Raw genomic sequence first — 57,671 nt, forward strand, 5'->3', positions numbered from 1 at the left:
TGATGTCGTTGGTCGCGCCTATCGTCTTGACGAGGTTGGTGCCAGTGACGGTGAAGATGTGGGTGGTGCCGTCATACGTTGCTGACGTGATCGTGGGCGCAGTCACATTCGAGACGGTCACGGCATTACCGGTCAGGTCGGCACTGGAGGTGGTGGTGGCGTCCCAGGAAGCCGCCGCCGCGAGATTAAAGGTGGTGGTATCAACCGCTGAGGTACCGTTCTGGTTCAATATGCCGTTGATGGCGAGCTTGTCGGCAGCGTTCAGGGTGACGGCAAAAGCCGTGGCACTGCTGGCGGTGACGTTGGCCGTGGTCAGGGTGAAGGAACCGGCCTGACCTGTGACGGACAGTTTGGATACATCGATGGTGTCACCACCGACGATGTTGACGGCAGAGACACTCAGGATGCCGGTGGCGGCATCGTAAGTCGAACTCAATATGCTTGGTGCGGCATTGGAGACGGTAATACCATTGCCTGTCAGGTCGGCGATGTTGCCACCAGTGATGACGCTATCCCAGTCATCGGCAGCAGCGAAGTTATAAGTAGTGGAGCTACTGGCCGAAGACGTGCCGTTTTTATTGAGAAGGCTATCTACGGCTGCAATATCCGCACCAGCCAACGTAAAGGTAAAGCTGGTGGCAGATGTGACTTCGACATTGCCAGTGGTGGACAGTGTACGTGTCGCGCCGCCTTCACCGGTAATCGTCAATTTGGATATCGTCACATCGTTTGTTGCGCCGATGGTTTTAACGAGATTGGTGCCGGTGACGGTGAAGACGTGGGTGGTACCGTCGTAGGTCGCTGACGTAATCGTGGGTGCCGTGACGTTGGAGACGGTCACACCGTTACCTGTCAGATCGGCTGAAGTGGTGCGGCTGGCGTCCCAACTGGCGGCGGCAGCCAGGTTGAAGGTTGTCGTATCAACGGCTGAGGTACCGTTCTGGTTCAATATGCCGTTAACCGCCAATTTGTCGGCAGCATTCAGGGTGACAGAAAAAGTCGTCGCACTGCTGGCGGTGACATTGGCGGTGGTCAGGGTGTAGGAACCGCCCTGACCTGTGACAGACAGTTTAGATACATCAATCGTGTCGCCCGTGATCATGTTGGCACCGGTGACAACCAGGCTACCGGTCGACGCATCGTAAGTGGTGCTGATGACAATCGGGGCAGCATTGGAGACGGTAACGCCATTGCCGGTCAGGTCGGCGATGTTGCCGCCGGTGATAATACTGTCCCAGTCATCGGCGGTGGCGAGGTTGTAAGTCGTGCTGCCGATTGAAGAGGTGCCGTTCTTGTTCAGGAGCGTATTGACACCAGAAATGTCGGCACCGCTCAGCGTCAGACTGAAGCTGGTAGCACTGGTGATTTCAACATTCGATGACGTCGATAAAGTATAGGTTGCACCACCTTCGCCGGTAAAAGTCAGTTTGGAAACGGTGATGTCATTGGTTGCCCCCACCGTCTTGACGAGGCCGGTGCCGGTCACGACGAGGACATTAGTGCTGCCGTCAAAGGTGGCTGAGGTAATGGTTGGGGCAGTAACGTTCGATACAGTGACGGCATTGCCGGTTAGATCGGCCGCACTGGTGCGGCTGGCATCCCAACTGGCGGCGGCAGCCAGGTTAAAGGTCGTGGTATCAACCGCAGACGTGCCGTTTGCATTCAATATGCCGTTGATGTTGAGTTGGTCGGTGGCATTTAATACAACCGTAAAGGACGTCGCACTGGCAGCTGTAACATTGGCAGAGGTCAGGGTGTAAGCGCCTGCCTGGCCACTGATGGACAGTTTTGATACATCAATAGTGTCGCCAGTAACCATGTTGGCTCCGGTGACGACCAGCGTGCCGGTTGCAGCATCGTAAGTGGAACTGAGGACGACTGGCAGTGCATTCGAGACGGTGATGCCATTGCCAGTCAGGTCGGCAATATTGCCACCAGTGATGAGGCTGTCCCAGTCATCGGCAGCAGCGAGGTTGTAGGTGGTGGTGCTGATTGATGAGGTGCCGTTTTTGTTCAACAGGTTGCTGACACCAGCAATGTCTGCGCCGGACAAGGTCAGGCTAAAGCTGGTAGCGGAGGTGATTTCAACATTCGATGATGTCGACAGCGTATAGGTCGCGCCGCCTTCGCCGGTGATGGTCAGTTTGGAGATCGTAATGTCGTTAGTCGCGCCCACAGTCTTGACCAGGCCAGTGCCGGTTACAACGAATGTATTAGTGCTGCCATCGAAAGTTGCTGAGGTGATCGTAGGGGCGCTTACATTGGAGGCTGTGACAGCGTTGCCGGTGAGATCGGCCGCTGCGCCTGCGGTCACATCCCAGTTTGTCGCAGCAGCCAAATTGAACGTCGTCGTGTCAACTGCGGATGTACCGTTTTTGTTTAAGATGCCGTTGATATTGATTTTATCAGTGGCGTTCAGGACAACCGTGAACGAGGTTGCACTCGATGCCGTTACGTTAGCTGTTGTCAGGGTATAAGAGCCAGCCTGACCTGTCAGCGACAGTTTGGAGACGTCGATCACGTCGCCAGCTGTCAGACTTGTGCCCGTCACAACCAAGGTGCCGGTACTGGCATCGTAAGTGGCATTGGTGATGTCGGCGGGTATCGCTATGGAGGTAAACGTCCAGGTCGAATTTGAGCTGATACCGTTATAAGTATTGCTGCCACTATCCTGGAAGGCACCGCTGTCAATCAACACGTAGTAACCAGTGTTACCTGCAAAAGTGGCCGTAGGGTTAATGGTGACCTTGCTGTTTGCACCGCCCGTACCAGAGCTGAAAGTTACTTTGGCACCGTCATTTGCCGCGATGGTTTCAAGTACGGCATTGTCGGACTGACGGTAAATAACAATATTCTTTGCCGCAACCGCTGTCACTGCTGTACCAAATTCTATGCTGAGATTGTAATTTGAAGGCACATCAATCGCGCCCTTGTTGGGGGATACTACACCGGCAAAATCAAAGGTGTTATTGTCGCTGAATTCGTAGGCACCGATATCTACCGTACCCCCACGTCCGGCACCGCGTGCATCGGTCGTGGGCGCGCCTGTGGTTGTGCCAGCACTGATTGCCGTGCTGCCGGCTGCAATGGAGATAGTTTTAACTGCACCACCGTTGAATGCCAGCGAACCTAAAGCGCTGCCTAGCGTGGTAATTGTTCCTGTAAGTGAATTTGTAGCTGAAGTGCCAGTTCCTATCGTGGTAAGAACGATGTTATTACTACCAGACAGGGTTGAGTTGGTTGCAACAAAGGCATCTGTATCGTTAGTACTCGCATTGGTGCTGGTGTTGTTGGCAATGATGGTATTTTTAATTGTGACACTGCCAGACGTATTTCCCCTGAGGTAGAGGCCCCCACCCCCACCGTTAGCGTTGTTTGCGCCATTAAACGAATTGCCGACTATGGTGGAGTTCACGATCGTAGTGGCGCCACTTCCTCCAATGGCGATACCGCCGCCACCTCCGCCAGCGTTTCCTGAGCTGCCTGTCGTATTATTAGCAATTGTCACATTCGTCAAGGTGGAACTTGTACTTGAGAATATGGCTGCTCCACCGCCGTACCAACCATGATTGTTGCCAGAATTTCCGCTTATAGTAGTGTTGCTGATCGTAATTTGAGCGCCATTGGCATACAGGCCTGCGCCGCTTCCACTCGAGTTTGTTGCGTTTGCCGTATTATTCGAGATTGTGCTATTGCTAATGGTTAGATTTGATGTTGAATGTGAGAAATAAAGCCCTGCACCCGTTGCTGCTGTTGTGCTGTTTGTAATAACTACATGATCCAGCGTTAGCGATCCTGAGTAAGTAAAATTGATCGCACCGCCAGAACCCGCACTTTGACCATTGGTAAGCGTCATTCCTGAGAGCGATAGGGGGGATGTGTTTTGTGCTCCAAATGAACCAGGTCCATTAAAGATTCTTGAGCTATTGTTACCACTGATAGTCAATAAATTCTCTCCAGCACCAATGATGGTCAATGCGTCACCAGCTGTTGGCGTTGCTGAATCAACGTTGATCTCGCCACTCGTTAAGGTGAGTGTCGCCGCCCCACTCGCAAACAGTGCCGGGTCAAAAACAACGGTGTCAGCTACACCATTTCCAGCCGCGGTCGTAATTGCCGCCCGCAACGATCCTGCACCCGTATCATTGAGATTGGTAACCTTGATCGTCGCCAGATCATATTGATATTGCTGCGCGCTGATGGCCGTCGTTTCTACCGTACCAGCGTGATACTCCAGTGCCCAGTCACCGTGTACACCTGTGTCATTGGTTGACGCAGCAACATCTGCCCCGGTCGCTTTTGCCAGTTGATTGACAAAGCTGCTGCCAGTGTCACCTTTGGCGACATCACAACCGTACAGCAAAATATCTGCCCCGGGTGCCAGTGCCTTATGAATGGCAGCCATGCTGGCCTGATAATCATTCAGGTTATAGGATGACAACATGGTATTGCCGAGCACCAGGAATCCTTCACCACCATGCGAGACGATATGGACAGCAGAGATGTCTGCCTTGCCTTGCAGAGCATCGGCCATTTGCTGTACGCCATTTTTCAGCGGATCGAGTGTGATGACTTCAGTGCCGGGCTTGAGGTTGCCAATCAGGCCTTGCCAGTTTTGCAGCGTGGTATCAACAAATACCACTTCATGCGGGCCTGCCTGTGCTGGTGTCGGGGCTAATGCAGGAGCAGAGGTGTTTACAGTTGTCTGTGCCGGTACCAGTGCAGTTGCGGCCATTGGTACGGGGGCAGCGGCAGCAACTTCCGTCACTGATGGCAGCGGGTTGCTTGCCGTAGACGCGACATGATCATCATCCTGCGCTTGAGTATTGAATGGTTTGTTAGATTGGATCATGATCAGTTTCCTGTCGCTGTCGGAACAAATTTGGCGGTAATTACATTGGCGCGGCTACCTGCTGTGTCTTTCCAGAAAGACAGCTGGCTGTATTGATGAAACAAATCCGGTGGCAGTATGGTGTCGCGGCTCTCGAAGCTGACTGCTGGCCTGACCTTGTGCAGGCCACGCATGCCTAGCGGCGCATCAAATTCTGGTGCGTCATACTGGATATTCTGGAAATCATGTTCAAACGGTTCTGCACCGATAAAGTCATAAATCAGGGGCATCACTTTTTGCGGTGCCTGCGCCAGCAAGTCATAATCGATGAGCAGCATGGAGCAAGCGTGTTCGCTGTAGAAGGCACTTTTTAGCGCAGCCCAGGGGTAACCCACCATGCGGTTGCGCAGGGCCAGGGTTTCTACCCGGCTATATACTGTGGCGCGTTCATTGTCGTCATTGAAGAGGCGGGTGATTTCATACGGGTCAGCCGCATATTTGCGCTCTATGCTGTCCATGACCCAGGCCACATTGCGTACACAGGCAATCACTTTGGAACCAGGGAACTGGTCCATCAACATCGGCATATGGGCAGTCCACATGCGGTTGGTATCAAACACCACGCTCTTGTCAGCATGCTCGGCATAATACGAATCAAACAAGCCACGTACCAGGCGCTTGCGTTCTGGCTTGGTGATGACGGGGCCGAACTCCGTGCCAGCGCCAAACTGATGCAGCATGCTGGTATATAAAGTACCAACCGGGCTGGTCATGCCTGCATGAAAACGCGGATTTTGCAAAAGCAGTGCCGCCAGCAAGGTAGAGCCAGAACGTGGCAGGCCAGAAATGAAGTGATAAGTTGCAGCTGTCATAAAGTACGGAATTCCCTGGCATAGGAAAAAAGTTGATTGATCGCATCAGGGAGTGCTGTCTGATTGGTATCAATGACGCAGTCTGGGCAAACCGGTGCTTCATATGGCGCAGAAAAGCCGGTCAATTGCAAAGCAGGATCATTTAGGGCCTTTGCATACCAGCCTTTGGGGTCGCGCTGTTGGCAGACATGCAAAGGTGTGGCGACATGGGTTTCTATAAAACGCCGCGTACCGACGATTTCTCTGGCCAGGCTTCTACCGCTGATGGTGGGGGATACCAGTGCAACAACGGCATAAATACCATTGCTGTTCAACAGCCGGGCCATTTCTGCGGTGCGGCGGCTTTGCTCTTCGCGGTCAGCAGGACTAAAACCCAGGTCACGCGACAGGCCCTTGCGTAATTCATCACCATCAAGAACGCAAACTGGCAGGGCATGCGCACGCAACCTGTCTGCCAGCGCCATAGCCAGGGTGGTTTTGCCTGCACCTGGCAGGCCACTTAGCCACCAGGTCTTTGCTGCGCCCTCGTATTTGTTGGAAAGAGTTTCTATTTGCATCTGATCACGCATCCGACCGCCACCGATAAGCCTAAAAACATCGGGAGTCATTGATGCCCGATACGAGATACTGCAAATTAAAAGCTGACTGCTCATTCGCAAGCAAAAGATACTCTTATTGCCGCATGCCAATATTTTTCCCGTGAAGGGATTTAGGTTTATAGAAATCAGCTATTTTGCAGATATCGTATCCTATGAAAATATCAAAAACATAACTGAGATATTAACATCTAAATACGCAAAAATGACAATTTTCACTGCTTTCTTGCCATTTATTTGAGCAATAATTTCTTTGGGAAAATTTTATCAACTGAAGAATGCCTGATAAAAAATACACAGGCTGCCATCTTCATGCCTTTGCTTGTCCTGCCCTTTGGCATAGTCGGGCATTACTGGCGACATGAGCCAGACATTACGCCCCATTTCAGGATGATGAACAATGTAGTTGTCTTGCGAAAGCAGTTTGGTACCAGTGCCGGAAAATATCAGCAGCAAAGGCGTGGGGAAATTATCAGGTAAGCCGCGACGTGGTCTTTCATCGACTTCTTCAAGTGTCGCTTCTATGTCACCAATCGAGGTTTCTATGCGGAATATGTCGCCGATGTAGGAGTTGAGTTGCTCTTTAGAAAAGGTCATGGTTTTAATTGGTTAAAGTTTCACTTGCAAGAACGTACAAGCATAGGCAGGATGATAATCATGTTATTTTAATCATCTTGGGAGTGCTTGTGTACAAATTAACTGGCGAGCGTCAATTACGACCGCTAAGGGAGAGTGATCAGGTTTTTCTGGATGATTTATATGCAAGTCGTCGTCTCGATTTACAGCAACTTCCCATGGCTCCAGTGATCGTGGCGCAAATGATCAAGATGCAACAGCATGTGCAGATGTCAGGCATACAGCAACATTTTCCTGAAGCGCAACATTTCATCGTGGAAGAAGCAGGCCAGCCTGTTGGCCGGGTGGTCATTGATGCCGGCACCTCTGATTTGCGCCTGGTTGATATCGCGATGATGCCTCAGGCGCAGCGCAAAGGTATCGCCAGATCGGTATTGCGGGCGATGCAGGAAGAAGCACTGGAAAATAATTTGAATATCAGCCTGGCCGTTGAAATACATAACCAGGCTGCTCGTGCCCTCTACCTGCAAATGGGGTTTTTTGTACAAGGCAGTGACGGCTTGTTTGAGCAAATGCACTGGTATAGCAGTTCTGATAAGCAGCATGTAGCAGACAAACAGTTGGGTACTCAGCATGTTACTGCCTAGCCGTTATCTGAAACTGCCATTTTCTTTTGATTTGCAACGCCTGCGCGCAGAACTGGCGCAGCTTGAGGCCTCAGAATGGATCAGTCATTTCAATACCAATGCCTATGAAAACAACTGGCTCTGTCTGCCTTTGCGTTCTGTCGATGGGCGTATTGATCACATCATACCGGTCAATGAAGGCCAGTTTCAGGACACCGTTTTATTGCAGGCAAGTCCTTATCTGCAAGAAGTGATTACTTTTTTTCAGTGTGAAAAAACCTCAGTGCGCCTGATGTCGCTGGAGGCCGGTGGCATCATTAAAGAGCACCGCGACGAAGGCACATCCCTTGAGGACGGTATCACCCGTCTGCACATTCCCATTACCACCACAAGTGACGTCCTGTTCCGCATTGATGGTGAAGAGGTGCATTTTTCTGCCGGTGATTGCTGGTATCTCAATGCCAGTTGCCTGCATGGAGTACGCAACCCCAGTGCTTATGCGCGAGTGCATCTCATGCTGGACTGTGTCAGCAATGCCTGGCTGGAACAGGTGTTTAACGATGCTGGCTGGGTTGCCAGGCCAAAGCCTAAATATCATGACCCTGCAATCAATGATGACAACGTGCTTGATGTGATCGCCCAGCTAAGAGCTGGCGGGCAGATTGCTGGCAACAATATTGCCAATCAACTGGATGCGATCAGGTTGGGGCAAGGTGCATAAATGCTGGCAAGCTTGAAGAGAATGTTGTCGTCTTATGGCGATTGAACAAGGTTTTGCCGCCGAAGAGCGCGCCCTGATACGTGGCAGACAGGTTGATTATCATACCCTGCCATCCATGCTGAACTGGTTTCCAGTGGCGATGTCCGTAAATGCTGAAACGCTGTGGTGGCGTTATATGGGAGAGGAGCGGTTTTTGGCTTCTTTTTTCCAGGACAGCCTGGCAGCACAAAGCTATGAACAAAAACAGGTTTGTCATACACCCCTGCTGGCTTTGAACGACATCATAGACAAACTAGATTGTGTGGCGCCGACTGCATTTATTTTCCATGTATCACGCTGTGGTTCCACCTTGCTGACACAAATGCTGGCTTCACTGAACCAATGTATCGTGCTATCAGAACCACCGGTGCTGGATGCATTTTTTCGCGCTTATCATGCTCATCCGGATATGGTAGATGCGGGGCAGATTTTCCGTCAAATCATCGCGGTAATGGGGCAGCGCCGTCATGCTGACGAAAAACATTTCTTTATCAAATTTGATTGCTGGCACTTGCCCTGGCTGGATTTCATACGCAAGGTATTTCCTGATTTACCCTGCATTTTTTTATACCGCCAGCCAGTAGAAGTACTGGCTTCGCATCAGCGCCAACGCGGGCCGCAAATGATACCTGGCCTGGTGGATACCACGCGTTTGCGACCCGACACAGCACATTTGTCACCGAATGATTTTGATGGTTATACCGCAGCGATGCTGAGCAGTTTATTTCGTACCGGGCTTGATAATTTGCTACCTGCGCGTTTGTATTTACTGAATTACGCACAATTGCCTGGTGTCGTATGGCAAGACTTGCTGGTACTTTTCAACATTGATTGCGGATCTGCGCAATTGCTGAGGATGCAAACCCGTTCAGGCTTGCATTCAAAAAACAGGCACCTGTCGTTTACCGGCGATGTTTCTGCCATGCAAACTGAAGACACAATGACAGTTCATGCCAAGCTTGAACAAGTTAATCAGATTTATGAAGATCTGGAAAAATTACGCACAGGGATTTAATGTTGCCATGTCACAATGACGTAACAAATAAGACACAATTTCTATCAATTACAAGATGTGTTTTTCTCATAAGGATTGTAGAATTGGTTTGCTTTTTTTGAAATTTCTTGTTGGATATTCAATGAGGCCAGGAGCAAGCGGGATAGTTAATCCCTACTTAAACTAAAATTTGGATTGGAGTAAGCAATGGATGCATTCATGGGTACCATTATGGCTGTAGGTTTTAATTATCCACCGCGTGGCTGGCTATTCTGTAATGGGCAAATTGTATCTATCGCCCAGAATTCGGCAATGTTTGCGCTGCTGGGTACTATGTACGGCGGTGATGGTCAAAGTACTTTTGGCATTCCGGATTTGCGTGGACGTGTTGCAGTTGGTTCACAGGGTCAGGGTCCAGGTCTTGCCAATGTTGCACAAGGTGAGAAGGCCGGTACGAACAATGTTACAGCCATTGCCACAGGTACTGGTAGTGTGACTTTGACAGTGGCAAATCTGCCGTTGCATACGCATACTGCGACTCTCGATCTGACTGGCGTTTCAGGTAATACTACGATCAATGTTGGTACTGGCACAAATGGTAGCCTGCCCATTGTGGCAAATAATGGCGGTTTGACTAATACCGCTGGCGGAGCGTCTGGCGCAGCTATTTTCTTGCCTGCTGGCACAGCACCAACTGCCCCGATTGCCCTGGGTGGCGTTACAACAGCCATAACAGGTACCGGTACAGTAACCAATGCCAATACGGGCTCTGGTACACCTACAGCGTTCCCGGTTACAACTTCATCGACAAACTCTGTCATGCAGCCTTACCTTGGACTGAACTACATTATCGCGATGGAAGGTATCTTCCCATCCCGTAACTAAGTTTTCGTCTGCTCGTAAAAATGGCGCATTGATTGCGCCATTTTTTACGCCTGCTGCAATCGCCCGCCAGATACCCGTTCTATCCCTGCCAGATCACGCCAGCTTTGCACTTCTGTAAAATCAGCCTGCTTTAGTAAGGCGCATACTGCTTCGGCCTGGTCATAGCCATGTTCGAGCAAGATCCAGCCACCTCTATGTAAATGCAGATGGGCTTTGCTGATCAGATGACGGTAGGCTGTCAGCCCGTCGGCATGATCAGTCAGGGCATCGACGGGTTCAAAGCGCAAGTCGCCTTGCTGCAAATGCGGATCCTGTTCGACGATGTAAGGTGGGTTGCTGACCAGGGTGTGAAATTTTTCACCGCCCAGCCCTTCGTACCAGTTACTGCGAAGCAGGCGCAGACGCCCGGTATCAAGATGGCGTCTGGCATTCTTTTCTGCGACTGCAAGTGCCGCAGCACTGATATCCACGGCACTGACTTGCAGATCAGGTCTTTGATGCGCAAGCGCTATGGCTATGGCACCTGAACCGGTGCCCAGATCGAGCAGGCTGGAATTGGCAGGCGCATATTGCAGTGCCAGCTCTACCAGCAGCTCGGTATCCGGACGGGGGATCAGGACGTCGGATGTGATATGGAAATTCAATCCGAAAAATTCGCGTTCCTGCAAAATGTAGGCAACGGGCTCGCCTTGCAGGCGGCGTTGGAACAATATATTGATATGTTGTAACTGCCCGGCATCAAGTGCTTGCCCTGAACGGGTGATCAGTTGCGTGCGTGTCAGCCCCAGCCCGTGCATGAGTAACAGGCGGGTATCAATGCGCTCCAGTGGGCTGGCATTTTCACATTCGGCAATGCTGATGCCGGGGTGTAGCCAGTCCAGCATCAGCGTGAAGGGCCAAACATGCCGCGCTGGGTTTTCTGATTGCGGATAAACACAAACAACAGGGTCAGGATGAAAATGCTGAACCAGATCGCCGCCCAGGCTGGCAGCGACAGACCCAGGGAAGGCGGGTAAGGTGTTTCGCATAAACCATCAGCCCTGAACATGGTCGGCCATATTTGTGCCAGGAAAATCTTGTTCAGACCAGTTTCCAGTGGGTCTATGCCGCAAGACAATTCCGGGTTGGCCAACACCCAGATATGCTTGCCTGCCACACCCACACCAACCATGGCCGACAGCAAGGCCAGCCCGGTGGTGATTCTGTGCCACAGGCCCTGGGTAGCAACAGCGATCAGGCAAAAGATGGCGATGAATGCGAACGCATAGCGTTGAAACACGCACAATGGGCAAGGCAGCATTTTTTCAACGATTTGCAAATACAGGGCAGCGCCCAGCAAGGCGACGCAAACACTGGCAACCGACAACAGGATTTTTTTCGACAGATTCATGGTAAGTGCAAATGAAAGAATGAGAATAGGATGCTGACCACAGGTTTTAGTTCAGTATCCCTGGCGCCCGATTATATTTTTACCGCCACATGCAAAGCGCCAATGCGCTTTTGCGCCTCTGCTCAATTTACCGCCTGCGGCCGATACTGGCAGCGAGTATGTGACATATCCATGCAGTTGTGCAATAAAAACATGCGGCAATGATAATTTAATAGACAAATGATGTTTATCAGGAGGTTGATCAAATACCATCATCACCTAATTCTGCCAGCAGTTCTGCCTGGTGTTCTGCCACCAGTGCATTGGTCAGTTCGCTCAAATCGCCATCCATGATGAAATCGAGCTTGTACAGGGTCAGGTTGATGCGGTGATCGGTCATGCGGCCTTGTGGATAATTGTACGTGCGTATGCGCTCACTACGGTCACCTGAACCGATCAGGCTTTTACGGGTTGCTGCTTCCTTGGCCTGTTTTTCGCGCAACTGACCATCCATGATGCGCGTGGCCAATACTCGCATGGCTTGTGCCTTGTTCTGATGCTGGCTGCGGCCATCCTGGCATTCCACCACGATACCGGTAGGGATATGCGTCAGGCGAACTGCAGAATCAGTCTTGTTGATATGTTGGCCGCCGGCACCACTGGCACGGAAGGTGTCGATGCGCAGGTCAGCATTGTTGATGACGACATCGGCCAGTTCATCCGCTTCAGGCATGACCGCAACCGTGCAGGCAGAGGTATGGATGCGCCCCTGCGTTTCGGTTGCAGGCACACGTTGTACACGATGGCCGCCCGATTCAAATTTCAGTTTGGAATACACACCCTGACCAGCCAGCCGCACGATCACTTCTTTATAACCACCAAGTTCGGATGGCGATTCTGACATGATCTCTGTCTGCCAGCGATTGCGCTCGGCAAAGCGCATGTACATGCGCAGCAAATCGCCAGCGAACAGGGCGGCTTCATCGCCTCCTGTACCGGCGCGGATTTCCATCAGGATATTGCGTTCGTCATTCGGGTCTTTCGGCAGCAGCATTTTTTGCAAATCGCTCTCCAGCGTTTGCATGGTGGTTTTTGCAGCTTCGATCTCATCTTGTGCAAAAGCTTTCATGTCAGGATCGTTCAACATTTCCTGTGCTTCGGCGGTGTCGGATTGTGCCTGTTTATAGCTGTTGTACAAGGCGACCAGCGGGTCCAGTTCGGCATGCTCGCGGTTGAGTTTGCGGTAACTGTCCATGTCATTGGTGGCACCTTCCTGCATCAGCAGGTGGCCGACTTCGTCCAGACGTTCGGCAAGCTGGTCAAGCTTGTGTAGCATTGATGGTTTCATACGATGGCAGGTTTGATAGGATTGGGTATGAAGGGAAACATAAGTATTCCCCGGACACAGGCACGCAAAGCGGCCAGAAACGGCAGCGTGAATCGCTAACGCTTGGTGCGGAAAAGTTGTGGCAGCAGGGTGGCCAGACGCGCGCGTTCGTCGCCGCTGGCCTGGTGCAAAGCCTGTTGCGGGCCATGCAGGAATTTTGCCGTGATGCCTTTGGACAAGGCCTCCAGTACGACATCGATGTCTTCGCCACGCGCCAGCATTTTACGTGCACGTTCCAGTTCCATCAGACGCAGCTGTTCGCTGCTTTCATGCAAATCCTGTATCACCGGCACGACGGCGCGGCCATCTATCCAGTGCATGAAAGACTGTACGCGGGTTTCGATAATGGCTTCTGCCTGGGCAACGGCAGCTTGCCGGTTTTCCAGGCCTGACTGTACTACTGTACCCAGGTCATCAACGGTATATAAAAATACATCATCGAGCTTGGCAACTTCGGGTTCGATATCGCGCGGTACGGCCAGATCCACCATGAAGATGGGGCGGTGTTTGCGTGCTTTGACCACACGTTCAACCAGACCCAGGCCAATGATAGGCAGGGAAGATGCCGTGCAGGAAATGATGATATCGAATTGCGCCAATTGCTGGGGCAGGTCCGCCAGACGTATGGCTTTGCCGTTGAAGCGGTGCGCGAGTGTTTCGCCACGCTCCAGCGTGCGGTTGGCGATGGTCAGTGATTTGGGGTTTTGTGCCGCGAAGTGAGTTGCGCACAGTTCTATCATTTCACCAGCACCGATAAACAGCACGTGCTGATCAGCGATCTTGTCAAAAATACGCTGTGACAGGCGCACGGCCGCCGCCGCCATGGAAACGCTGTGCGCACCAATCTCGGTGGTGCTGCGCACTTCCTTGGCAACTGCAAAACTGCGCTGGAACATCTGGTGTAAGTAAGTGCCCAATCCGCCTGCGGCCTCGGCCTGGCGTACCGCATCTTTCATTTGACCCAAAATTTGCGGCTCGCCCAGTACCATGGAATCGAGGCCGGAAGCGACGCGAAAAGCATGTCTTACCGCATCATCCTGTGGCAGTGTGTACAGATGCGGGCGTAAATCGGCGTAGGGTAACTGATGGAAATCAGCCAGAAAATAAGCCGCTGCATCTACCGCATTGCTGCCAGAACAAGCCGCATACAGCTCAGTGCGATTGCAGGTCGACAGAATGGCAGCTTCATTGCCATGCATGGTCACTTTGCCATCACGGCCAAACCAGGCACGGGCGGCCATCACCGCCTGAGCAATTTGCTCAGGAGAGAAGGCGACCTTTTCGCGCAGGGAAAGCGGCGCGGTCGTGTGGTTGAGGCCAACGGCAGACAGTTGCATGCAAATGGAATGGGGAAAGAATCAAGTCGTCATTATAGCGCGTTGACCGAGCATTTTCTGCGCTGCCAGTGATTGAGCTATATCAAGAGCATACGCTTATTTTGAAAAATTAGCATATGGACATCATTTGATGTGTTGCTCTTTTGTTGGTTTTTGTTGCCCTTTGTGTTCTTGCTGATTGCGCATTATGCTGATGTTGTTGTCAATCAAGTCAGATCAGCCGGTATCCTGATATGGAAAGTCGTGCCTTCATTTGGGGCACTGGTGAAGTCTATTTTTGCCTGATGCCTGTCCAGTACGGCTTTGACAAACACCATACCCAGGCCAACACCATCGCTTTTTGGCTGTTCGCCTGTCTTGAAACGCTGGAAGCGCTGGAACAGCCTGGCCTGATCTGCCCTGGTGATGCCATAACCCTGATCCTTGATCGAACAGACGATGATGGCATCCGCCAAGTGTTGCTCGCTTGTGAGAGTGCAGGTGATGGTTGTATCTTTGGGGCTGTATTTGATGGCATTGGACAGCAAATTGGTCAGCACCCTGGTCATCAGCGAGCGGTCAAGCAGGACAGGGAATTCTTCTTCCTGTATCTGGGTGACGATACGGATATTCTTGCTTCTTGAAAGCGACCACATTTCTTCTGTTGCCACCAGCAGGATATCCTGGAAATCGGCTTCTTCAAAACGGTAATCCTGTGATTCGGCCCGCGCCAGCTGGACAAAATTATCGGCCAGCCCCAGGGTGGCGCGCGAGGCTTTTTCTATCCGGGACATGAATTCTATCTGTGACAATGCCGTGCCCGGGTCTTTTTGCAATTCCAGCAGGGCCAATATGCTGGCTTGCGGTGCCCGCATATCATGCGAAATGAAATGCAGGGTTTCATCACGGCTGCGCTCTGCCGCACGTATGCTGGTAATGTCGACCAGACTGACTATCCACCCTACCAGCTGTTTTTCACCGTTATAGCAGGGTGCGCTTTTGATCAGCAGATCCCTGCCTTGCGGGTCACGCACTTCTATGCCCTGCGACATGCTTTTGGTGTGTTTGATATCGAGAATATTCCACCAGCTAAAGCTGTTGTCTTGCCCGTATTCGGTATTTTGCGGGTTCGACATGGTGGCAAACAGATACGGCACCAGGGCATCGTTCACCTTGGGTATGCCTATGCTGGCAAAATAGCTTTGGGCAGGCTGGTTTGAGAGCAATACATTGCCATCAGTCGTGGTCACCAGAGTGGCATCAGGCAGGCTGGCCAGGCTGTCGCTGACGAACTGGCGCAAGTCGCGCACCCTGTCCACCGCTTCACGCATGGCATTGATGCTTTGTTCCAGCGTGTCAGTCAGGGCGCGCGCAGGTTGCTCGTCATCTTCATCAACGAATTCCGGCAACAGATGCGGCTCTTTGTCGAGCACCCTGAATTCTTCACCCAGAAAGCGGATGGCAGCTTCCAGCCTGCGCCAGCTCCATAAGGGGTAGGCAATGACCAGCGCCAGCAAGCCGGCAGTTGGTGGTGCCCAGTAACCAAGGTAGCGCAGACTGGCCCAACTGCCCACCAGCGTAACGACCGCGACACTTGCTGTTGCCAGCAAGGCTTTTCTGGGCGACATCAACTGGTAAGCCAGCAAAGCCACTGCCACGGCCAGTAAATTCAGGAGCAGGTTATACGTCAGTGGGGCGGGTGTGATACTGCGGTCATCAAGCAGGGCAGCCAGAATGTTGGCATTAATTTCCACACCGGAAATCATGCCCTCGTTACCAGAAACCGGGGTGGGAAAGGAGTCGGCCATGGCGCTGGCAGTTGGCCCTACCAGTACATATTTATGTCTGAAGAAATCAACCGGTACTTCACCCCTGAGCACCGACACATAAGGCACTGAGCGGAAATGCCCGCTGCTGCCAGCGAATGGTATGTGCATTTGATAATCGCGTTGCCAGGTGCCCGCTTCTGGCGCGGCATTACGCAAGGCCGCACTTAAGCGTGCGCCCGGCAGATTGGTTTCGGTACCAGGTGTAATCTGCTTGCCGATATCAGCCAGTGCCAGCGAAAAATGTGGCCACCATTCGCCATTCATGCCTTCGCGCAGAAAGATGCTGCGCACGACACCATCTTTGTCGATTTCCAGGTTGATATGAGCGAGCTGGCGCGCAGCGCTGCTCAATACGGGAATGGGACGCACCGTGGTCAAGCCTTTGCCGGCATTTTCTGATATCAGCGGCAAGACCACATTATTGCTTTTAGTTAGTGCGTCAGCCAGTAACTGATCACCATTGACAGACTGTTCGCTGCTGCGCTCTTCGGCTTCGACAAAGACAAAATCCATGCCTATTGCCAGTGCTTGTGCTGCGCTGAGTTGCTTGATCAGTTCGGCATGGCGTTGTCGTGGCCAAGGCCATTTGCCCAGTTCGCTCAAGCTGTGGCTGTCTATGCCGACGATGATGATGTCATCCCGCTCTGGCCGCGAATTCAATTGCATCAGGCGGTCATACAGAACCAGGTCGGCACGTTCCAGCGTCTTGTAAAACAGCAGACCAGCGGTGAACAGCAAAATCAGGATGCTCAGAACCAGCCACTCGCGCAGCGCTATTCTTTCCACCTGAAAGTTGCCATTCATTATATTGCGCAAAATAGCTCGCCTGTTTCCCTGGTCAATTCAAGATGAATCAGAAATTCGTACCCACGGCACCACCACTGCTATTGATCGGTGTGCCGTCACTGCTGGTCCAGCGTGGCCGCAAGGTGATTTTTTGTGTAGCTGTGAACGGGCTGACATAACCATCCGGGTCAGTTGAGCGGACGCGGATGAAATATTGGCCGGCAGCAGGGCGGGTAATTTTCAGTTCTGCCTGATCGAGGTCCTTGCTCAGGTAGATGTTCTTGAAATCGGCATCCATACTGATCTGTATCAGGAATTTTTGCCCTGGTTCAGACGCCCAGCTGAAAGACAGCTGGTTGCCGTCCCCATCGCCCGGTAGCGCCAGGCTGGTGACCGGCAAGACCACGAATTTTTGCACATCACTAAAAGGGCCGTGATCGGCTTTGCCATCTTTTTGCGCAATGGTGGCAACCCGCCAGTAATAAGTGCCATCGGCTGGCCTGGTTGTGCTGAACTGTACTTCTTTCAGATCAGTCTTATCCACCACCAGATTCTTGAATTCTGCATCCCTGGCCATTTGCAAATGATACGCAAGGGCGTTGCCAGCTTCGGTCCAGGCGAAATCCAAGCTTTCTGCACGCAGCTTGTTTTTCGGTTGAACTGTGAAAGGTGGTTCTGGCCTTGCTTTCAGTGTCACCGCCTTGACCAGAGGCAAGCCTTCGAGGCCGGCTTTGTCGATGGCGGTAAAGCGTACAAAGTAATTGCCGTCAGCAAAACCATCGAATTTGAAGCGATTTTCCTTGAAGCGGTTTTCTGCCAGTACGTCGAGTATCTCTTTATCTTTGGCAATCTGCACATGATAGCCAGCGGCAGACGCATTGGTTTCAACCTGGAATTGCAGGGTAGGACGTTCTTGCAACAGGTAACTGTCGCTTAATTGTGGTGGCGGCAGCAGATCGACTGGCTTGCCGACGCCAGTTGCACTGATGATATTGCCTTTGCCGGATGTGAGTACCAGCTCGTCCGGTTTTTTTACATTGGTGTTGCTGACTGCCACGCCACCTTCCAGTACCTCATTGGCAATGCCATCGTCGTTCACGCCGACGCGGAAATTGGTACCCCGCACGCCCGCCACTGCCAGATTGGTGCGCACCTCAAAGCGCCCCTTATTGCTGACCAGTGAAGACACACGTGATTCGACCTTCCCCTGCAAGAGGTTGATTTCTGTTCTCGGGCTGCCTGTATATTTGGTCTTGCGCAATTTGGCCAGGCTGACCTGGCTGTTGGAGGGGATCGAAACCCTAGACTCATCTGCCAGTGCCAGCGTCAAAAAGCCATTTTTATCCGTGGTGATCTGCGTGCCTTCCCTGATTACGGCTCCTAAAGTCAGTACGCCGGATTTTCCATCAGCGGCCTTGAACTGGGGCGTGCCCGTCATGGCGATGACACGCGCTTCACTATCCTCTTCGGGCAATAATTCCAGTGGTATCAATATGGCGGTGCCGATGGGGATCGCCCTGTCGTCGTCAATCTTGTTACGCTTGCCGATGATGTGCCAGTTCAGCGCCTTATTCGTATAGCGTTTGGAGATGGCGGACAAGGTATCGCCCTGTACCGCGAAGTAAGTCATATCTGGTGGCGTGCTGATAAAACTGCCAGGCTCACCTGTGGCGCTTGCGCTTTTAGCGGCGGATGCCAGCAAAGGCGCTGTCAGGGCAAGACTGAAGAATAATGGTAACAGCAGGCGTGATGATGTTTGTCGCAGGAGCGATGGGCGGGCTAGTCTCATGCGGGACTCCTCGTAGGGTGGTACATTCCGGGCGCAGATGTGCAGGCCCGGAAGTTTTTATTCTGGGGTCATTTGTTCCAGGCGATAACCGTAGCTATAGACCGGTGCCAGGCGATAACCGTTTTCCGGGCGCAATTCCAGTTTGCTGCGTACTCTGGAAATATGTGTATCCATAGTACGGGAGGGGATATCAACATCACGCGACCATACCGCTTCGAGGATATAGGCGCGGGAAAGTGGACGACCAAGATTGCGGAACAGCAGCAGGGCCAGATCAAATTCTTTTTGTGTCATCTCTACTGGTACATCATTGACGCTGACACGACCGGCTCTGGTTTCAAATTTATAGATGCCAAATTGCAGATGCTCAGACGCCGTCTGTGTTGGGTAGGCGCGACGCAGCAAGGCTTGCACGCGCGCTACCATTTCACTGCGGCGTATCGGTTTGATCATGTAATCATCCGCACCTGCGGCCAGACCAGCGACGATATCGTCTTCACCAGAACGGCTGGTCATGAACAACACCGGCAAGGTCGGCGACAGTTTCTCGCGCACCCAGTGCAAAATCTCGGTACCGCTCAGGTCTGGCACTTGCCAGTCCAGTATCAGCATGTCGTAACTTTCACGACGCAACTGATGCAGCATCTCTTTCCCGCTTAGGAAAGGGTGAGTGGTATGGCCGGCAGCATTCAATATGGTGCAGACCAGTTCGAGCAGATTATTGTCGTCGTCAAGTACAGCGATTCTCATGGAGTGTTACCGTTGAAGGCCGGCAAATAGAGTGGAATAACTTCCATTATATCGAAAGCAAGTGAAAAAATAAGTAATTGTGAAAAAATGTGAAAAAAACCACCAAATTACTTCATTAATTGCGATTTTCGCATACTTCCTGTCAAGAAGTAACTTACTGTAAAGAAAATTGACATACTGGTATCTACACATTACTTGCCGCCGATTTAGTGCGGCAAGTAAAGATGTATTTTTAACTACGCAACTCCAGATCAGGCAAAACAACATTGACATCGAGCACTTCCAGATTACCTTGTTTATCCAGCGATACCTTGATGTCTTCCGGATTGACCTTGGTGTATTTGGAAATGACCGCAATCAGTTCTTCACGTAGCGCTGGCAAAAAATCGTAACCATCCCTGCCAGTACGTTCGCGTGCAATAATGATTTGCAGGCGCTCTTTCGCCATATTGGCGGTTTTGGGCTTGGTATTAAATAAAAAAGAAAGCAGAGCCATGTTATTTGCCTCCGAAAATGCGTTGCAGCAGGCCCGGTTTTTCGTAATTGATAAAACGCAAAGGAACTTCAGCACCTAAAAAGCGGGAAACCACATCTTCGTAAGCATCTGAAACATCACTTCCCTTCATGTGAATGGCAGGATTGCCTTGATTAGACGCATGAAGTACCGCTTCGGATTCAGGAATAACACCAATCAGCGGGATACGCAAGATTTCCTGTACATCCGTATGCGACAGCATTTCACCTGCTTCTACGCGTTTTGGTGAATAGCGGGTGATCAGTAGGTGTTCCTTGACCGGTTCTCCACCGGCCTGGGCACGCTTGGATTTAGCCTGGATAATCCCCAGGATGCGGTCAGAATCACGTACCGAAGATACTTCCGGATTGGTGACGACAATGGCTTCGTCGGCAAAGGTCAGCGCCATGACGGCACCACGTTCTATGCCTGCCGGTGAATCACAGACGATAAATTCAAAATCCATCTTGATCAGATCGTTCAATACCCGTTCCACGCCTTCTTCAGTCAGCGCGTCTTTGTCACGGGTTTGCGATGCAGGCAAGATGAACAGGTTGTCGCAATGCTTGTCCTTGATCAGCGCCTGGTTCAGCGTGGCTTCGCCGCTGATGACATTCACCAGGTCATACACCACGCGGCGTTCACAACCCATGATGAGATCAAGATTCCTCAAGCCTACGTCAAAATCCAGTACGGCAGTTTTATGGCCGCGCATGGCCAAGCCAGAAGCGAAACTTGCGCTGGAAGTGGTTTTGCCCACGCCGCCCTTACCGGATGTTACAACGATGATTCTTGCCACAAAAAACTCCTTTAGCTATCCGAAAATACTGAAAATTGAGGGCTTCAGCCGGTTGATTTCACTGATGATACTTCAATACTGTCACCATTTAACTTAACTTGAACCGGATGGTGGGCTTGCAGAGGGGGAAAACCATTTTCAAAAGTGCGGTAAATCCCGGCAATCGATACCAGTTCCGGCTCCATCGTCAGGGCAAAAATCCGCGCTTCAGTATTGCCCGTGGCACCGGCCAGTGCCCGGCCACGCAAAGGCGCATAAATATGGATGCTGCCATCAGCAATGACTTCGGCACCATTATTGACCGAGGCCGTGATGATCAGGTCAGCCCCACGCGCATAAATGCGCTGGCCAGCCCTTACCGGTGTGTCTACCACCATGGCCGGCATATTGCGCACGATGACCTGCGGCTCGGCAGCGAGGGGTGCAACCGGTGCAATAGGTGTGACGACAGGCGCGGCTTCTGCCGCCTTTTCTGCCTGTGGTACGGCTGCGGCCACTTCAGGCTCGTGCCGGGGTTTGCTGACCATGTCTATGCTCAAGCCATGGGCGCGTATCGCGGCATGGTCTTCTTCGCGGGCATTACGTACGGCGACCGGGTTCAGTCCGTGGGCTTTAAACAACGGTATCAGCGCGTTCCAGTCCAGCGTTTGTTCTGAAATAGAGTCGACATCAATGACAGCAAATTCGTCATCAAAAAAATCGGGTGAGCCGGCCGTCATGTCTTTTAATGCGGCTTCCAGTGCCGGAATGGAAGATTCATTGAGCAGAATTGCAACAGCAACAACGGTAGAAATTTTGATCTCAATTGGTTTGCGCGTCGTACTGTTTTGCATAGAGTCCATGAAAAAGTGAATGCCGCTGTCAATGCCTTAGCCTGTGCATTGTTGCCTGACGGTATTTAAGTTTTGCTTAAACTTCTTCAGGCAACAGTCAAATGCATGGATGAATAGCTACATTCGTCCATAAAAGGCTAATCGTACCAATTGATGAGCAGGATTGCAAAAATATGCACATTTTCTTTGCAAAGCTGCAAAAGCTACGTGCACACGGTTTTTCAGAAATCTTGTTACAAGGGCATTTTTAATCAGGCCAGGGTTTAAAAAGCATGCGTTGCATGCAAGTTATCAAGTATCTCTGCCTTCAGGGGCGACAAAGTGGCTTTCGCCCGGTCGCGAGGTCTTTCTTGCGATACGCCAAATTCCTGACGCAAGCCTGCCGTGCTGTGATCCATCAGGACAATGCGATCACTCAGATACAGGGCTTCGTCGATGTCATGGGTGACCAGCAGGACGGTCAGCCTGTATTCACTCGCGATGCGTAGCAGCAAATCCTGCAATTTCATCCGGGTAAATGCATCAACGGCAGAAAATGGCTCATCCAGTAACAAGAGCCTGGGGCTGGAAAACAAGCCACGTGCGATGGCGACCCGCTGCGCCTGGCCACCTGACAACTGTTTGGGTAAGGATTGTTCATAACCAGGCATGCCGACTTCCGCCAGCAGCCTGGCAATGACCGGCCCCTGTCCGGCAAAATCGCTGGTATCGAAGGCAATGTTTTGTGCTACGGTCAGCCAAGGGAATAAACGTGGCTCCTGAAAGATGAAGCCAATTTCACGGCTTACACCGTTGAGGCGCTGGCCTGCCAGCGTTATCCTGCCTTCGTAACTGGTATCAAGACCGGCGATAATCGACAGCAAACTGCTTTTACCACAACCGCTGGCGCCGATCAGGCTTAGGATTTCACCTTCCTTCACGTCAAGCTGGAGGTTTTTCAGTATGGTGCGTGTGCCATAGTGCTTTCTGTCCACCTGCACTTTCAACAGTGGCTGCATGTTCGCCTGCCTCATGTCTGGTTGATGGATTGGCTATTTGACGTCGTGGGCTGATACGTATCACGCCAGGCCAGCAAATGCAGTTCCAGTCTGTACATCAGCCAGTCACTGCCTTTTCCCAGCACGGCAAGAATCGCAATCGCTGCCAGCACGATATCGGCACGGCTGGTTTCGCGACCATCGGTCAACAGATAACCGAGGCCGGAACTGGCGGCAATCAGTTCCGCCGCCACCATGAACATCCAGGCCAGGCCTAAGCCATTGCGCAAACCTGTGACGATCGCTGGCAAGGCAGCAGGCAAAAGTATGCGCCTGACCATCGCCGTGCCTGACAGGTGATAGAGTTTGCCGACTTCAATGAGCCGCCGGTCAACACCGCGTATGCCAGACACCACACCCATGTACACAGGAAAGAAAGCCCCTATGCTTATCAGCATCAGTTTGGGTGCCTCATCTATCCCCAGCCACAACAAGAGCAAAGGTACCCAGGCGAGTGAAGGAATGGCCCGCAATGCCTGAAAACTGGGATCGAGAATTGCCTCCAGGCGCGCATTCAGACCCACCAGTGAACCGGTCAGAATTGCCAGCCCCGCACCAGCGATAAACCCTGCTAACACCCGCAAGCTGCTGATGGCAATGTGCGTGAGCAGACCCAGGCGCGCCAGGTTGATGATGGTCGTAAAAATCTCGCTCGGAGCAGGCAAAAGATTGGCCGCTATCCAGCCAGAACGTACACTGATTTCAGCCAGTGCCAACACTATGGCAGGCAAGAATAGTCCCCATGCAAAACGTGGCATGACGAGCCGAAATTTTGCTGGTGTGATGCCCGGTGTACTTTTGGTACCTGATGTATCTGTGACGATGGTGATGCCAGGCGATGACATGATTTCTGGAATCAGGCAGTGACCAGATTCTGGGCAAAGCGAGTATCAATCAGCTCGCGTATTGTGCGATTCAGGTCAACCCCTGGTTTCACCAGACCCTCGTCCTGCAATATCGGCGCGGCGACCTGCAATGCCTGTATATGCTCGGATGAAGGCAGGGCATGGCTGAAATCGCTGCGCAGCTTGATTTGCAACAGGGCTACCGGCAAGCTGACCTTGGCTTCTTCAGCCAGTATCTTTGCTGCCTCGGAAGGATTGTTGCGTACCCAGGCGCGCGCCTTTTCATAGGTGCGTAATACACGCGTGACTTCCGCCGCATGATTGCTCAGGAAGTCTTCGCGCACATTCAGGAAACCGTAGGTATTGAAAGCGACATTGCGATAGATGAGACGTGAATTGGCTTCCAGTTCACTGGCAGCCATGTGCGGATCCAGACCCGCCCAGGCATCCACCTTGCCCTGTTCCAGCGCAGCGCGGCCATCGGCATGTTGCAGACTGACGTGCTCGATGTCAGTACGTTTCAGACCTGCAGTTTTCAGAGCACGTAGCAAAAACAGGTAGGGATCAGTTCCCTTGGTTGCCGCCACTTTCTTGCCTTTCAGGTCAGCCAGTGTCTGGATGGCAGAATCCTTGCGCACCACCAGTGCCGTCCATTCAGGGCGCGAGAAAATATACGGCGTCTTGATAGGATTGCCATTGGCCTTGGCCAGCAAGGCTGCCAGCCCGGCTGTGGAGCCGATGTCCAGGCTGTTCGCATTCAGATATTCCAGCGCGCGGTTACTGCCCGCGCTAAACACCCATTTGATGTTCGTGCCGTCAGCCTTGAATTCTTCTTCCAGCCAGCCAAAACGACGCAATGCCAGGCTGGTGGGTGAGTAATACGCATAATCGATGCGCAATTCTTTCAAGGTGCTTGCGGCACTGGACAGACCTGGCAATACAGACAGCGCTGCGCCTGCGGCACTACCTGTTGCGATATGCAAAAAATTACGGCGTTTCATTTTTTATCCTTGGTTCTCTTCATGTTTTATGCTGCGTTCGCCAGCGGCGATATGATTTCTATGTTCCTGCCTATGTGCGTTGCTGGCAGTCGGTCGCCGCGCTGAAATAATTGCTGACGTAAAGTGCCATTGCTGTAATGCGTCTTGTAACGTCCGCGTCGCTGTAGTTCAGGCACGATGAATTTGACGACATCCTTAATGGTTTCATGCGCGACAGCGAAGGTCAGGTTAAAGCCATCTATGCCTGTTTCATCCAGCCATGCTTCGAGTTGATCGGCGACTTCGCCTGCATCGCCAACGAACACCGGCCCACGGCCGCCAAGGGCGATGAATTCTGCGGCTTCGCGCACCGTCCATTTTCTGGTGGGGTCGGCGGAACTGAATGAGGCCAGGGCAGAGCGGCCCGCTTCAGATTCTATGTAATCGATGGTGGCATCCAGCGGCAGCCTGGAGAAATCCACGCCTGTCCAGCCAGACAGCAGGGTCAGTGATGCTTCGATATCGATGTATTGCAGATAATCCTGGTATTTTTCTTTTGCTGCCGCGCTGCTCTCTGCCGTAATGATCAATGCCTGCGCATAGATATAGACATCACCAGCATCGCGCCCGGCAGTCTTCAATGCCGCACGGGTATCATCAACATAACGCTTGACGACCTTTTTGCTGGGGCCGCTGACGAACGTGCATTCAGCATGCTGTGCCGCAAACGCCGTGCCACGTGTGGAATTGCCTGCCTGAAAAAGAAGAGGTGTTCTTTGTGGGGAAGGTTCAGATAAATGAATGCCCGGCACCTTATAGTACTTACCATGGTGATGGATGGCATGCACATGCGACGGATCGGCATAAATGCCGCGCGCCTTGTCGCGTACCACGGCTTGCTCATCCCAGCTTTTTTCCCACAGTTTATAGACGACTTCCATATATTCATCGGCCAGGTCATAACGTTCATCATGACTCAACTGTTGTTGCAAGCCCAAGTTCCTGGCAGCGCTGTCGAGATAACCTGTGACTATATTCCAGCCTATGCGACCCTGCGTCAGGTGATCGAGTGTGGAAATGCGGCGCGCGAAGGTATATGGATGCTCATACGTGAGTGCGCAGGTCACCCCAAAACCCAGGTGTTTGGTCACGCTGGCCATCAATGGCACCAGCGCCAGGGGGTCATTCAAGGGCACCTGTATGCCATTGCGCAATGCTGCATCTGTATCACCTGCATAGACATCGTAGACACCCAGCACATCGGCCAGAAATACAGCATCAAACAAGCCATATTCCAGCAGGCGTGCCAGCTCTGTCCAGTGCGTCGCGCTGGTATATTGATGGCTGTTGTCCCTGGGATGACGCCACATGCCCGGTGACTGATGGCCGACCGTGTTCATCTGGAATGCATTGAAGCGGATGCGCTTTTTAGTCATGGCATGTTCACTTGGCGGCGACTTCAAGTGCCTGTTGGTAATCGGGCTTGGCAAAACCGGCGAAATGCTTATTCGTTACCTCCAGAAATTCTTTCGAACGATAAGCTGCTTCCAGGTCTTTTACCCAGGGTTTGCTTTTGTCTTCCGTGCGTATCGCCACCAGGTTCTGGTAGTTGCTGGAAATTTTTTCACGTGCCAGCGCTTCATTCAGCTTCAGTCCAGACGCCAGCGCGAAATTACCATTCACAAAAGAGAAATCGGTATCTTGCAAAGAACGTGGCAACTGCGCCGCCTCCAGGGGAATCAGTTTGATTTTCTTGAGATTGTCAGCCACGTCTTTTTCTGACGCGCGTATCGGATCGATGTTTGCTTTTAGCTTGATCCAGCCCAGTTGATCAAGCAAGACCAGCGCCCTTGCCTGGTTGGTTGGGTCATTCGGTAAGGCGACGGTAGCGCCTTCCCTGACGTCGCTCAGGGACTTATGTTTTTTGCTGTAGATCGCAATCGGTGCGGTTGGTACCTTGATCAGTTCTGACAACGCCAGTTTATTGTCAGCCGAGAATTTCGTCAGGTAGATAATATGCTGGAAGGCATTGGCATCCAGAGCGCCTTCTGCCAGCGCAAAGTTAGGCTGGATATAGTCATTGAATTCCACGACCTTGACCTTGTAGCCCTGTTTTTCCAGTATCGGTTTGATGCCCAGCTTGACCTGGTCGGCATAGGGGCCGGCACTGGTACCGATGACCAGTTCTTTTGGGTCTTTGGCAAATGCCACGGAGGTGAAAGCAGCAGAGGCGGCGATGGTAAAAGCCAGTGCGCTGACAAGAATATGACGACGATGCATGATGATGTCCTTGGAAAATGAAGAGAATTAGCGTTTGTCGAGACGGCGCGCAATGCGGTTGCCGGTAAATTGTATGAGTTGCACCAGCGCGATCAGCAGTGCCACCGTCATGAACATCACATCAGTCTGGAAACGGTAATAGCCATAACGTATTGCCAGGTCGCCAATGCCACCGCCGCCCACCACACCGGCAACGGCAGAATAGGACAGAAAGCTGATGGCCAGTACAGTCAGTGCCAGCACCAAGCCGCTGCGCGCCTCAACCAGCAAGACACGGAAAATGATCTGCAATTCAGATGCGCCCATCGCATGGGCAGCTTCAATCACACCGCGCGGCACGTCACGAAAATTCTGTTCTACCAGCCGTGCAAAATAGGGAATCGCTGCAATCGACAAAGGCACAGCTGCCGCCAGCGGGCCTATCGAAGTGCCGACCAGCAAACGTGTGAAAGGAACCAGCGCCACCAGCAAGATAATGAAAGGGAAAGAACGGATGGTATTAACCAGCCAGCCCAGCAACATTGCCAGCGGCCGGTTTTGCAATGACTGACCGTCAGCCACCAGAAACAGGATGATGCCCAGGGGGCCACCTATCAGCACCGCAGCACTGAGGCCGATTGCCAGCATGGTAAAGGTTTGCCCAACAGCGACACCCAGTTCAGGCAAAAGGGAAATCAGGTTTTCAAGCATGGCTCAATTCCTTCCATGGTTCTTGATTGCCAGCTTCCTTGCCGTGAAAGGCCAGTTCCCTGCCTAATGCTGTTTTGCGCAAGACGCCTGTATCTGCCAGCGAAAAACTTTCTGCAATTTCGCCATCTTCCAGCACCGCCACTTTATTGCAGATCGTACTCAACACAGACAGCTCATGACTGACGATGACGATACTGACACCCAGACGCTGATTGATATCACGCAGGGTATCAAGCACTTCGCGTGTGGTTTCTGCATCCAGTGCCGAGGTTGGTTCATCGCACAACACGACGTTGGGTTTGCTGGCCAGGGCACGCGCAATGGCGACGCGCTGTTTTTGCCCGCCCGATAGTTGTGCAGGATAGCTGTCAGCCTTGCTCACAAGGCCAACGATTTCCAGACATTCTGTCACGCGCTGCGCGATTTCATGTTTACTGTGCTGTGTATGTATTTTCAGCGGGAAGGCGACATTGTCAAACACAGTCGCGTTTTGCAAGAGATTGAATTGCTGGAAAATCATGCCTATGTTTTGTCTTGCCAGTCGCAACTGGGCTTTACCCAGTCTTGTCAGCTCATGACCGGCAACAATGATTTCGCCACTGTCTGGGCGTTCAAGTAAATTGATCAGGCGCAGCAGCGTGGATTTACCCGCACCGCTTTTACCGATGAGGCCAAAGATGTCTCCTTGTTCAATGTCAAGGCTGACCGATTTGACCGCGTGAAAAACGCCACCAGCCGGTAACTTGAATGCCTTGCTGACAGACTTGATTTGTATGATAGGTCTACTCACTGACGCTGTCCTTCAGGAATATGCAGTAGGTTCAGGCAAGCTGCCATTGAGCGCAAAACGGCGAGGTCACGCAATTTGTAATCAATAGGGTCATGCAGGGTATGCACTCTGACATTGCGCCAGTAGCGGTCATAGCCATAACGTGCAGAAGTGGAGCGCGCACCCGTCAGTTCAAACATTTGTGAACTGATTTCCAGGCCCGCACGGTGCGCCAGGCACTTTGCTTCTGCGACTGATATGGCCAGCCTGCCCCGGGTTTCAGCGGTGACCAGTGGTCCCTGGCGAAATGCTTTTTCCAGTTCAGTGGCTGCCAGGTCAGCCATGGCAACGGCAGGGCGCAATAGCAACCACAATTCACCATAGCGATGCTGTATGTAAGGGTCATCCGTGGCCTGGTCTACCCCGGCAGCAAACCAGGCTTTTGCCTGGTCCCTGGTATAGGCGCGTGCTGCATCAAAGGCACCCTGGCCTATGCCCAGGTATAAATTCGCCATGATGAGTTGTGCCACCTGCGAGCGCAGTGTTGCCTGTGCTGTCGGCACTTGCCCAGGAGCCTGCAAGACAAGTTCAGAAGGCAGGAACACATTGTCAAAATGGACGTTGCCACTGTCGGTCTGTTTCTGGCCAAAGGCATCCCAGTCTGCCTGAATGCTGATACCTTGCTGGTTGGCTGGAATAGCCGCGATCAAGGCCGTTTCCGTTACCGCATCCCAGGCAGAAATCGTCAGCCAGTCGGCACCGACTGAGCCGGATGAAAAACTTTTGATGCCATTGAGGCTATAACCGCCTTCGACCTTGTTTGCTGTCGTGCGCCGGTCTAGCGGGTTCAGCGCATTGCCCCAGAAAAGCGGCTGCTCAACGCTTGCCGTCAGCAGGCTGCGCTGTTGCTGTGCATTCCCGTATAACTGTATGCCTGCCAGTTGCAGATGATGGAAGGCAAACACGTGCGCCAGTGCGCTGTCTGCTGTTGCCAGTATACGTACCACTTCAAAAATCAGCGGCCACTCAGCACCCTGGCCACCAAATTCAACCGGGATTGATAGCGTGAGCAAGCCAGATTCATGTATCCATGCACGTTCTTCTGCCGCATGGCCACCAGTGCTGTCACGTTCAACGGCTGTTTTCGCAAGACGTGCGGCCAGGGTAATGGCACTGGCCAGCACGGCTTCATGCTGGTCAGATACGGAACTGGCCGGGTTCGATAAGCTGGATGCGGATTGGCGGCTCAAGACTGAGCTTACTGCATAAGGCATGGCAAACCTGATTCTGAAACAATGTGGAAAATCAGTATTACATCGCCCGCATTGTCCGTACACGAACAAATTTGCGCTAACTTATGCGTTAACGATCTATGTTGGAAATCAGTTTTTGATAGTTGAAATTCGCATTAAGCCTGTGTCTATTTAAGCAAATAATCTATAAGAGCGCGGATTTTCAAAGCCAGATGTTTGCCCGGTGTATACACCGCATAGATATTGCCTGTGTAAGGCTCGCAAAAATCCCAGTCGGGCAAGATGACCTGCACCTGTCCCGTGGCAATGGCCGCCTCGGCCGTGAAATCAGGTACCAGGCCAATGCCGCCACCTGCCAGTACTGCTGCCAGAATGGCTGAACTGTTATTGATCGTCAGCCGCGTTGATACCTGAACCTGGCATTGCTGTTTGCCGCGTTGCATGGCCCACTGATCACCAAAGGCGGCATAACCCAGGTAGATGCAGCGATGCGCGCTTAATTCTTCCGGCATGGATGGGTTGCCATGCTGCCGCAAATATCCAGGTGTCGCCACTAACACATAGCGCATCTTGCCCAGGGGCCTGGCCGCGAGGCCGGGTGCGAGCTCACGTGAAATGCGTATGGCCAGATCGACACCTTCGTCAATCAGGTCGATTGTGCTGTCCATCAGTGTCAGGCGTATATCGACATCAGGGTAGGTATCCAGAAAGCCCTGCAATCTGGGGGCCAGCCAGACTTGTCCAAATACGATGGGTGCACTGACCCGGATGATGCCGGTCGGGCTTTGACTATAACTGCCTGCCAGCGCCTGCGTTTCGCGTGCTGCCTGCACGAGGCGCGCGCAACCTGCATACACCTCTTTGCCCAGTTCGGTCAGGGCAAAAGAACGTGTACTTCTTTGCAGCAGGCGTCCGCCCATATGTGCTTCCAGCCGTGATACATGGCGGCTGACTGCCGATGTATTCACCCCCAACTGAAGTGCAGCGGCAGAAAAGCTGCCGCTTTCGATAACCTGGGCAAACATCGCCATTTCTTTCAGCATATCCATCATGTATCCTGCAAATAAATCTTTGGTGATTTTTGCGCCTGCGGCAACAACTCTTTGCATTCTATGCTGATTGTTGAAGACGCATACAAGGCTGATAATGAGAACCATCACTGGCAGCAACAATATGCCTTGCGTTTTCTTAAACCCTTTAAACCCCTTAATCCCTTAATCCCTTTAACCTCGTGAAATGAAAAACCATGAAACAACGTCAGCTTGGTCGTAGTGGCCTGCAAGTATCTGCACTTGGTCTTGGTTGCATGGGCATGAGCACGGCCTATGGTGCTGCCGATGAAAAAGAATCGCTTGCCACCCTGCATCGCGCTCTTGACCTGGGCGTCAATTTTTTTGACACGGCAGAACAATATGGCCCGTATGCCAATGAAGCCCTGCTGGGTCGTGTCTTCAAAGGCCGGCGCAGTGAAGTGATACTGGCCACCAAATTCGGCTTCAGGATAGAAAACAATATAACCACCGGCCTTGACAGTCGCCCGGCACATATACGCGAAGCAGTAGACGCTTCTCTGCAAAGACTGGGCACGGATTATATTGATTTGCTGTATCAGCACAGGGTAGACCCGACAGTGCCGATTGAAGACGTGGTCGGTGTCATGGCAGATCTGGTGCGCGAAGGCAAGGTACGTTTTCTCGGCCTGTCGGAAGCAGGTGTCAGCACTATACGCCGTGCCCATGCGGTGCACCCCATCACTGCCTTGCAAAGTGAATATTCTCTGTGGGAACGCAATTTGGAAGCAGATATCCTGCCGCTATTGCGCGAGCTGGGCATAGGCCTGGTGGCATTCAGTCCCTTGGGGCGCGGTTTCCTCAGTGGCAGCGCGCAGCGGGCAGAAGATTATCCGGCGACAGATTTCCGCCATCTTGATCCGCGCATGCAGGGCGTCAATTTTGACCAGAACATGCAGGCCGCAGCAACGGTCAAACAAATTGCCGATGCAAAAAACCTGAGCGCGGCACAAATCGCTTTAGCCTGGGTCATGCACCAGGGCGGTGATATCGTCGCCATACCTGGTACTAAGCGTGTCAGCTATCTTGAAGATAATCTGGGTGCTGTCGATGTGCAGCTTGATGCAGCCGATTTGCATGCTCTTGAAAACGCCATGTCCAGGGTTGCCGGTGAACGTTACAGCAAAGAACGCCTGGCGATGGTGGACAGATAAACGCAGGCAGTCACATCAGGCTAGCAATTCCTGTATCAGCAGGTTCAGGCCAGACAAGTTCTCCAGTTTGGTCAAACCCTGCGCAGACTGGGTATTGTGGTTATCGCCTGCCTCTGTGAAGATGGCTTGCAACAGTGCCGCGGATTTGCTGTAGCCTGCATCGGCCATTTGCCTGGCCTGTGCATCCAGGCGAGTACGCTGTGATGGCGTGGCATGACGCACACCCTGGCGCAGCAACTGATTCAGCAAATACCGGGTTTCGCGTAACAAGGCTTGTTCAGCACTGACAGGCAAAGGCATTTGTTGCAGGCTCATCTGTTGTGGATTTGCCGCTTCCAGCGCCAGCACGATGGCGCGCTGTGCTGTCATCACCGTCATTGGCTGCATGCAGACCTGGCCGTGTTCCAGCCATACGGGCCCTGCCAGACTCAGCAGTTCGCCAAATTCGCCGTTGAGGGCACGCGCGAAGGCATCGACCGCGCCTGGTGTCAGATGCTGGTAAGGCAGATAGGCATGTAAGCGATTTTCCGGCTCGCCATGCCAGGCGGCAAACAGGGTCTGGCGCGCGGCATCCCATGACCAATGCTCCAGGTTCAGGCTGGCAAGTTCCAGTACATGCCAGTCAGCACCAGACTGTATGGCGCGGGCATTGGCGGGCGGGCGCTGGCGCAGGTAATCCCTCAGCGTGCCTAGCTGGCTGAATTTCAGCGGCGCAACGAGGTCGTCAAATGATTTTGGTGACAGCGGCAATACACTGGTCTGTCTGGCGTTGGCCCCCAGTTCCAGGCAGGCATTGGCGCGACGTCTGGCGGCTCGGGTAATCACCTGGCCACCAGCCAGTAGTTTGACAGATAAACCTGCAAGCCGCCTTTGCAACAGGCTGCTGATGTCTGCGCTGGCCTCTTTTGCATCCTTTGCAAGCGGCCATGCGCGTTCAAGTACAGAAACAGCCTGGGTATCGGGGTCGGCAAATACCAGGCTGACACCTTCACTGATATCATCGCGCCAGAATTGCGCACCCAGCGAGACCAGGCGCAATAAATCGAGAGCGACTTCTCCCTTTTGCCCAATGCCCAGAACCTGGCTGGCCGGCAGAAACGCATTCATGTTTGTGTCCGCATGACGGGCGGCTTGCAGGCGTGCCCACAACTGGGCGATGGCGTCACTTAAATCCTGTATATCAAAACGGTTGGAGCGATGCGCCTGCGCTTCCAGCATGTGCCATACATCATCAAGTGCCGTGCTTACCCAGGTCCAGCCCAGGGCCTGCACACCAGCCTGCAAACTGGCGTGGCGTGCTTCCAGCCCCGGCAAGGCTTGTGCCGAGCCATCGCGCCATACTGACCATAGGTAGGCTTCTATATCAGCCAGCGTATTTTTCGCAGAATCAGTTTGCAACAGTTTTTCAGCAGTAACAGTTTCACCGTTCTGTCCGGGCAGCAGCACTTCCAGACTGACTTCAGCCACACCGGGCTGGCTTTGCTGCGCCTGCCGGAAAGCCCAGGTGGCCAGCACCACATGCGCGCAGGCACTGCCTTGCTGGCAATCACAACGCGCATGCGCAAGGCTGGTGCGCGAAAAAAAACGCACATGGCTCATCGGTAAAATTACACCGGGGTTGCTGATACCGTCAGCGCTGATGACAGCATTTCTCACTTTTGCTATCGGCCTGGCAATGGCAAGCTTGCGGGCCTGTTCTATCACCTGCACACTGAAACCGGCAGCAATTGCTGCATCATCAAACTGGGCTGGCGTCCAGAAGCTATTGTCAATGTCAGGATTGGCTGTTGCAGTAGCCGATGTATCTGTATTGGCGAGTTGATAGGCCAGTACCAGCGTGACCCGGTGGCGGCACATGCTGCTGGCTGCGCAACTACACCGGGCATCACGCAAAGAATCTGTTGGACTGATGCTGGTGTGCACACCGTCTTCAAATATGGCATGCACGGTGCCATCTTCATCCTGCTTCAGTTCAGGCACATTGCCTGCTGCCACGTCTTTCTGGGCGCGTTTGACGAAGCCAGGGTTGGCCAATGCCAGCAAGGCTTCGCTGCCCAGTTCCATCAGATCATTGCGTAGGTTGATAGTCATTCTAAGCCTGCAATTTTTCGGCCAGCCAGGCAGCCAGTTCACCCGGTGTCATGGCACCGACCTGGGCGCCAGCGGCGACCAGCCGTTGCGCCATGTCGCGGTCGTAGACGGGATCAGCCTTGCTGTCGAGTGCCGCCAGCCCCAATACCTTGCAACCGCTTTCAACAAGTGCCTTGACGCGGCGTACCAGTTCATGTTCGCTGCTGCCTTCATAGAAATCACTGACCAGTACCACCACACTGCGGCCCGGGTTGCTCAGCAAGCCCTGCGCATAGCCAACTGCCCTGGCAATATCCGTGCCGCCACCCAGTTGTACCTTCATCAGCAGTTCTACCGGATCGGCAACATCGGCTGTCAAATCGACGACTGCTGTATCAAAAGCCACCAGTCGCGTGCGCATGCCGGGCAAATTCCATAAACATGCTGCCATCACAGCGCTGTGGATGACAGAATCCACCATTGAACCGCTTTGGTCGATCAGAAGGACAATATCCCAGGGCTGGGTATGACGCTGGCTGCGGCTGATGAATACCGGTTTTTCTACGTACAGGCGCTGGCGTTCAGGATGCCAGCGGTGCAGGTTGTCGGTCAGGGTTTTTTTGAAATCAAAATTGCTGGCGATTTTCATATTGCTGCGCCGGCGACGGTCGCGCGTGCCACTAAATGCCTGGCGCACTTCAGTCTGCAATTTTTCCATGATGCGGCGCACGACTTCAGCAACCAGCTTGCGTGCCGCTGCCAGCACTTGCGGGTTCATCAGGTGCTTGGTATGCAGGACTGCCCGCAACAGCGATTCCGATGGCTCTATGCGCTCCAATACTTCCAGATTGGTGACTACTTCATCAATACCAAAGCGTTCTACGGCATCCTGCTCCAGGCGCTCTATGACTTCCCTGGGGAACAGGGTATGGATATGATTGATCCAGTCCGGCGTGCTGAGCGCCGACGGCCCCAGGCCGGCATTGCGTTCATCGCGCTCAGCGCGTTCAGTGTCACGGCCATACAGCCATTCTAGCGCCGCATCCGCAGCCTGCGCCTGCTCACTGAGTTTGCCGCAGCTGTTTTCTGCCGCCTCACCCAGCATCATGCGCCAGCGTTCGAGTTGACCAGGGATAGACAGGCTCATGCTAATCCAGTGAGTAATTTTTGCAGGCGATTATTTCTGGCAAAAACTAGCATGGGATACCCCATGCCTGCAATTGTGCGAGGGCTTTTTGTTCTGCTAGCCGGTTTGCGGCGACCTGTTCCGGTGACCAGTTGCCACGTTGTGCAGTCAGGCTGCTGCGCGGCAGGTGTTGAGACTGGTGCAAGGCCAGTACCTGCTCCGCCAGGTTGCCACGTTCACGTGTAGGCAGCCAGGTAAATGCAGAACGCAGGGCCGGCAGGGCAATCACGAAATCACTGTCATCCAGGGTTTGCACTTTCGCGTCCAGGCCAGCGACAAACTGGGTATCATGCAGCAACTGTTCACGCGCCAGTGCCAACAGGCCGCTGACGGCATCACCAAGCTGGTTTGCCGCCATGCCTTGCAAGACAGTAATGGCCTGTTCACTGTACGCAGAAGGTGCTGTCTCCATCTGTGCCCGCAGGCTGATGATGGCACCCAGCGCCGCACCACGGCTGAGCGCGGCTGATGTGGTATTGGCGGCCTTGCGTTCCAGCACGGCCAGCAGGCGTGGCACTTCGATGTTCAAGGCTATCTGCTCACTTGGCTGACGTTGTGCACTCAGGACATCAACAGCAATCTGGCGCAATACAGTAAAGCCCTGAATATGGGTATTCATCGCGCCTGGCGGTATGGCGCCGGGTGGTTCCAGCAGCCACAGGGCACGGTCAACGCCAGCTTCAATGACGACGCGCAGAACCGGCGCGTCAGCCATGCCCAGCGTGTGACCGTGGCGCAACAGTGTGAACAGCATGCCCAGTGCCGGCCCCAGGGCTTCAAACTGGTTTTCATGCGCTACCGCAGTCTGCAAATCAGCCAGCACTTTTTTGCTCAGGCCATGCAGGCCGGCAAAAGCCGCACGGTTCAGGCCCTTTGCCAGTTCTGTGATGCGACCACCGGCCTTGCGCAAGCTATCTTCCAGCCTGGCGCGTGCAGCGTCGAGCAAGGTCGCGCCCCAGGCACCGGCTTCGATCAGTGCAGCCTGTTGCTCAAAGGGCTGGCTCAGCGTCCAGCTTTCCTTGCGTTCACCGGACAGTGCCAGTTGCGGGCCGCTGTTGCGCACAAAGCCGGGTAACTCCAGCAAGGCTACCCGGTGCAGTAACTGGCTTTGGCTACGGCCCCTGGCTGTCAGCAAATCAAGTTCCAGCCTATGGGGTTGCACATTGACTCTGATATCTGCTGCTGCCAGTTCGTCACGCAAGGCCGCAATCAACGGCGGTTGTGGCGTACCTGCTGCCAACTGTCCAGCCATATCGCCTGCCAGTACATCCATTATCTGTACCAGCACGGGGTCAGTGCCTGCGCGTATGGGGCCGCGATAACTCCAGGGCAAGGGCGCATCCAGTGCATCTTTCACCAGTGCGCCTGCGAGTGCATCGAGCCAGTCATTGCGCAGGGTATGGCGGTGACCGCGCAAACGCGTCAGGGCCTGTGCCCTGACCTGTACTGCGATCAGGTCGGCGGTCGATGCGGCCAGTTTCTTTTCGCGCAGACGTGTCAATACCGCCTGCAATACGTGGCGTGCGGCACCCTCATGACCATGCGCCCACAACCATTGATAATAGGCGGGCGAAGGCATGCCGGATGCATAACCGGTAAACGCATCCAGCCGCTTGAAGGTATAGGGCACAAGGAAAGAACCGTAGCGTAAATCTGGGCTTGCAGAATCGGAGGAATCGGCAGGTGAATTGGCAGGTGTCGGGGTAGCCGGTTCCGCCTCACCTACGGAAAATTCAGCCTGCATGCCCGGCCACAGTTTCGCCAGGGCAGGCGCATGATAGCCACCACATACGACAATTACCGGGCCCTGCCGCTGGGCCACCGCCCAGGCTATCCAGCGCGCCATCATGGTCTCACGCTCCTGGTTGCCCAGCGAACCGATATCATCATTGCGCAGATGCTTAAAATGCGCAGTCAGGCTGAAACACAGGGTATCAAGATCTTCTTCATCTTCGAATAACTGGTCCCACAGTGCGTCCCGCCCTTCGACATTCAATGCCGTACCAAGCTGTTCAATATATTCTTCAGCACGGTTTTCCTGTGCATCACCATCATCATCGGCATAACGGTTTAGGGTATGTGCAAAAGCATCATGCCAGGCAGGCAGGTCTATAAAGCGTACCTGTGCACCAGTGTCCCGCCCTACACTGATTGCCTGCCATTCGGGTGAGTGCTCTGAAAAGGGTGTCCATGAACCGTGATGGACTTCAGCTTCATGCGCTTCATCATTTTCATTCCTGCTGCCGGACAAATAACTGTAAATGGCAACTGGCAGGCGGTGTGGCAATGCCAGTTCATCGAGTCTGGCATTGAAGTCTGCAGGGCCTTCGATAAGCACATAAGCCGGTTGCAGGCTGCGTATGCGTGCAGCTACCAGCCTTGCGCAGGCCGGGCTGTGGTGGCGTACACCAATGATGTGCGGGATGGCGCTCATGCGGATAAATCTGTCAAAACCGTGTCCCGCAAATCAGGGTAAGCGGTAACGTGCTTCATAAAATGCACGCCAGTGCGAACCGGATTTCTTCGCCACTTTCTGTTCGAAATAGCGACGCAATTTGGCACGGTCTTCAGCATTGTCCTTGACAACAGTCCCAGCGATGCAATCGACGACATCTGCCGGGCTACCTTCGCGCTGTTCCAGAAACCAGGCACGTACGCCGACAGCATGGGCTACATTGACCGCCTCAGCCGTAGACATGACTGCGCTCAGCCTGTCCATTGCCGCCTCGCCACCAGTGGTCTTGCCATCTGGCGCACCGCGCAGGTCGCGGAAAGTGCTGACCAGTAATTCCAGTACCTGAGGCGGAATGGTGGTGGGTATGCCACTGCATGCCAGCAGGCGCGCCGCGCTGTCTGCCACCAGGTGAAGTTCATGTTCAAAATTCAGGATGGGGAACACGGTTTCAAAATCAAAACGGCGTTTCAGGGCCGCACTCATTTCATTGACGCCGCGGTCGCGTGTATTGGCGGTGGCAATGATATTGAAGCCTTCACGTGCATACAGCATGCCATCTTCACCAGTGAGTTCCGGCACGGCCATGACGCGGTCAGACAGCATGCCCAGCAGGCAATCCTGCACCTCCAGCGGGGCGCGCGTGATTTCTTCAAAACGCACGACCTTGCCTTGTAGCATGCCCAGGTAGAGCGGCGCTGGTACCAGTGCACGCGGCGACGGGCCTTCATTGATCAGCAGGGCATAATTCCAGCCGTACTTGATCTGGTCTTCGGTAATCGATGCACCACCCTGTATAGTCAGCGTTGATACGCCCGACAAGGCACAGGCCAATAATTCAGACAGCAGCGATTTGGCTGTGCCGGGCTCGCCCACGAGCATCAGGCCACGCCCTGTTGCCAGGCTGACCAGCATGCGTTCTATGCTGGCGACCGGGGCGACGATCTTGGCAGGTATGCCAAGTTCAGCATCACCCAAGATAAAGCTGCGTGCCGCCTTCATGCTGAGTGCCCAGCCGGGTGGCCTGACATCTGTGTCCTGCGCTTTTAATTGTTGCAACTGCTCTGCATACAGGATTTCTGCCGGTGGTCTTTGCAGACTCACTGCATCATCACTTTTGCCGGCTTTGGCAGTTTTTGTTTTTGCTGTTGTCATGAACGCAGGCGCTCCATATCACGTATCAATTCACTGGCGACGATGGCGTCGAGTGCGGAGAAATCTTTCAAATGATCATTAGACCCCCAGCGTGACACTGAACCCAGGGTAATTTCACCCAGGGTTTGCTCAGGGTATTCATCGACCATGCCGACGATGACGCCAGGTTCCAGCATCAGTTCTAGCGCATGGCAGGTATCGACCGGTTTATCAAAAGTCCAGATGCAGCCACCATCTTGTGCCGGGCCACGGCGCCAGCCTATATTGACCAGCCCCAGCACTTTGCCGGTTGGCACTTTCAGGTCTTTCCAGCGCAGCAGCTTGGTGGTCGCTTTTTCTTCTGCAGTCAGTGTATAGGTATCACGCCCCAGTTGTGCAAAGGGTTGCAGCAATTCATAATCAGCGAGCAACTGCCCGAATTCTGCCGCTTCCCTGGCGGGTAATTCCAGTGCGTGCGGCAAGCCGATCTTATATTGCGCGCCTGCTGGCAGTTCAAACGGGTCGTCTTGCGCGGTTGTGTAATCGCCATCTTCCGACACGCGGAAACATGACTGCAAGACACCGCCATAGCTGGCGATGGTGGTTTCCTGGTCTTCGCCTTCGCCGCTGGTTTCTTCCGGCATGACATACACACCCCAGACCAGGCGGCGCACCAGGTGACGTACCAGTGGATGTGTGGCGATAAACCGGGCGAACACATCCGCACTCCAGCGGCGGCGCACGCACATGGCCACTTCCAGACGCAATACCTGCTGACTGGCGATGGTACGCGCATCCTTCTTGAGCAGTTTAAAACGTTCTGTCGCTTCTTTCGCCAGCGTTTCATCATCGGTCTTTTTAGGTTTTGGCAAGTCTGGCAGGCGTGCACCTGCCTTGCCATCAAGCCATTCGCGCACATAGGGTTTCAGGCTTTCATCAAAACCAACCTTGTAGGCACGTGGACCAAAATCGAGCACCATGCTGCCCTGCTCATCAAGCCCCAGGTCAGGTGCAAGACGGTCTTCCAGTTCTTCCGGCGTCAGGCCGCGGGCTTCGGCAATGGCCGAGATTTTTTCCCTGGCCTTGTCCTGCAAACCCTTGAACTTGACCTTTTGTGCGATGCCGTTCAACAGCATGAGCGCGACGTCCGTACCAATGTTCGCCAAGACATCCAGGCCAGTCACGGCGCGGGCATGTGCGGCTTCGCCGGGCCAGGCGCGAATATACGGTGTCAGCAGGCGTGCGGTCTCGTCTGTGCCCAGCAAGCCCAGGCTGGTCAGTGACCAGCCATCCTTGGAAGGAGCACCGGCATTGATCCAGGCAGAAAAATTATCCCAGGCAAAATCAGCCAGACTTTGTGGTGTGCATGCTGCCTTGATTTGCGGCAGCCCCGCATAGATTTCTTCATTGGTCGGGAACATCATCATCGTTCCGATTGCATCCAGTGCGCCGTCTGGCAATGCCCTGCCATTATGGAGTACCGGTCTGTTCCAGCCGCTGGGTTGCCAGAAGTCTGGCAGGGCAGGGCGTTTGTTGGGATAGCGTTGCAGCGCGCTTTCACCGAGCATGGCATGCAATGCCGTGATGACTTCTGGTTGACCATAACGGCTTGCAACTTCATCAAGCAGTGTGGCGTGACCGTTGGATGCCAGCCAGCGCAGGGCTGAGGCCGCGCAATCACGTGCTTCGCTGGGCTTGCCCAGTGCGGTTGCAATCAGGCCACAGGCCGCATGTTCAGGGAAACGTTTCAACCACTGGCGACCAACACCACGCAGGGATTTCAGCTTGGCGAAGGCACGCGCCGCGATTGGTGCCAGTTCGGTCACCCCAAGGTTCAAGGCAATCGACAGGTTTTCAGTCGGGGCAGTATTTATTTTTGCCATCACGCCTGGTAAGGCAGGCAGACCCCAGTGGGCAGCCAGGTAATCAACGTTGCGGCATGATACTTCGCCAGCGATGGCGTTCCAGAAAGGGATGCCCAGTTCTGGCTGCATTTGCGCGACGGATCGTGCATCCAGCACGAAATAGTAATACCGTTCGCCTTTCTTCCTGGCCAGCATCATGCGCCAGATTTCGAGCAGACTTTGCAGGTTATTCGTCTTGATCGCCTCACGTACCTGTTTGCGTTCAGGCGACAGGACGTCGCGGCTGGTAAAGCCCAGTTCTTCAGCCATGATGTCGGGAGTTTTTGCTGCGGACTCGTAACGGCCACGGTACCAGGGGTGAATATCAAGCAAGGCAGTTTTTTTTGCCGCATCCCAGTTCTCGACCGCAGCCAGTGGCAAGGGCGGCAATTGCAAGCTTTGCGTCGCCTTCTTTTTGGCTTGCAGCCACGGTATATTTGCCAGCACTTCGGGCAGTTCTTCATTCGTGGCAATATCGGTAGGCCCTGCCAGCCGTGCCTGCAATTTGGCGATCAGGGCAATGCCTGCTGGTTCCAGCCAGGGTTGCAGATCGCTTGCCAATGTTGGTTGGGTACGCAAAAGCTGGATCAGAGTGGGCAGGAGCAGACTGTTGTCCTTGCTATTGCCACTTAATAGTTTGGCCAGTGCGGCCATGGCAGCAGCGGGCCAGCGGTCTACCGCGAGCATGAAACGGGCGAGTGCAGTCTTGGATGTACTGGCAACGCGGGCCAGCGCTTCCAGTGCTTCCGGCGTGCCTATGCGTGTCAGCGCTTCTCCGGCCTGCTCCTGATCCGCACCGGGCGTCAACCATAATGTGGCCTTGATACCTTGTTCCAGCAACACCGTGTTGACCATTTCTGTACGGCCCCAGAAATTGCTGTAGCCCTCAGTCTTTACTTTGCGTGCCATTGCAAGCGCAGCCGGCTCAATGGCCGTCAGTTGCAGCCAGTGCACGGTATCGGGCGTTTTCACACCTGCTGCGCATAAGCGATAGATTACTTCATGCGTTACCTCAGGTGTGTCAGGTAACAGCATTGCCAGAGCTGGCTGGCGCTCTGCTGCTATCTGGGGCAGGGCGGTGCGGATTTTTTCCAGGCAAATGTCGTAAATCTCTTGCGGTGCGACTGCCAGGTGTTTGCGCAGGCAGGCTTCGCCTTCGGTCATCGCACCGTAATAGGTATGCATGAGCGGACGCGTCACCGTATGGCTAAGGCGATTTTTGTTTTTGCCTTTGCGCACATATTCTTCGATCACCTCTATCTTCAGCGCTTCGAGCAAGACATCAACGGTGTAGGGCAAGCCATGTCGTGCTACCAGGTAATTGACAAATTGCACGCCAAATTCGCTCGTGTTATAGCCCTGCTGATTCAGGCATAACACCAGCAGGATGGCATCGGTTTTCAGTGTGCCTGTCAGTTTCGGGTTGCCCAGTGACTGCCAGGCGGTGTCGAAATCTTCCCGCAAGCTGACATCTGTGCCTGCAAAATCAGGGTCTTTGGCCGCCAGTATCTCCTGACGTAATTGCAGCCACGCGCGTTGCGGGTCAACCTGGTTGACTGGCTTGGGGAAGCGACGTGTCGCAAAACTGAGGCTGCGTATGTCCAGCCCTGTGCCAGAACCCAGGCGCAACGGTTCTCCGTTAGCCAGCCAGGGTGGGGTGTTGCCATCGCTGGCCTGCTGCGCCTGACCGCCAGCATGCTGGCTGACGACGGATGCCTGCCCCAGTTCAGTTGCAATGGCCTGTGCGTTGTTAGTCAGTGCAGAAGACCAGTGATGGATCATGCCCAGGCTCAGCAACTGTTTGTGGATCTGGTTGGCGGCGGCTTCATTGACGTTATGGAGACGGCGTATCTTTGCCACCGTCAGGCCGCCTTCTGGCAATACCAGCGTGGCTGCTGCAACCTGGACGCGTATTTCTTCAAAGCCGCGTTCTATCTGCTGATCAAGGGATTCTGCCGGTGTGGCAACTATTGTTGATTTTGCCTCGGCCTGTGTGGCTGGTTCGGCTGTTGCAGTGGAAGTTGTCGTTTCTTCTTTGGCAGTTTTTTTCGCAGCAGGTCTGGCTTCCGTTTCCTTGGCTGCTGTCGCACCTATGCTCGCTCCTGCTGCTGTAATGGTTTCCAGATAGCCCTTGCCGGTCTTTTCTGTGACCAGTTTTTGCATGGCCGTTGTCGCCTTGCCGGCATCAGCAAAATTCTTGGTCTGGCTCTGGCCAGCTGTACCTATGCGACCCCAGCGTATGTTGAGGTCAGTATCTGCCTGTTCAATTTCCCAGAACTTGGCTGATTTATCATCGGTAAATTCAAAACGACGCATGCTCTGCTTCCTTCATATCGACTGGTCAAAGAGGATGGCTGGTACGCAGAACCAGCCTTGCACCTGCACATAAGCTGACGTGACAACACCATGAATTTACCGCAGGGCGCGCAAAGTATGCCATACAGATATGGTGAAATCTAGACAAAAAACCAAGTCAAACAGCGTGTTTTTTACCTGAGAATAGCCCGTTTCAAGGCTGGTGCGGATACATAGCAGTTACCGGGGAAAACCAGTTTTTCATCATTACCAGACAAATTTCGGGGCTAAATCGGGGAAATCCCGCATACCAGATCGTTGAGCAGACAAAAACAGGCCAGCATGCCTCCTTCTATTTGGGAAATATTTGCTTACAAATTAACGTGCGGCGAGCCACGGTATTCATCGAAGCAATGTGACTGTGGTTTGTGTGATGCTTGCGGGTAGCTTGTCCGATATTGATGTAATCTTTAATTTGCAATTTATCCATCGTGCCGCATAATCTGGAAAAACCATGACAAATGTATCGTTCGCATATCAAGATACCGGCTGCAGATTGCAGCACAAATTGCAGCAGACAAGGGAGAAACAGTGAGCTTCAGTTTTTTAAAGCCCCAGCAGCATTCAGAGCGGCTGCAAAGATTGCTGGGCGTGTCCATTTTCATGACACTTAATCCGCGTGAATTGAGGATCATTGACGGCATGCTGCATGACCGCAGTTACCTGGCCAATGAAATAGTCTTCGATGAAGGTGAAGAAGGCCAGGCTCTGTATATTCCCTTGTCGGGCCGCATACGTATCAGCCGCACGGTTGGCGAAGAAACCGAAGTGATCGCAGAACTGGAGCCAGGCAGTTTTTTTGGCGACCTGGCCTTGCTTGACAATTCGCCGCGCAGTGCACAGGCCAGGGCGCTGGAAAATTCTGATGTGGCCGTATTTTTCCGTGCCGATTTCAGTTCCCTGCTCGAAACCAATGCCGTTATCGGCTACAAGATTTCGCTGGAGATGGCTCGCCTGAACAGCCGTCGCCTGCGCGACTGGATGGCCAATACAGCACGGGCAGTGGCATTGTGAACCAGCGTCAATCCGGCCCCATCGTCTGGCTGGGCGTCATCACGGCGACCTGCCTGTTGCTGTTTCTGCTGCAAAAGATTTTGTGGCTGGTCGTGCCCTTCCTGTTTGCCATGATCCTGTATTACATCCTGGTGCCGGCCATTGCACGCCTGGTCTTGCTGGGTATCGAACGTGATACGGCAGCCATGCTGGTGGGCGGGGTTTTCTTTATCCTGATAGCCGTTGCGCTCAGCTTTACCATCGCCACCTTTACGGCGCGCATGGCTTCATTGCAGGAACTGTTTGCCCATTACATCGAAGGCGGGGTGGTTTTTGTCAGCAATACCCTGCAATCACTGGAATACAATTTTGCAGTCTTGCACAAGGTCCATGCCAGGGCTTCTGTCGATGCCTGGATGGTCACCAATACCGATAACTTTGCCCAGCTTTATTTACCCGATATCCTGGTGTCCATCGCTGGTTTCCTGCCTTCGATTTTCCTGACACCTTTCCTGACTTTTTTCCTGCTGCGTGATGGCCGCAAGTTCAAGATCTTCCTCAGCCGTGCCGTACCAAATGCCTTCTTTGAAGAAAGCCTGTTTTTGCTGCATGAAGTCGATCAGACTGCCCGCCGCTATTTCCAGGGTTTGCTGAAGCTGACGGTGATTGATACGACCGTGCTGGCGCTTGGCCTGTGGGCAATAGGCATCGATTCACCGTTGCTGCTGGGCCTGATCTCAGCCATGCTGGCCTGGGTGCCATTCATCGGTTCTGTCATGGGCTGCTTGCTGGTGGTGATGGTGGCTGCTGCCGACGCGCCTGCCAATCCCTTGCTGGCCTACGGTGCAATTGGTGTATTCGTTGTTGTGCGTCTGCTCGATGATTTCGTCTTCATGCCGCTGATATTGGGCCGCAGCCTGCACATGCACCCGTTGATAGCCGTACTGATGATCTTTGTTGGTGGTGAACTGGCAGGCATCCCGGGCCTGATGCTGGTCATGCCACTGCTGGGAGTTGCGATGGTGATAGGTGATACCGTCGGTCATGTTGTCACCAACCAGCGTTTGCGGGCACGTCACAGGCATGCAAAAATCATCAGACAAAAACAGGCTAGCGCAGATTTGATCTGAGCAGCCTGTATGTATGAGTGTCTGCGTATCTGTGTGCTTGCGCCAGTCTGACAACTTAAGCAGCATGGTTTAAGCGTGGTAAGTCAGAAAATCGATACCGTTCTGTATTGCAGCGATGACCTGCACCTGGTTTTCCTGGCTTTCGGAAAAACTTGCCAGTACACCCGCTGACGTGATGTGGCCACTCGAGAGTTCGGCACGCCAGTAGTCAAGGCCAGCCTGATCGGGTGTCCTGTGCAAGACGTTTGCATACAATAATGTAATCAGCTTGTCAGCGCCGGGATTGATACCATACAAGCCCTGGAATTCTTTTGATTCGAAGAAGCCAGCTGCGACTGACGTCAGGCTGGTGCCCTTGTCCATTTCAGCAATCCAGTATCCCAGACCGGCAAGGTCTGGCTTGCGCGCAAATGCAGCTTGGTAAATGCGGTAAGCTTGACCTGCTATGCCATTGATATCGAGGGCGACAGATGCGTCTGAAAAATTCAGTCGTTCGACATTGCTCAGACTGTCTGTACCATTCGCGCCGCTGGCATCTTTCACGGTAAAGCCGCTGGCGTTCCTGGTGATCGTATAATTTGATCTGGCGTTGCCATACAGTGCGGTATCGAAACCTGCACCACCGTCAATACTGTCATTGCCTGCACCACCAACCAAGGTGTCGTTGCCTATGCCTCCCACCAATGTGTCGTATCCATCCATGCCATACAACAGACTGCCTTTGGGATTGGCAATCAGTACATCATCACCGCCACCACCGTAAGCATTCTGGATCACTGTATCCCTGGCGATAGTCAACGCGCTACCATTCAGGATGGATGCAGTGGCACCACTTAAATCAATCCGGTTGTCCAGGCTCAGCGCGGCGGCGTTGATGGTATCAATACCACCGTTCGGGTCGCTCAGCACAGCGCGCGTGGGATCTGTTTTCACCAGGTCAGGGAAGGCGCTGGTATAAATAAAGCTATGGTCATTGCTGGTAGTGTGGCCGATCAGGTCTATGCTCCAGCTATCAAATGTGCCGACGGACTGCGCTGCCAGGTCGCGCACATTCAGGGTCCAGGTGCCGCTGGCCGCTTCGCCCATATCAAGTACGGTATCGAAAGTGAAATGGACATTGTCCTGGCTGGATCCAAAGGCACTGAGGCTACCTTTGGAAGGGCGGTACATCAGGTAACTGGCTGTGCCCGTCGGTGAGTGCAGGGTGATTTCCAGGTCGCCGATAAAAGGGTGCGTAATATTGACAGTGACATCGACGCGTTCTACTGTCAGATTGCTGGAAACAACTATTGTGCTGTTGATGCCTGTCCTGTCATTGTCAGGTATGGACTGGGCCACAGTCTGGCTTGCGATCACTTCTTTGGTATTGGCGAAAGTCTGCGCGGGCGTGTTCCAGGTCTCTGCCAGTCTTACCGCGCCCAGTGCATCCACCTGACCAAAACCAGAAGATTGCGTGACCGATTCAAATCTCAATCCACCGCCATTCCAGTCTTTTGCACCATTGTTGGCCCATGCACTGGGGTCTCCGGTCTGGCGCGCAGTGTAGGCAAGAATATGCTGTACATCACGATAGCCTAGATTAGGATTCACTTCCAGCATCAAAGCGACGATGCCTGACACGATAGGTGCAGAAAATGAGGTGCCGTCAGAAAATGCAAAGTCAGTCAAGTTTTCACCGGCTGCACCACTACGGTCAGTGGTCATGATGCTGTTGAAATCCCGGTAACCTGCACCACCTGGTGCCGAAACCAGTATGGATGCGCCGGTCGTACTGAAATTTGAATCGCTGCCGAAGTAATCCGTTGAACCAACAGTGATGATGTAACGACTATTCTGGAAGTTATGCAGGTTGGTATCGTCGCCAACACTGTATGAGTTGCCGGCAGACTGCACGACTACAGTGCCGAGTCCGTGGCGGCCGACCGTTGCCAAATCCTTCAGCGCTTTAAATGCGGGTGCAAAATTGGGGTCATTTGCATTGTCGAGAAATGCCCAATTGGTGCTCTGCGCTAGCAAATTGCCATACCCCCAGGAATTATTCAGCACATCAAATGACTTCGCGTAGGTGAAAGCATTGACTGTTTCAGTCAGGTATTTCTGGCCATAAGCGGAAGACGTATAAATAGGGATTAACTGGGCATCGTAAGCGACGCCAACGATGCCCTTGTTATCACGTGCTGCACCGATGATGCCTGCTACCAGCGTACCGTGATTGTCCGTGCTGAGCACAGGTGAACCACCAGAGGTCAGGCTATAGGCATTCACGCCCAGCGCAATATTGTCATTCCTGGTCAGGTCACTGTTACTGGCATCAATGCCCTGATCAAAAATCGCGATCTTGACGCCTTTGCCTGTCGCATGGGCCCAGGCCAGTTCTGTCCTGGTGGTGAACAAATACCATTGGTACTGAAAATACGGGTCAGTAGGCAGATAGCCACTAGGACCATAGTCAGAACCAAATATCACACCCCAGGCATCGGCCTGGCGTGTCGTTTGCAATGTACCACTGGGATCATAATAATTGGCCTTGATCGTGGCACCAACCGCATTGCTCAGGTTGAGTTCAAATGCCAGGCCAGGTAGCAGATTGCTGCTTCCCAAAATGGGGACCTTGACTGTCGCAGTAGTGCTATTGGGTTGAAATGTGACAGTCTGATTCACCGCCGTATAGTCAACACCAGCTTGCGCAGTTTCACCGAGTGTCTTGGCGACTACAGTCACGGTATTTGGTACGGCAGATGACAAGGTCAGCGTGAACACCATTTCGCTGTTGCCGCTACTGTTACGGTTGATGTACTGATTGGTAACTTGAATGGACGGTGTTGACGTCTGTGTCGTTTGCAGGTCGCTGACCTGCAATTGGTAGGTGCCCGTGGTTCTTGACGAATTGGAGCTGATGTCAACATAGTAGGTGCCGCTGACAGTGGGTGTAAAAGTCATGCTGCCATTGGAAGAAACCGCCAGTGAAGCGCTGTCTTCCCTTGCATAGATTGCCATGTAAGGGTCGGACAAGCTGCCGCCTGCGCTGAATATCTTGTAGGTGTGGCCAGCCACTAGGTTCACCTTATGCCAGTCGGCATCACTCCAGCCTTCCAGCGTTCCAGATTTTGATTGCCCTACAGTCAGAACACTGGTGGTGGTGCTATTTGCCGGATAATCGTCGGCCAGATTGCTGGCGGCGGACATTGTATAAAAACCGGCTGTGCCCGTGCCTTCCACATCCCAGTAATAGGCATTGCTGGTTGTCGGTGTATAACTGATGGAATTATTGCTATTGCCATTTGCCAGCGCCGTGTACAGGATTTTCCCGGCACCGTCTCGCAAGACCAGGCTCAGATTGGCACCTGCGGAAAGAGAATTGAGCGTAACGGTGTAACGCACACCGGCCTGCATATCCATGCGATACCAATCCGTGTCAGTTGCCGTATCGATTTTTCCATAGACAATGCCACTGGCTTCCAAATAAGCAAATGTATCTGTTCCACCAGGTAAATCTCTATTCTGTTCGTACCAAGCCATGCGATTCTCTGATTCATGCAAGTTAAAGTCGGCGTTATTTTAACTGATAGCTTCTTGCTGTTACACTTTTGTAACATCTTTTTTGCGTCTTCATGAAATGTAAGGCAGAGTTGAATACCTCTTTATTTGTGGTGTACACATGAACAGGTCAGAAAATAAAAACGGGCAGCTCGCAGGCTGCCCATTTTATGACCATTGCATGAATTATGGCACCAGCATCTGCTTATTCTTTGCATGTGCCTCTACCTGCCTGGGTGCAAACCACCAGGGGCGGTGCTGGTTACTTGCCCACAGTTTCGCCATGTCATTCTGATGGCTCTGGAAATGTCTTTCGCTGACACCACCTGCCAGCGCGGCTTCGATTTTTTCATCGTCACCGAAATCCATAACGACTTGCATGGAAGCGAAGAAATTGATGTCATACGGCTTGTGGAAATCATAGACACCACGATTCAGTGTTTCGCCACTTCCCGCGCGTTCTACGGTAAAACCACCGAGTAATTCCTGCCCGCTGCCATTGCGGCGCAAGGGGCTGACAAAACGTACCGTATGGGCAGCGCCCCAGCGCCAGTTGGCCGGGTCTTTACCCTGTATGCTTTCAATGAAGGCACGGGCACGTGGTGCAGCGGCGCGTATCACATCGGCCAGGTTTTCGCGCTTGTCTTTGGTGCGGGTATCATCAAACCAGACCGAATCAGGTGTGGCCACCAGCGCGTCAAAGCGCTGCTGCCAGAAATACCAGGTTGCCAGCATATCCTTGGCGACATCCTCACCCAGTTTATCGGTAAAGGTGCCGATGACGGTTTCCCGGTACAGGGTCTGGTAAATCAGCGGTGCTGCCAGGTCGGCATTGTCATTGCCATCCCAGTTTTTCAATATGGCTGCCAGGTCTTTATTGGCAGAGTCAGTTTCCAGCGCTGCCACCATCACGGGCCGCAATATATCCGATTGCAGGTTGCGGTTGTCATGCATGAGTTTCCAGTGGGTTTCCACAGTCATTTTACGGGCTGAACCCAACACCTGGCCCATGCGCGCATAACGGTAATTGGGTGACACATAATTGGTGTAATACCATGGGAAATCCTGTGGTCGTGTGTCATTATTGGCTGTACCGACCCATGCGCGTTCGGGGTTGATCATGCCAGGCATGCGGTCTTTGGGGATGAAACCTGTCCAGTCGTCCGAACCATCTGCCGGTGGCAGGCGCGGGAAACCCCCATCCGCACCGGCCCGTATGGGAACGGCACCCGTGGCCCTGTGGCCAATGGTGCCCTGGTCGTCACCGAATACAAAATTGAACATCATCAGGTCTATCTTTTGTACCTGTTTGTCAAAGTCTTGCGCATTGGCTGCGGTCAGCAAGCCTTCTATGCCGGTTTGCGCGGCCAGCACCTCGGCATCGGTAGAACGTAATACCAGTACTTTATTGCCCTGCGGGCCCAGGCCAGGGTGATCAGTGACGACCGGGCCACGTTTGGTAAAGCGTATCTTCAGAGGCTGTTCTGTAAAACCACCGGCTGCACTCTTGTCCTTGACGCGTATGCTCTCATTGATGACGGTAAATGGCAGGCTTTTGCCGCCATCCATGTAATTATCTTTATTGGCAGGGTCTATGGTTTCTACATACAGATCCTGCACATCTCCATAGGCATTGGTCACACCAAAGGCGACGTGTCTGGTGCGCCCGACCAGTATGCCCGGCATGCCGGGCAGGGCGGCCCCTACCGCTTGTATATCGGGGGTGAACAAGCCTATCGGGTGCCAGGTCCCTGGCAAGATGCGGTTATCCAGATGCGGGTCATTCGCCACCATTGCCTTGCCTGATTGCGAACGTGATGGTCCTATCGCCCAGTTGTTGGAACCCAGGCCCTGATGGTTCAGGGTTTCTGGCGCAATATTCAAGTCTTTCCAGGCCAGGTTCAATTGCACAGCCTCGGCTTTTGCCGCTTCAGGAATGGCATTGGCGGTCTTGCCATTCTGCCAGTCGGGGTTAATCGTCAGCGGGAAGATTTCCTGCGCCTTTTCCAGGCCCAGTTTGTCTATCAGTTTTTGTGCCACCACCTCGGCCTTGAAATTGGTCGAATGCGTGTAATGGATATAGTGAATCAGGGCGATCAGGTCAGAGACCTGCCAGGCTTGCGGTACCAGCCCGACGGCTTTTAATTCTATCGGGTGTTCATCGGGGTAAGTCTGGATATAGGCATTGATACCATCAACGTAATACTGGAAAAATGCCCGGGTTTCTGGGCTTAGCTTTGCCGCGTGACGTTCACCGTTGCGACGTATGCCCAGCACCCGCATGCGTATGTCGCCGGGCAGGGTTTCTGCGCCCAGGCTGGCAGACAATTCACCGCGCCAGGTCGCGCGGAACAGCTCCATCTGCATGAGCCGGTTTTGTGCAACGACAAAGCCCTGAGCGCGCAAGAGATCAGGCGTGTTACTGGCAAAAATATAGGGTATACCCAATTCATCACGCAAGACCTTGACCGGCGCGCTCAGCCCCGCCAGTTTCATCTCGCCATCAATCTGTGGATGCGCGGCGCTATTTAATTTCAGATAGGCAGCAGTGCCACCGATGACTAGCAGCAATACGATACCTATGGCGCTACGCTTCAAGATTTTTCCCATGCCATCTCCGTGGAAGATTTTTATCTCGTTGTAATACTGTTTTTGGAATCCGTTAGCATCATTTCCCATGACTGCATTGCCGTCAAGTCCTAATCTCGCACCAGCCCGGCAGAATACATGGACGCAGCTTAAAGCCTGGTCTACACTCCAGGGTCAAGCCGATTTTTCAGAAAACCATGCCATGAACATCAGCCAGTTCGCCAAAGCCAGTCAGGTCAGCACAGATACGGTACGTTATTATGAAAAGCAGGGCATCATCAAAGCGCCCGCCAGGCAAAGTAATGGCTACCGCAGTTACACACTAACCGATGTTGAATTACTGCGTTTTGTGCGTGGCGCACAGGCGCTGGGTTTTAGTCTTGGCGAGATACAGGCGATCTTGCCGCGCCTCACAGCAGGCCAGTTTGGCCGCGCTGAAATCGAACAGCAACTGACAGAAAAAATGGCGCAGATTGATGAACATATGCGCCAGTTAAAGACCCTGAAAAAAGAATTGCAGGCCACCTTTGCCATGCTGACCTGCAAACCCGAGCAAGTGGTGACAACTGCACAAAGCACCGCCACCGATAGTGGCAGCGGTGCCGGTGCTGCTGTCGCACGCAAAAAATTCAAGATGCTGTCTGGCAAAAATTAAACCAGTTGCTCCTTGAAATCCCTGCCCACGAACACGCGCCTGGCGTTTCCCCTTTCTGTATCATGATGCTGCATGCGCCTCTCGGCCTTGCCGTCACGTTGTCTTGCCTCGTTGATTTCGTCAATTTTATTGCTGAGTAATTGCGCCGCCAGTTTTTTGTTCGCATGCTGGCTGCGCTCAGTTTGCACCTTGACTGAAATACCCGTGGCGATATGTGTCGCCCGGATGGCACTATCGGTTTTATTGACATGCTGACCACCAGGGCCGGAGGCGCGTGTGGCTTCATAGCGAATTTCACTGTCGGGCATAGTCGCGCCCGGTTTAAAAATCCGCCCTCCCAAAAACCAGTTCTTGCGTTTATGCGAAGGCCGGTAAGGGCTCTCGCATATCCACAACAAGCTACCTTCCCAAGCCTGTGCCAGTTGCATGGCTGCATGGGTATCTGTGACATGACTGAGTTCCAGCAAGACCGAGCGAAGACTTCCGGCATAAGGGCCATCAACCTGTTCCAAAATGCGGCACTCGACATGGTTTTTTGTGGCTTCTTTCAGCAGTCGTGCCAATGCCTTGGCCACTGCCAGGCAACATTCTGCCGGACCGGTATTGGCTGTGATTTGCAGGTATACCATCAGCAGCACTCCCCACGGGTCTTGTAGGTCAACAGCGGTTTGCTGCGGGCGATGACAGTGGCCAGGCCAGCACTGACCAGGCAGTCAAGAACGCTGTCCAGATTTTTATAGGCTTGTGGTGCCTCTTCATAAATCAGGGCCTTGTCTTCGCAGATGACACGGCTACCCAGGTCAGTACGGCTTAATTGTTCAGGCGTGGCCAGTTTGAACAACCTGTCCTTGCAGTCAGTACGCTGCCATTTGCGTCCTGCACCATGTGCCAGTGAATGCAGGCTGCTGGCAGCATTTTGAATATGGGGTTGCAGCAAGTAACTGTAGTCACCACGTGAACCGGGCAGCATCACCAGACCCTGATCGCTGGGGCTGGCACCTTTGCGATGCAGCCAGCAGCGTTGCCCGTCCACATCCAGCGGCGTCACCAGGTTATGGTGCACATCCAGGACCAGTTCGCCCTTGCAGCGCATACGACGCAATAGCCGCGCAACAATAAGCTTACGGTTCAGTGCTGCGTACATCAATGCTGCATCATGTTTGCGTAGATAATCAGCTGCTGCGTCTGTCTCGCTGGCCAGGCCCGCATGGCTGTAGGCATCGACATGCTGACGCAAAATAAATTGCCCGAGGCCACGTGAACCGCTATGCACCAGTAGCTGTACCTGTTTCTTTTGCAGACCTGCCGTTGTAAAAGCAGGAGTATCTTCTACGCTGTCAGTGATCTGCAACTCGGCAAAGTGATTGCCGCCACCTATCGTACCCAGCGAGCGTAGTTGCAACAGATCCAGCCCGGCATGTTGCAGGCAGGTGACCAGCGTCTGTTTTTCTGTTGTCAGTTCAGGATGTTGTGCCAGCAATTGCAGCCATTCATCATCATCCAGTGGCTGATCAAGATTGCCGATTTGTTTGTCCAGCTTATCCAACCTGACTTTGCTGATGGCCAGGTCAGTCTGGTACAGGCTCATGCCGCAACCGATATCATTGCCCACCAGTGCGGGGTAAAAATGGTTTTTCGACAGAAATGCTGCGCCAACAGGATAACCACGCCCGGGATGCAGGTCAGGCAAACCAACCACGCTGACCATATGTGTTAATTGTGCCGTTGTCTTGAGTTGCTCAATTGCAGCGTCTTCAAGCCACAAGCGATCTGAGGCGATCATCGATACGCGCTCAGACAATTGCTGAATAAAATTGCCCATGAAGGAATTCCAAAAAATAGTAACAAAGGAATTGGGCACTGGAACGTGATTTCACCACTAGCTTGTGCCAGTCAATGAAAGACGATTGATATTGCCTTGGACCACGCTGCGCCAGAAAGGCAGCGATGGTTCAGTTCAGGCTTTAAGAAACCAGACCCAATGAAGGAGAGAGGTTTTGTAGTTGTCGCATTTTTTTCTCCTTTCAGCAGAGGGTGGTTGATGGATAGATATTGATCATAGCTGACACTTTTAGGTTTTGGCAAGTTAATTCAAATACATAAAAATCTGCCAGATACCTTGTAGATGCGTTGTAGATGCTTTAGGCCGGTTTATGATTTCAGTGCAAAGGCCATCCTGATGTGATTTATGTTTTTATATTTACATGACTTATAGTTATGAAATAAATGCTAATTATCTGGAAATATAGTAGAAATTTTAGTAATATTTGAAAGCTGCTACTTATGGTGCCTTATCTGAGTGTGGATTCGTGCCACCGCGAGCATCCCTCTGCAAATCGTTGACCGATAACCTGTACATTCTGGTGAAGTCTGCTTTGCAGCAAGCGTTCCCAATGTTCCCAATAGCGAGGTAGACATGGCCTACAAATCAGAACCCAGGCAGAAGGCTGCGCAACACAGGGATGAAGCATCCGCCAAGACATCAGCACAACGCAAGGCTGACACCTCTTTTGTCGATAAGCGCGCATCTGCGACGTCACAGTTACAGTTAAAAGCCATGATGGATGCCAGTCCAAGGCATGCCAGTTTGCGCAATTTAAAACAACTGATGACAAACCATGCCGGCCTGGACACTGCCCCTGTGCAAAAACAGGCAAATGAAGAATTATTGCAAGCCAGATTTGCTACTGCTCAGTTGGCGAAAGATGACGAGCTGTTGCAAGGTAAATTCGAACCCGCACAACGCGCCAAAGATGAAGAACTCATGCAAGGCAAATTTGCAACCACTCAACTGGCAAAGGAAGAAGAGCTGTTGCAAGGCAAGTTCGAACAGGTGCAGCGCGTGAAAGAAGAGGATCTTCTACAGGGGAAGTTTGAAACAGCGCAACTGGCAAAAGATGAAGAACTGTTGCAGGGAAAATTCGAGCCAGCGCAACGCGTGGTTGAAGAAGACCCTCTGCAAGGGAAATTTGAAACAGCGCAGCTGGCAAAAGATGAAGAATTATTACAAGGTAAATTTGCCTCTGCCGGTGCCACGACGCAATTGCAGCAAGCATCAACTATTGCAAACGACACCGGTCTGCCCAAGCAATTAAAGGCTGGCGTAGAAGCCTTGTCAGGCATGAGCCTTGATCATGTCAAAGTACATTACAACTCAGCACAACCGGCGCAAATGCAGGCTCACGCCTATGCCCAGGGCAGTGACATCCACCTGGCACCGGGGCAGGAAAAACACTTGCCGCACGAAGCCTGGCATGTCGTGCAACAGGCGCAAGGGCGCGTCAAGCCGACTTTGCAAATGAAGGGCACAGCTGTGAATGACGATGTGGGGCTGGAGACGGAAGCAGATGTGATGGGTGCGAAGGCACAGGCAGTTGGAGTGGGTGTGTTGCAGGGCGTGGCAAAACAATCGACAGCAAGCTGGGTATCTGCATCTTCAGTTCAGTTGTACGCTAACCCTGCGGCAATCTTGCAACGAACGGTAGAAAATATAGGTGGTAAGTGGGTATCTAGTCTTATTCCAGATAAACTATTTACGAAGAAAAAAGCTGCAGATGACGCTGAGGTTGCCTATGTAGAAAGTAGACCTGGTGAAGATAAGTCTGTGAAAGCGGAAGTAAAGGCAGCTCCTGTCGTGGCAAGGGGCGGTCTGAGACCTAATCAAATACCACTGGGAGTATCAAATGTAGGTGGGCATCTTACCACGTTGCACCCTCGATATGGCGCTTATGTACGCATAGTTTGTCTGGTTCTAAATAATGATAACGAATCTAAAGAAGTGCATGTGCACTATCGCCGCAATGGAACAGTACGTGTTACCAAGGCTGAAGGTGGCGGTGGTACTGACCGTGTGGTTGCTGATGCTTCTTTGGCCGCAGAAGCGAAATTGGCTGCTGACGGGCGTCAATAAGACAATACATTTGTATTAAATCTTGTTTAGCTGTTTCTCTATTTTTATCCATTTGATCCATTAATTTCCATTGATGAGCACTTCCTCTTATGCGCCGGCTGAAAAAAAAGAAGTTGAAGAACTTTGGTACATCCTGGAAGAACATCAGCCATTTGCAAAGTCCTTGTTGTGGCAGATGCAGCGTCATTATTTTAACCAGCGTGGTGCTAATGCATGGCGGCATGAAGAAGTACCTCATTATGTGACCAGCAACCCCACTATCGCACAAGCCTATGCAGAAACCGTGTTTGCCTTTTATCAGGACAGGCAAAACAATCAAGTTACACAAGCTCATGCAGAAGTGCTGACACTCTGTGAACTAGGTGCAGGTTCAGGGCGTTTTGCTTTTTATTTCTTGCGGCATTTAATGACTTTGTGCACAGAATATAATGTGCCGCCTTCGGCATTTCTTTATGTGCTGACTGATTTTACCCAGACCAATCTTGATGCCTGGTGCAAGCATGCCAGTTTTCAAGACTGGTTCGCCATTGGCTTGCTGGATGTGGCGCTGTTTGACGTGAATGATGGTGACCAGCTAAACCTGCAAATCAGCGACAAGCGAATTGGCAAGGCGACATTGCAGAATCCCATCGTCGTGCTGGCGAATTATGTATTTGATGGCGTGCCACAAGATTTGCTGTATTTCAAAGATGGCATTGCGCATCATACTTTGGTGTCGCTGGCCAGCGCTGAAAAACCCGATGAACTTGACACCGCCGCCCTGCTGGCGCAATTGCAAGTCCATTCCGAATACCAGATATGTGAACAACCGTTCTATGCAGAGCCAGCATTGCAGGCGCAACTGGAACAATATTGCCACCACATTGATGCGCCAGATGGCGCACATATACTTTTTCCTGCCACCAGCCTGCGTTGCCTGAACCGGCTGCAAGCATTGTCAACAGCAGGCATGATGCTACTGTCGGCAGACAAGGGTAATTGTCAGTTAGCCGGGGTTGTACACGCTGATGCACCGGGCCTAATACTGCATGGCTCGTTTTCCCTGAGTGTGAATTACCACGCCTTTATCGCCTGGTGCGAAGCATCTGGCGGGCTTGCATTGCAACCCTTACATCACCACCAAAGTGTCGCCATTATCTGCCTGTTGTTGGTCGATAATCCTGATGTCCATATTGGCACCCGTCGCGCTTATCAACAGCAAATAGGTAATTTCGGCCCCGATGATTTTTATACCATCAGCAAATGCCTGAATCAGCAAAAAGCGGCGATGGGCGCAGACGCGATTTTTTCGTATATGCGCTTCAACCGCAACGACGCGCATCAACTTATGCGTTTGATCCCCCGTCTTGCGGAGCTCATTCCAGACTTGGATGAAACAGGGATCAGCACGCTGAAACAACTGTTGCACGCCTGCTGGCAAGCCTATTTCCCACTAGGGGAAGAGCGCGATCTGGCATTTGATATGGCAGGCCTGTTTTACGCCATGAATGATTTCCCGGCGGCGCTGCACTATTTTAAGCGCACGCAGGATATCTATGGACGCCATACCGGCACCTTGTTCAATATGGCTGCCTGTCATGAGCAAATGGGGGAATATGAACAGGCACGATCATTGTTGGAAAAACTGCTTGAAGTGGCGCCGGAAAATGAGGCCGCAAGTGTGTTGCTGGCCCAACTGTCTGTTTGATAGATATCTCAATAAATTGATACGGGTTTGAGAAAAACAGCCAGTCAGGTGGTTAAAAAATACTCGTTTTCTTTAATTCAATCTAGCCTATCCCACCAGATTATCAATCAGCTTACGCCAGATCAAAGTCTCAAATGGTTTGTATTCTTTGGGGTGGTAATACATGATTCTGAGTGCCGATCTTGAATTGCCAAGGGCGATATACGCGATGTACACCCGATGACCGTTTGGAGCAGTCGCCGTCACCTCTCCAATAGGGAAATCCTTTTGATCCACACGTCTTGCAATCACATTGGTAAAGCCTGCTTTTAAGTAGTCCGCCTGCATTTCATCCTCGCCACTGAATTTATTGGCGCCAGGAATAAAGCCTACGTTCAACGATAGCCCAATGGTGAAAAAACCATCGCCTATGACAGTGGTCGCATCCTTATTAAAAAAACTGTCCACTTCAGTAGTGGGGCTTTTGATAAACAGGATTG

Annotated in this window: 43 protein-coding genes (1 of these 43 running past the window's edge); 10 read left to right on the forward strand and 33 right to left on the reverse strand. The window is 52.8% G+C overall.

Annotated elements, in window-relative coordinates; all coding sequences use genetic code 11:
• The 4 genes from ACO0LH_RS26175 to ACO0LH_RS26190 all read right to left on the reverse strand — a co-directional run.
• The coding region (locus tag ACO0LH_RS26175) for a DUF4347 domain-containing protein (RefSeq protein WP_422944091.1) at positions 1-4,852 on the reverse strand (4,852 nt) is incomplete at its 3' end.
• Between the two features lie 2 nt (positions 4,853-4,854).
• Positions 4,855-5,703, reverse strand: coding sequence for a sulfotransferase (locus tag ACO0LH_RS26180; RefSeq protein ID WP_422944092.1), 849 nt, complete (start codon positions 5,701-5,703; stop codon positions 4,855-4,857).
• Complete coding sequence (gene cysC, locus ACO0LH_RS26185; protein ID WP_422944093.1) at positions 5,700-6,260, reverse strand: adenylyl-sulfate kinase; 561 nt, start codon at positions 6,258-6,260, stop codon at positions 5,700-5,702. Before cysC ends, ACO0LH_RS26180 begins: the two co-directional genes overlap by 4 nt.
• A 306-nt stretch (positions 6,261-6,566) precedes the next feature.
• Entirely contained in the window at positions 6,567-6,896 is a 330-nt protein-coding gene (locus ACO0LH_RS26190) for a DUF6916 family protein (protein ID WP_422944094.1), read from the reverse strand.
• 89 nt (positions 6,897-6,985) lie between these two features.
• Between ACO0LH_RS26190 and ACO0LH_RS26195 the strand changes: the two genes are divergently transcribed.
• The 4 genes from ACO0LH_RS26195 (at position 6,986) to ACO0LH_RS26210 (ending at position 10,140) form a co-directional block, all read left to right on the forward strand.
• Positions 6,986-7,522, forward strand: coding sequence for a GNAT family N-acetyltransferase (locus ACO0LH_RS26195; RefSeq protein ID WP_422944095.1), 537 nt, complete (start codon positions 6,986-6,988; stop codon positions 7,520-7,522).
• The gene (locus ACO0LH_RS26200; RefSeq protein WP_422944096.1) at positions 7,509-8,222 is read left to right on the forward strand and encodes an aspartyl/asparaginyl beta-hydroxylase domain-containing protein; all 714 of its coding nucleotides are present in this window, start codon (positions 7,509-7,511) and stop codon (positions 8,220-8,222) included. The genes ACO0LH_RS26195 and ACO0LH_RS26200 overlap by 14 nt, the downstream gene beginning before the upstream one ends.
• Before the next feature lie 34 nt (positions 8,223-8,256).
• Positions 8,257-9,276, forward strand: a complete 1,020-nt coding sequence (locus ACO0LH_RS26205) for a sulfotransferase (protein ID WP_422944097.1) — start codon at positions 8,257-8,259, stop codon at positions 9,274-9,276.
• 198 nt (positions 9,277-9,474) lie between these two features.
• Positions 9,475-10,140 (forward strand): phage tail protein, encoded by a 666-nt coding sequence (locus tag ACO0LH_RS26210; RefSeq protein ID WP_422944098.1) that lies wholly within the window; start codon positions 9,475-9,477, stop codon positions 10,138-10,140.
• Positions 10,141-10,184: 44 nt separating this feature from the next.
• Here the strand turns inward: ACO0LH_RS26210 and prmC are convergent, their stop codons facing one another.
• The 19 genes from prmC to ACO0LH_RS26305 form a co-directional block, all read right to left on the reverse strand.
• Positions 10,185-11,024: a peptide chain release factor N(5)-glutamine methyltransferase gene (gene prmC / locus ACO0LH_RS26215; protein WP_422944099.1), complete on the reverse strand. Its 840-nt coding sequence runs from the start codon at positions 11,022-11,024 to the stop codon at positions 10,185-10,187.
• A complete protein-coding gene (locus ACO0LH_RS26220; protein ID WP_422944100.1) occupies positions 11,024-11,530 on the reverse strand; it encodes a disulfide bond formation protein B in 507 nt (168 codons plus the stop codon). The genes prmC and ACO0LH_RS26220 overlap by 1 nt, the downstream gene beginning before the upstream one ends.
• Before the next feature lie 241 nt (positions 11,531-11,771).
• Positions 11,772-12,857: a peptide chain release factor 1 gene (gene prfA, locus ACO0LH_RS26225; RefSeq protein WP_422944101.1), complete on the reverse strand. Its 1,086-nt coding sequence runs from the start codon at positions 12,855-12,857 to the stop codon at positions 11,772-11,774.
• A gap of 95 nt (positions 12,858-12,952) precedes the next feature.
• Positions 12,953-14,233, reverse strand: a complete 1,281-nt coding sequence (gene hemA, locus ACO0LH_RS26230) for a glutamyl-tRNA reductase (RefSeq protein ID WP_422944102.1) — start codon at positions 14,231-14,233, stop codon at positions 12,953-12,955.
• A 206-nt stretch (positions 14,234-14,439) separates the two neighbouring features.
• On the reverse strand, positions 14,440-16,845 hold the full coding sequence (locus ACO0LH_RS26235) for a CHASE2 domain-containing protein (RefSeq protein WP_422944103.1): 2,406 nt from the start codon (positions 16,843-16,845) through the stop codon (positions 14,440-14,442).
• 49 nt (positions 16,846-16,894) lie between these two features.
• The gene (locus ACO0LH_RS26240) at positions 16,895-18,616 is read right to left on the reverse strand and encodes a FecR domain-containing protein (RefSeq protein WP_422944104.1); all 1,722 of its coding nucleotides are present in this window, start codon (positions 18,614-18,616) and stop codon (positions 16,895-16,897) included.
• A gap of 57 nt (positions 18,617-18,673) precedes the next feature.
• Entirely contained in the window at positions 18,674-19,366 is a 693-nt protein-coding gene (locus ACO0LH_RS26245; protein WP_422944105.1) for a response regulator transcription factor, read from the reverse strand.
• A gap of 232 nt (positions 19,367-19,598) precedes the next feature.
• A complete protein-coding gene (gene minE, locus ACO0LH_RS26250; RefSeq protein ID WP_422944106.1) occupies positions 19,599-19,862 on the reverse strand; it encodes a cell division topological specificity factor MinE in 264 nt (87 codons plus the stop codon).
• A gap of 1 nt (position 19,863) precedes the next feature.
• Positions 19,864-20,679, reverse strand: coding sequence for a septum site-determining protein MinD (gene minD, locus ACO0LH_RS26255; RefSeq protein ID WP_422944107.1), 816 nt, complete (start codon positions 20,677-20,679; stop codon positions 19,864-19,866).
• A 44-nt stretch (positions 20,680-20,723) separates the two neighbouring features.
• Positions 20,724-21,512, reverse strand: a complete 789-nt coding sequence (minC, locus tag ACO0LH_RS26260; RefSeq protein ID WP_422944108.1) for a septum site-determining protein MinC — start codon at positions 21,510-21,512, stop codon at positions 20,724-20,726.
• A 263-nt stretch (positions 21,513-21,775) separates the two neighbouring features.
• Positions 21,776-22,510 carry an ABC transporter ATP-binding protein gene (locus tag ACO0LH_RS26265; RefSeq protein WP_422944109.1) on the reverse strand — a complete coding sequence of 245 codons (735 nt, stop codon included), beginning with the start codon at positions 22,508-22,510 and terminating at the stop codon, positions 21,776-21,778.
• A gap of 11 nt (positions 22,511-22,521) precedes the next feature.
• Positions 22,522-23,307, reverse strand: a complete 786-nt coding sequence (locus ACO0LH_RS26270) for an ABC transporter permease (RefSeq protein WP_422944159.1) — start codon at positions 23,305-23,307, stop codon at positions 22,522-22,524.
• A gap of 98 nt (positions 23,308-23,405) precedes the next feature.
• The gene (locus tag ACO0LH_RS26275) at positions 23,406-24,395 is read right to left on the reverse strand and encodes an aliphatic sulfonate ABC transporter substrate-binding protein (protein WP_422944110.1); all 990 of its coding nucleotides are present in this window, start codon (positions 24,393-24,395) and stop codon (positions 23,406-23,408) included.
• A 26-nt stretch (positions 24,396-24,421) separates the two neighbouring features.
• Positions 24,422-25,810 carry an LLM class flavin-dependent oxidoreductase gene (locus ACO0LH_RS26280; RefSeq protein ID WP_422944111.1) on the reverse strand — a complete coding sequence of 463 codons (1,389 nt, stop codon included), beginning with the start codon at positions 25,808-25,810 and terminating at the stop codon, positions 24,422-24,424.
• Between the two features lie 7 nt (positions 25,811-25,817).
• The gene (locus ACO0LH_RS26285; protein ID WP_422944112.1) at positions 25,818-26,654 is read right to left on the reverse strand and encodes a MetQ/NlpA family ABC transporter substrate-binding protein; all 837 of its coding nucleotides are present in this window, start codon (positions 26,652-26,654) and stop codon (positions 25,818-25,820) included.
• Positions 26,655-26,681: 27 nt separating this feature from the next.
• Positions 26,682-27,344, reverse strand: coding sequence for a methionine ABC transporter permease (locus ACO0LH_RS26290; protein WP_422944113.1), 663 nt, complete (start codon positions 27,342-27,344; stop codon positions 26,682-26,684).
• Positions 27,337-28,134, reverse strand: a complete 798-nt coding sequence (locus tag ACO0LH_RS26295) for a methionine ABC transporter ATP-binding protein (RefSeq protein ID WP_422944114.1) — start codon at positions 28,132-28,134, stop codon at positions 27,337-27,339. The genes ACO0LH_RS26290 and ACO0LH_RS26295 overlap by 8 nt, the downstream gene beginning before the upstream one ends.
• Positions 28,131-29,363 carry an acyl-CoA dehydrogenase family protein gene (locus tag ACO0LH_RS26300; RefSeq protein WP_422944115.1) on the reverse strand — a complete coding sequence of 411 codons (1,233 nt, stop codon included), beginning with the start codon at positions 29,361-29,363 and terminating at the stop codon, positions 28,131-28,133. Before ACO0LH_RS26300 ends, ACO0LH_RS26295 begins: the two co-directional genes overlap by 4 nt.
• Positions 29,364-29,533: 170 nt before the next feature.
• Positions 29,534-30,418, reverse strand: a complete 885-nt coding sequence (locus ACO0LH_RS26305) for a LysR family transcriptional regulator (RefSeq protein WP_422944160.1) — start codon at positions 30,416-30,418, stop codon at positions 29,534-29,536.
• A 194-nt stretch (positions 30,419-30,612) separates the two neighbouring features.
• Here ACO0LH_RS26305 and ACO0LH_RS26310 point away from each other — a divergent pair, with 194 nt between their 5' ends.
• Complete coding sequence (locus tag ACO0LH_RS26310) at positions 30,613-31,590, forward strand: aldo/keto reductase (RefSeq protein ID WP_422944116.1); 978 nt, start codon at positions 30,613-30,615, stop codon at positions 31,588-31,590.
• A 15-nt stretch (positions 31,591-31,605) separates the two neighbouring features.
• On the opposite strand, the gene ACO0LH_RS26315 is transcribed toward ACO0LH_RS26310, so the two are convergent.
• The 5 genes from ACO0LH_RS26315 to ACO0LH_RS26335 are packed head-to-tail and all read right to left on the reverse strand — an operon-like array spanning position 31,606 to position 42,652.
• Positions 31,606-33,681, reverse strand: a complete 2,076-nt coding sequence (locus ACO0LH_RS26315; protein WP_422944117.1) for an SWIM zinc finger family protein — start codon at positions 33,679-33,681, stop codon at positions 31,606-31,608.
• A gap of 1 nt (position 33,682) precedes the next feature.
• Positions 33,683-34,807, reverse strand: a complete 1,125-nt coding sequence (locus tag ACO0LH_RS26320) for a vWA domain-containing protein (protein ID WP_422944118.1) — start codon at positions 34,805-34,807, stop codon at positions 33,683-33,685.
• 46 nt (positions 34,808-34,853) lie between these two features.
• On the reverse strand, positions 34,854-37,280 hold the full coding sequence (locus ACO0LH_RS26325; RefSeq protein ID WP_422944119.1) for a DUF5682 family protein: 2,427 nt from the start codon (positions 37,278-37,280) through the stop codon (positions 34,854-34,856).
• Between the two features lie 33 nt (positions 37,281-37,313).
• Positions 37,314-38,453 carry an ATP-binding protein gene (locus tag ACO0LH_RS26330; protein ID WP_422944120.1) on the reverse strand — a complete coding sequence of 380 codons (1,140 nt, stop codon included), beginning with the start codon at positions 38,451-38,453 and terminating at the stop codon, positions 37,314-37,316.
• On the reverse strand, positions 38,450-42,652 hold the full coding sequence (locus ACO0LH_RS26335; protein WP_422944121.1) for a WGR and DUF4132 domain-containing protein: 4,203 nt from the start codon (positions 42,650-42,652) through the stop codon (positions 38,450-38,452). Before ACO0LH_RS26335 ends, ACO0LH_RS26330 begins: the two co-directional genes overlap by 4 nt.
• Before the next feature lie 570 nt (positions 42,653-43,222).
• On the opposite strand from ACO0LH_RS26335, the gene ACO0LH_RS26340 reads away from it, so the two are divergent.
• Positions 43,223-43,705 (forward strand): cyclic nucleotide-binding domain-containing protein, encoded by a 483-nt coding sequence (locus tag ACO0LH_RS26340; RefSeq protein ID WP_422944122.1) that lies wholly within the window; start codon positions 43,223-43,225, stop codon positions 43,703-43,705.
• The gene (locus ACO0LH_RS26345; RefSeq protein ID WP_422944123.1) at positions 43,702-44,814 is read left to right on the forward strand and encodes an AI-2E family transporter; all 1,113 of its coding nucleotides are present in this window, start codon (positions 43,702-43,704) and stop codon (positions 44,812-44,814) included. The genes ACO0LH_RS26340 and ACO0LH_RS26345 overlap by 4 nt, the downstream gene beginning before the upstream one ends.
• 69 nt (positions 44,815-44,883) lie before the next feature.
• On the opposite strand, the gene ACO0LH_RS26350 is transcribed toward ACO0LH_RS26345, so the two are convergent.
• Both ACO0LH_RS26350 and ACO0LH_RS26355 read right to left on the reverse strand, forming a co-directional pair.
• Positions 44,884-48,333 (reverse strand): S8 family serine peptidase, encoded by a 3,450-nt coding sequence (locus ACO0LH_RS26350; protein WP_422944124.1) that lies wholly within the window; start codon positions 48,331-48,333, stop codon positions 44,884-44,886.
• A gap of 204 nt (positions 48,334-48,537) precedes the next feature.
• Entirely contained in the window at positions 48,538-50,961 is a 2,424-nt protein-coding gene (locus ACO0LH_RS26355; RefSeq protein ID WP_422944125.1) for a penicillin acylase family protein, read from the reverse strand.
• Between the two features lie 67 nt (positions 50,962-51,028).
• Here ACO0LH_RS26355 and ACO0LH_RS26360 point away from each other — a divergent pair, with 67 nt between their 5' ends.
• Entirely contained in the window at positions 51,029-51,595 is a 567-nt protein-coding gene (locus tag ACO0LH_RS26360; RefSeq protein ID WP_422944126.1) for a MerR family transcriptional regulator, read from the forward strand.
• On the opposite strand, the gene prfH is transcribed toward ACO0LH_RS26360, so the two are convergent.
• Positions 51,592-52,224 carry a peptide chain release factor H gene (gene prfH / locus ACO0LH_RS26365; protein ID WP_422944127.1) on the reverse strand — a complete coding sequence of 211 codons (633 nt, stop codon included), beginning with the start codon at positions 52,222-52,224 and terminating at the stop codon, positions 51,592-51,594. The two genes, ACO0LH_RS26360 and prfH, sit on opposite strands and share 4 nt — an antisense overlap.
• Positions 52,224-53,417: an RNA ligase RtcB family protein gene (locus ACO0LH_RS26370; RefSeq protein ID WP_422944128.1), complete on the reverse strand. Its 1,194-nt coding sequence runs from the start codon at positions 53,415-53,417 to the stop codon at positions 52,224-52,226. Before ACO0LH_RS26370 ends, prfH begins: the two co-directional genes overlap by 1 nt.
• 594 nt (positions 53,418-54,011) lie before the next feature.
• On the opposite strand from ACO0LH_RS26370, the gene ACO0LH_RS26375 reads away from it, so the two are divergent.
• Entirely contained in the window at positions 54,012-55,505 is a 1,494-nt protein-coding gene (locus ACO0LH_RS26375; RefSeq protein WP_422944129.1) for an eCIS core domain-containing protein, read from the forward strand.
• Between the two features lie 73 nt (positions 55,506-55,578).
• Positions 55,579-57,192: a tetratricopeptide repeat protein gene (locus tag ACO0LH_RS26380; RefSeq protein ID WP_422944130.1), complete on the forward strand. Its 1,614-nt coding sequence runs from the start codon at positions 55,579-55,581 to the stop codon at positions 57,190-57,192.
• Positions 57,193-57,279: 87 nt separating this feature from the next.
• On the opposite strand, the gene ACO0LH_RS26385 is transcribed toward ACO0LH_RS26380, so the two are convergent.
• A protein-coding gene (locus ACO0LH_RS26385) for a hypothetical protein (RefSeq protein ID WP_422944131.1) crosses the window boundary here: on the reverse strand, positions 57,280-57,671 show its 3' portion. Its footprint extends 298 nt past the window's final position; only the last 392 of its 690 coding nucleotides appear in the window; the start codon falls outside the window, past its right edge; it ends in the stop codon at positions 57,280-57,282.

This window comes from Undibacterium sp. TJN19, assembly GCF_049339485.1.
Lineage (GTDB): Bacteria > Pseudomonadota > Gammaproteobacteria > Burkholderiales > Burkholderiaceae_D > Undibacterium.

What these genes read in the sequence shown, in the direction of transcription:
- ACO0LH_RS26180 (WP_422944092.1), bottom strand. Translation starts at nt 5,703, where the DNA reads ATGACAGCTGCAACTTATCACTTCATTTCTGGCCTGCCACGTTCTGGC.
- cysC (WP_422944093.1), bottom strand. Translation starts at nt 6,260, where the DNA reads ATGCAAATAGAAACTCTTTCCAACAAATACGAGGGCGCAGCAAAGACC.
- ACO0LH_RS26190 (WP_422944094.1), bottom strand. Translation starts at nt 6,896, where the DNA reads ATGACCTTTTCTAAAGAGCAACTCAACTCCTACATCGGCGACATATTC.
- ACO0LH_RS26200 (WP_422944096.1), top strand. Translation starts at nt 7,509, where the DNA reads ATGTTACTGCCTAGCCGTTATCTGAAACTGCCATTTTCTTTTGATTTG.
- ACO0LH_RS26205 (WP_422944097.1), top strand. Translation starts at nt 8,257, where the DNA reads ATGGCGATTGAACAAGGTTTTGCCGCCGAAGAGCGCGCCCTGATACGT.
- ACO0LH_RS26210 (WP_422944098.1), top strand. Translation starts at nt 9,475, where the DNA reads ATGGGTACCATTATGGCTGTAGGTTTTAATTATCCACCGCGTGGCTGG.
- prmC (WP_422944099.1), bottom strand. Translation starts at nt 11,024, where the DNA reads ATGCTGGACTGGCTACACCCCGGCATCAGCATTGCCGAATGTGAAAAT.
- ACO0LH_RS26220 (WP_422944100.1), bottom strand. Translation starts at nt 11,530, where the DNA reads ATGAATCTGTCGAAAAAAATCCTGTTGTCGGTTGCCAGTGTTTGCGTC.
- prfA (WP_422944101.1), bottom strand. Translation starts at nt 12,857, where the DNA reads ATGAAACCATCAATGCTACACAAGCTTGACCAGCTTGCCGAACGTCTG.
- hemA (WP_422944102.1), bottom strand. Translation starts at nt 14,233, where the DNA reads ATGCAACTGTCTGCCGTTGGCCTCAACCACACGACCGCGCCGCTTTCC.
- ACO0LH_RS26235 (WP_422944103.1), bottom strand. Translation starts at nt 16,845, where the DNA reads ATGAATGGCAACTTTCAGGTGGAAAGAATAGCGCTGCGCGAGTGGCTG.
- ACO0LH_RS26240 (WP_422944104.1), bottom strand. Translation starts at nt 18,616, where the DNA reads ATGAGACTAGCCCGCCCATCGCTCCTGCGACAAACATCATCACGCCTG.
- ACO0LH_RS26245 (WP_422944105.1), bottom strand. Translation starts at nt 19,366, where the DNA reads ATGAGAATCGCTGTACTTGACGACGACAATAATCTGCTCGAACTGGTC.
- minE (WP_422944106.1), bottom strand. Translation starts at nt 19,862, where the DNA reads ATGGCTCTGCTTTCTTTTTTATTTAATACCAAGCCCAAAACCGCCAAT.
- minC (WP_422944108.1), bottom strand. Translation starts at nt 21,512, where the DNA reads ATGCAAAACAGTACGACGCGCAAACCAATTGAGATCAAAATTTCTACC.
- ACO0LH_RS26265 (WP_422944109.1), bottom strand. Translation starts at nt 22,510, where the DNA reads ATGCAGCCACTGTTGAAAGTGCAGGTGGACAGAAAGCACTATGGCACA.
- ACO0LH_RS26270 (WP_422944159.1), bottom strand. Translation starts at nt 23,307, where the DNA reads ATGCCACGTTTTGCATGGGGACTATTCTTGCCTGCCATAGTGTTGGCA.
- ACO0LH_RS26275 (WP_422944110.1), bottom strand. Translation starts at nt 24,395, where the DNA reads ATGAAACGCCGTAATTTTTTGCATATCGCAACAGGTAGTGCCGCAGGC.
- ACO0LH_RS26280 (WP_422944111.1), bottom strand. Translation starts at nt 25,810, where the DNA reads ATGACTAAAAAGCGCATCCGCTTCAATGCATTCCAGATGAACACGGTC.
- ACO0LH_RS26285 (WP_422944112.1), bottom strand. Translation starts at nt 26,654, where the DNA reads ATGCATCGTCGTCATATTCTTGTCAGCGCACTGGCTTTTACCATCGCC.
- ACO0LH_RS26290 (WP_422944113.1), bottom strand. Translation starts at nt 27,344, where the DNA reads ATGCTTGAAAACCTGATTTCCCTTTTGCCTGAACTGGGTGTCGCTGTT.
- ACO0LH_RS26305 (WP_422944160.1), bottom strand. Translation starts at nt 30,418, where the DNA reads ATGATGGATATGCTGAAAGAAATGGCGATGTTTGCCCAGGTTATCGAA.
- ACO0LH_RS26310 (WP_422944116.1), top strand. Translation starts at nt 30,613, where the DNA reads ATGAAACAACGTCAGCTTGGTCGTAGTGGCCTGCAAGTATCTGCACTT.
- ACO0LH_RS26315 (WP_422944117.1), bottom strand. Translation starts at nt 33,681, where the DNA reads ATGACTATCAACCTACGCAATGATCTGATGGAACTGGGCAGCGAAGCC.
- ACO0LH_RS26320 (WP_422944118.1), bottom strand. Translation starts at nt 34,807, where the DNA reads ATGAGCCTGTCTATCCCTGGTCAACTCGAACGCTGGCGCATGATGCTG.
- ACO0LH_RS26325 (WP_422944119.1), bottom strand. Translation starts at nt 37,280, where the DNA reads ATGAGCGCCATCCCGCACATCATTGGTGTACGCCACCACAGCCCGGCC.
- ACO0LH_RS26330 (WP_422944120.1), bottom strand. Translation starts at nt 38,453, where the DNA reads ATGACAACAGCAAAAACAAAAACTGCCAAAGCCGGCAAAAGTGATGAT.
- ACO0LH_RS26335 (WP_422944121.1), bottom strand. Translation starts at nt 42,652, where the DNA reads ATGCGTCGTTTTGAATTTACCGATGATAAATCAGCCAAGTTCTGGGAA.
- ACO0LH_RS26350 (WP_422944124.1), bottom strand. Translation starts at nt 48,333, where the DNA reads ATGGCTTGGTACGAACAGAATAGAGATTTACCTGGTGGAACAGATACA.
- ACO0LH_RS26355 (WP_422944125.1), bottom strand. Translation starts at nt 50,961, where the DNA reads ATGGGAAAAATCTTGAAGCGTAGCGCCATAGGTATCGTATTGCTGCTA.
- ACO0LH_RS26360 (WP_422944126.1), top strand. Translation starts at nt 51,029, where the DNA reads ATGACTGCATTGCCGTCAAGTCCTAATCTCGCACCAGCCCGGCAGAAT.
- prfH (WP_422944127.1), bottom strand. Translation starts at nt 52,224, where the DNA reads ATGGTATACCTGCAAATCACAGCCAATACCGGTCCGGCAGAATGTTGC.
- ACO0LH_RS26370 (WP_422944128.1), bottom strand. Translation starts at nt 53,417, where the DNA reads ATGGGCAATTTTATTCAGCAATTGTCTGAGCGCGTATCGATGATCGCC.
- ACO0LH_RS26375 (WP_422944129.1), top strand. Translation starts at nt 54,012, where the DNA reads ATGGCCTACAAATCAGAACCCAGGCAGAAGGCTGCGCAACACAGGGAT.
- ACO0LH_RS26380 (WP_422944130.1), top strand. Translation starts at nt 55,579, where the DNA reads ATGAGCACTTCCTCTTATGCGCCGGCTGAAAAAAAAGAAGTTGAAGAA.